This is a genomic window from Burkholderia sp. 9779_493, assembly GCF_015712215.1.
Classification (GTDB): domain Bacteria; phylum Pseudomonadota; class Gammaproteobacteria; order Burkholderiales; family Burkholderiaceae; genus Burkholderia; species Burkholderia cenocepacia.
Genome location: NZ_JACCQA010000037.1, coordinates 1 through 56,708, shown reverse-complemented (window position 1 = coordinate 56,708; position 56,708 = coordinate 1). Strand labels below are relative to the sequence as shown.

The window sequence follows — 56,708 nt, the reverse complement described above, 5'->3', positions numbered from 1 at the left end:
GCGTGCGCGGTCGACGAACCACGAATGACCGTAGACGCCGCCCCAGCGCCACGTGCCGACGGATTCCGGCGACGCGGCCGCCTGCGGGTCGTGCAGCACCGAGAAGCCGATTCCGAAGCCCGCGCCGGGCAGGTCCGGCAATTCCAGATCGCCGGTCTGTACGCGGCCCATCTCGTCGACCAGCTCGGCGGGCAGGATCGCGCCGCCGCCCGCGCGCAACGTGTCCAGCACCGTCAGCACGTCGCCGGCGGTGCCGACCATCCCGGCGCCGCCCGACGGGAACGCGTGTGCATCCAGCGCACGCGACGGCGAGTACGTGACGCCGACGAACCCTTCGACGATGGGTACCGTCTCGTTCTCGGCGAGCCGGTGCGGCTGCGGCGTGTCGTTGACGTACGGCGTCGCGAGCCGCGCGGGATCGCGTGCGACGAACGCCGTGTCGTGCACGCCGAGCGGGCGCAGCACGAGCGCATCGATCGCATCGGGGAGCGGCACGCCGCAGACGGCCTCGATCAGCGCGCCGACGACGTCGATCGACAGCGAGTAGTTCCAGCTGGTGCCGGGCGCGAACAGCAGCGGCACGCTCGCGATCCGGCGCAGGTTGTCGGCGAGCGTGATCGATGCGGCATCGAGCCCATCGGAGACGCCCGCACGCGCATACGGGCCGTTCGCGTCGGTTTCGTTGAAGCGATAGTCGAGGCCGGCGGTATGCACGAGCAGCTGGCGCACCGTGATCGTCGGCACGCGGCCGTCGGGCAGCGCCGGACGGAATTCGGGCAGCCAGCGCGTGACGTCGTCGTCGAGCGACAGCTTGCGTTGCGCGACGAGCGCCATCGCGGCCGCCGAGACGATCGGCTTCGTCACCGACGCGAGCCGGAACAGCGTGTCCTCGCGCATCGGCGTACGCGATTCGCGGTCCGCGAAGCCGGCCGCGCGGCGATAGACGAGTTCGCCGTCGCGGGCGACGAGGACGACCGCGCCGACGAGGCGCTGCGTGTCGAGCTGGCGGGACAGGACCGCGTCGATGCGCTCGGCGAGCGCGCGATCGGTTGACGACTGCAGTGACGATGCGGGAGAGGAGGTCATCGAAAATTCCGTCGTGAAGGGCCTGGTCGACATGTTATGGGACGCGCGCCGCACGCGTCGTTAACCCTTACATGGAACGGGGCGATGTGCGCGGCAGGGGCCGGCGTCGACGAATACCGGGCCCCGCAGCAGACAAAATATGCCCCAATCGACCGGCGCCGTTCGTTAGAATCTGCTTTCGTCGAGGAAATGACGCATTTGCATGGGTGCAGAGCAGTATCGAATCGAAGACGCTGCTTGTCCTGATTTCATCGTTCATCTTTCACCGGAGGCGAGCATGCCAGGTTTACTTCCCGATGTTGACCGCGAGGGGCTCCTCGAATATTCGGTGGTGTACACCGATCGCTCCGTCAACCATATGTCGCAGCGCTTCCAGGGCGTCATGCGCGACATCTCCGCCACGCTGAAAAACGTCTACAACGCGAAGTCGGTCGCGATCGTTCCGGGCAGCGGGACGTTCGGCATGGAGGCCGTGGCGCGGCAGTTCGCGACGAACAGGAAGTGCCTCGTCATCCGCAACGGCTGGTTCAGCTTCCGCTGGTCGCAGATTTTCGACATGGGCGGCATTCCGTCCGAGACGACGGTGCTGAAGGCGCGTCCGGTCGAAGCGGGCAGGCAGGCCGCCTATGCGCCGGCGCCGATCGACGAAGTGGTCGCCGCGATCAACGAGCACAAGCCCGATCTCGTGTTCGCGCCGCACGTCGAAACCGCGTCCGGCATGATGCTGCCCGATGCGTACCTGCGCGCGGTGGCCGATGCCGTGCATGCGGTCGGCGGCATGTTCGTGCTGGATTGCATCGCGTCGGGCACCGTGTGGGTCGACATGCAGGCGAGCGGCGTCGATATCCTGATCAGCGCGCCGCAAAAGGGCTGGAGCGCGTCGCCGTGTTGCGCGATGGTCATGTTGAGCCCGCTCGCGCGGGAACGCATCGATTCGACGACGAGCACCAGCTTCGCGTGCGATCTGCGCAAGTGGCTGCAGATCATGGAAGCGTACGAGGGCGGCGGGTTCGCGTACCACGCGACGATGCCCACGGACAGCCTCACGACGCTGCGCGACGTGATGAAGGAAACCGAGGCATATGGCTTCGACAAGGTGAAGGCGGAACAGCTCGAACTCGGCGAGCGCGTTCGTGCCGTGCTGACCCAGAAGGGATTCAGAAGCGTGGCCGCGAAGGGGTTCGAGGCGCCGGGTGTCGTGGTCAGCTACACGGACGATGACGGTATTCGCACCGGGCAGAAATTCGCCGATGTCGGTTTGCAGATCGCGGCGGGCGTGCCGTTGCAATGCGACGAGCCGGCGGACTTCAAGACGTTCCGGCTCGGGTTGTTCGGTCTCGACAAGCTGCATGACATCGATGGGGCGGTGAAGCGGTTTGCCGATGCGTTGAACCGGATTGTTTGACGCGGTTTTTCGCCATGGCGTGTTGCGGTGGCTGCCGCTCATTGGTTGAGCGGCGGCTTTCGAGTCGTTGAAAACGCAACCATTCAGGATCGTGTCATGACCGATTGTGCGCTGACGTTCGCCAGTCAGGCCGAATGGGAAAACTGGTTGGGGCAAAACGGCGGCACGTCGACCGGAGCATGGCTGCGGCTCGCGAAAAAAGGCGCGGAGCAGCGAACCGTCACCTACGAACAGGCGGTTGAGAGCGCCCTCTGCCACGGCTGGATCGATGGCCAAAAGAAGGCCGAGAGCGAGCAGTATTGGTTGCAGCGCTTTAGCCCGCGTTCCGCGAAAAGCATCTGGTCAAAAATCAACAAGGACAAGGCCGAAGCGTTGATCGCCGCAGGCAGGATGCAGCCGTCTGGCCTGTCCGAGATCGACAGGGCCAGGAAGGACGGCCGCTGGGAGGCGGCCTATACGTCGGCCAGCAACTCGACCGTGCCGGACGACTTGCAGGCGGCGCTGGACGCCAATCCGAAAGCCGCGAAGTTTTTTGCAACGCTGAACAGCCGTAATCGCTATGCGATCCTGTTCCGGATACAGAGCGCCAAGAAGCCGGAAACGCGGGCGCGCAAAATCGCGGAATTCATCGACATGCTGAAGCGGGGCGAGACTTTTCATCCGTAGAGAGCGGGCTTCTGACGGCGTGGAGCGCCCGATTGATCATCACCCGTTCGCGAACGTTCGACGTCGCCCGAAGCCGCGTCGCCGCTGCACGGCTACGCGGGCAAAAGGCCTGCCTTACGATAACTGTCGATCAGCGCGTCGTAGAGCGAGAGATCGGCACGGCTGCGCGCGATGAGCTGAGCGCCGGCGATGGCGGCGAAGATGGCCCGCGCCCGCTGTTTGCTCTCCCGAGCGCCGACCACTGCCGCCGCGGACAGCACCTTGCTCAACCACGCCACGTTCACGTCGGCGAAGGCCAGCACTTCCTTCATCACGACTTCCGGCAGGTCGTCGGTTTCGGCGGCCATGAAGCTGCACAGGCACAGGCGGTTGCCGGTCTCGAGCGCCTTGCGAAAGGTACCCGGATAGCGACGCAGGCAATCCAGCGGATCGCGCGATCGGGCCAGCATGTCGTCCAGCGCCGCCGCTGAATCTTCCCGATAACGCCTCGCTACCGCCGCGCCGAGATCGGCCTTGCTTTCAAAATGGTGGTAGATGCTCGCGGCCTTGATCCCCACCTCGTTGGCGAGATCCCGATAGTTCAAGCCGCCGTAACCGTGCGTCTGCGCGAGCCGCGTGGCGGCTGCCAGAATTCTTTCTCTCGAGTTCGAGCTCGCGTCGTTCGTCACTGCGTCAGTCTCCGCGCACGGGAAATGGTGTTGACACTCCGGATTGTACCTTATATGGTTAACCTAACAAACGTTAGGTAGATTCGCGGGCGACGTGTGTTCATGTCGTCCGATCCAGTGCAAACGACCATGGAGCGCGCCTGCAATGACTTCCCGTACCGCCAATTTCGACGTAGCCCGACTGCCCGTGATGAAGGTCTACGATTTCCCGACCGGGCCCTATCCGACCCGCGTGCGCATCGCGCTGGCCGAAAAGGGGCTGCAATCGCGCGTCGAGTTCGTGATGGTCGATCTTTACAAGGGCGAGCATAAAAAGCCCGAGTTCATCGCCGGCAAGAATTATTCGGGTACGTTGCCGGTGCTGGAACTCGACGACGGAACCTGTATCGCCGAGTGCACGGCCATTACCGAATACCTCGACGCACTCGATGGCGCGCCCACGCTCACCGGCAGCACGCCTCGCGAAAAGGGCATCATTCACATGATGAGCAAACGCGCCGAGCTGGAGCTGCTCGACGCCGTCAGCGTCTATTTCCATCACGGCACGCCGGGGCTCGGCCCCGACGTCGAGACGTATCAAAACCCGGAGTGGGGGTTCCGCCAGCGCGACAAGGCGCTGAGGGGCATGCGCTACTTCGATGCCGTTCTGCAAAGCCGGCCGTATGTCGCGGGTGCGACGTTCTCGATGGCCGACATCACCGTCATCGGCGGTCTGATCTTTGCGATGCTCGTGAAGCTGCCGGTGCCTGAGGAGTGCGAAGCGCTTCGCGCCTGGTACGCGCGCATGCGGGAGCGCGAGAGCGTCAGGAGCCAGCCGGTGTTCGCCGCCTTGACCTGAGCCGCTGTGGATGCGCGGCGACGTGTGTGAGAGCGCATGGGAAAGCCAGTGCATTGCGCGATCGGAGAGCGGCTTCGGTCACCGCTATTCCCGTATCATCTGTCCGGTTCGCCAGGACCGTATCACTGTCCATCCCAAGCTCATTCATCCGGGGGAGCCCCATGTTCGACCACGTCAAATTCGGCGTCAGCGACTACGCCGCCAGCAAGGCGTTTTTCCTCAAGGCGCTTGAACCGCTGGGCGCAGTGATTGTCGGGGAAGGCGAGCCGTCGTACGGGATAGAGATCAGTCCGCCCGGCAAGCCTTCGCTGTGTTTGTTCCAGACCGACGAGAAGCCGGCGCATCTCCACATCGCATTCGTGGCCGACACGCGGCAGCAAGTCGATGCGTTTTACCGCGCGGCGCTGGAGGCCGGTGCGAAAGACAATGGCGCGCCCGGGCTGCGGCCGCATTATCACGCGAACTATTACGCGGCGTTCGTCACCGGTCCGGATGGACACAATATCGAGGTGGTGTGTCATCGGGCGGAGGGGTGATGCGCCGGATCGGTAAAACGCTCGCGGTGATCTCGAGCGTGGCGACCGTCGGCATCGCCCACGTTCAAGCAGCCTCCGGCGAAACTGCATTCCCGCGTTTCACGCAATCCGAAGGCAAGCTCGATGCCGACGGGCTTCCGTTGTCGGGCGTGAAGCTCTGCGTGCTGCCCGACCGTGCGCCGTGCTTCGAGATGCCGCCGAAGCTTGTCCCCGGTTCCGCCAAGGAGCTGTACCAGTTCGGTCTGAGTCCACGCTCCGAACGGCTGCCGATTGCGTCGGGCGGCTCGTGGGTGTTTTTCTCGGGAATGTTCTCGGGTGGCGGCAGCGGAATGCTGGAACGCGTGGCTGTCCTGCGTGTCGGCGCGAATGGCAAGATCGAGAACCTGATGCCGATCGTCACCGAAACCGAGATGGCCGATCGTGCGATGTGGAGCGTGCCGCAGGTGTCGCCGTATCCGCTGTTCGTCCGGGCCGACTACGTGTGGGGCAAGGGCGAGGATCATTTCGGCAAGCACGTCTTCGACGTCGACGCATGGACGTTCGATCCCGCCGCCAATCGATACGCGAAGCGCTTTTCCTACCGGACGAGCAAACGCTATGACAGAGGCGAAGGCGCGGATCACGTGCTGAGTGCCGAGCGTCCGGAAATCCTGCGGCGCCTCGCCGCCGCCAAATAGCGTGTTACCGCTGTGCGTCCCCGTAAGTCTCCTTGCACACCGCGCGTAGCGCGTCGACGAGCAGATCGCGCGCGGGCGACCGCGAATCGGCGGAGCGCGTGAACAGCGCGATGGGCGGCAGCGTCCACACCAGCGAATACGGCACGATCGCCACGCCGGCGATCCGCACCAGCTCTTCCGCGATATCGGCCGGCACGATCGACACGGCTTCGTCGCTCGACGCGATCATTTCGCCGATCAGCTTCGACGAATAGCTTTCGACGATCGGCACGGGCGGCGCGATGCCGGCCGACAGGAACAGGTCGGTCACCTGTTCGCGCATCGGCGTATGCGGCGCGCCGAGAATCCAGTCGAGCGCGTGCAGCTTGTGCCAGTCCAGCGGCGTGCGGGCGAGCTTGGCCGCCAGGCGCCGGCTCGCGATCATGCGCGGCTGCTGCTGGTACAGCACTTCGAACGAAACCTGCCCGAGATCGATCGCCGACGACGCGCGCCCGATCACGATGTCGACACTGTGATCCTTGAGTTGCAGCAGCAGCTGATCGCTGGTGCCTTCGTGAATCGTCACGGTCAGGCGCCGCTCCATGCGCGCTTGCAGCCGCTTCAGCGCGGCCGACAGCATCTGGCCGGAGATGAACGGAATCACGCCGATGTGCAGATGGGCCGCATGCCCGGCGGCGACGGCCTCCATCTCGCGGGCGAGGTGGTCGAGATCCTTGATCATCGCCTTCGCGCGCTCGAGCACGACCGCGCCGAGCGCGGTGGGCCGCATGCCGCGCGACGAGCGCTCGAACAGCGGCGTGCCGAACATGCTTTCCAGTTCGGACAGCGCGTTCGTCACGGCCGGCTGGCTGCTGGCCATGTGTTCGGCGACCCGCGTCAGCGATCCGTGCTGCTGGATCTGCAGCAACAGCACCAGATGCCGGATCTTCAGACGCGCGCCGAGCCGCCTGACCACGTCGTTTGCGTCAAAATTCATTGACTGGTCATGTATTCATCAGGAAAAAGTGATGGGCCGATATTAAAACAGAATCATCACGTTATGGCGGATCCCTAGAATCCCCTTCATGGATCGCGCCGGGATTGGCCTGGCGCCCACGCCGGGACCCAAAACATGAAACAGACAGAGACACAGCAGCAGGCCGCGTTCGACTACCACGAGTTTCCGACCCCCGGGAAGATCTCGGTCGTCGCGAGCAAGCCGCTGGTGACCCAGCGCGATCTGGCGCTGGCCTATACGCCCGGCGTGGCGAGCGTGTGCGAGTCGATCGCCGCCGATCCGCTGCAGGCGCACCGCTTCACGAGCCGCGGCAACCTGGTCGGCGTGATCACGAACGGCACCGCGGTGCTCGGCCTCGGCAACATCGGCCCGCTCGCGTCGAAGCCGGTGATGGAAGGCAAGGCCGTCCTGTTCAAGAAGTTCGCCGGGATCGACGTGTTCGACATCGAGATCAACGAGACCGATCCGGACAAGCTGGTCGACATCATCGCCGGCCTCGAACCCACGTTCGGCGGCATCAACCTCGAGGACATCAAGGCGCCGGAATGCTTCACCGTCGAGCAGAAGCTGCGCGAGCGCATGAAGATTCCCGTTTTCCACGACGATCAGCACGGCACGGCCATCACCGTTTCCGCCGCGTTCATCAACGGGCTGAAGGTCGTCGGTAAGTCGATCAAGGAAGTGAAGGTCGTGACGTCGGGCGCCGGCGCGGCCGCGCTGGCGTGCCTGGACCTGCTGGTCGACCTCGGGCTGCCGGTGGAAAATGTGTGGGTGACCGACATCGAGGGCGTCGTCTATCGCGGCCGCACCACGCTGATGGACCCGGCCAAGTCGCGCTTCGCGCAGGAAACCGACGCGCGCAAACTCGCCGAAGTGATCGGCGGCGCGGACGTGTTCCTCGGCCTGTCGGTCGGCGGCATCCTCACGGCGGACATGCTGAAGGAAATGGCGGCGCGGCCGCTGATTCTCGCGCTGGCCAACCCGACGCCGGAAATCTTCCCGGAACTGGCGCACGAGACGCGCGATGACGTCGTCATCGCGACGGGCCGCTCGGACTACCCGAACCAGGTCAACAACGTGCTGTGCTTCCCGTACATTTTCCGCGGCGCGCTCGATGTGGGCGCGACGACGATCACGCGCGAGATGGAAATCGCCGCGGTGCACGCGATAGCCGGACTGGCCGAGGAAGAGCAGAACGAAGTCGTCGCGGCGGCCTACGGTGCCTACGACGTGTCGTTCGGCGCGCAATACCTGATTCCGAAGCCGTTCGATCCGCGCCTGATCGTGCGGATCGCGCCGGCGGTGGCGAAGGCGGCGATGGAAGGCGGCGTGGCGACGCGTCCGCTCGCGAATCTCGATGCGTACGTCGAGCAGTTGCAGCAATTCGTCTACCACTCGGGCGCATTCATGAAGCCGCTGTTCGCGACCGCGCGTCAGCTCGTGCGTGACGGCGGCAAGGCGCGGATCGTGTTCACCGAAGGCGAAGACGAGCGGGTGCTGCGCGCGGTGCAGGTGATCGTCGACGAGAAGCTTGCGCGGCCGATTCTGGTCGGGCGTCCGGAGGTGCTGCTCGCGCGCATCGAGCGATTCGGCCTGCGTCTGCGACTCGGTCAGGATGTCGAAGTGACCAATCCGGAATACGACGAGCGCTTTCCGCAGTACTGGACGAAGTATTGGGAACTGCGCTGCCGCGACGGTATTTCGAAGGAAATGGCGCGCGTGGAAATGCGCCGCCGCCTGACGCTGATCGGCGCGATGATGGTGCAGCTCGGCGATGCGGACGGGATGATCTGCGGGACGGTGGGCGAGTATCACAATCACCTGCGGTTCGTGGATGAAGTGATCGGCAAGAAGCCGGGTGCGTCGACCTACGCGGCGATGAACATCCTGTTGCTCGATCAGCGCACGGTCGCGCTGGTGGATACGCACGTGAACGACAACCCCGATGCGGAGCAGATCGCGGAATTCACGATCGCGGCGGCGCGCCAGATGGAATGGCTGAACCTGACACCGAAGGTCGCGCTGCTGTCGCGGTCGAATTTCGGGTCGGGGAGCGCGGCTTCGGGTGTGAAGATGCGCCGGGCGCTGGAGATCGTGCGCGAGCAGGCGCCGGATATCGAGGCGGATGGCGAGATGCATGGCGACTGTGCGCTCGATGAAGGGCTGCGCGCGAAGCTGCTGCCGATGTCGCCGTTGAAGGGGGCCGCGAATTTGCTGGTTTGTCCGAATGTGGATGCGGGGAATATTGCTTACAACCTGCTCAAGACCGAGGCGGGGAGTAATGTGGCGGTGGGGCCGTTCCTGTTGGGCGTTAATGCGCCGGTGAATATTCTTACTTCCAGTGCGACCGTGCGGCGGATCGTGAATATGGCCGCGCTGACGGTGATCGAGGCGAATCGGGGTGTGGCGGACTGATTGATTGGTTTTGTGAGGGGCGGCTGAGGCCGCCCTTCGTTTGTCGGGACCGGTCAGAAAGTGAAAATGACCATTAATGACCAAACCGCAAGACCTAGTGCATAGATATCGTTTGCCGAGCCCTTAATGACTATCGACAATCGTGGCTCGAATTCACCGCCGCGGCGCCAGAAGCGCCTTGGCGGCCGGCGCTCGACGGCTATCCCGGCCATGCGCGCCCACCAGCTCACGACGACATGTACGCGTTCACGCCCTCATTCCAACACCCTGCCGGCTCGCCGATCCGCGAGTTGTTCAAGTACCTGTCCGAACCGGGCATGATTTCCTTCGCGGGCGGCTATCCGGCCAGCGACCTGTTCGACGTCGACGGCCTGAACGCGGCCGCCGAACGCGCGTACGCGCAACCCGTCCGCTGCCTGCAATACGGCCCGACCGACGGCCTCGCCGAACTGAAGCAGCAACTGATCGCGCTGATGGCGCGTCGCGGCGTCGCGTGCACGCCGGCCGAACTGCTCGTCACGACCGGTTCGCAGCAGGGCCTCGACCTGCTGCTGCGCGTGATGGTGTCGCCCGGCGACGTCGTGTTGACCGAACAGCCGGCATATCCGGCCACGCTGCAGGCCATGCGCTTGCAGCAGGCGCGCATCGTGACGATTCCCGTCGACGGCGAAGGCCTCGACGTCGATCGTCTCGGCGAACAACTCGCGTCCGGCGCGATCGCGCAGCCGAAGCTGCTCTACACGGTCCCGACTTTCGCGAACCCGACGGGCGCGACGCTCACACGCGAACGCCGGCTGAAGCTGCTGCGTCTCGCGGTGCAATACCGTTTCCTGATCGTCGAGGACGATCCGTATGGCGACCTGCGTTTCGCCGGCGAAGCCGTGCCGTCGATGCTCGCGCTGGCCGGTGAAGTGGACGGCGCGCGCGACTGGCTCGTGCATTTCGCGAGCCTGTCGAAGATCGTCGCGCCGGGGCTGCGCGTGGGCTGGACGATCGCGCCGGCCGAGATCACGCGGCGCTGCGTGATCGCGAAGCAGACGGTCGATCTGTGCAGCACGCCGTGGACGCAGGCTACTGCCGCCGAATATCTGGCCGACGGTGCGCTCGAACGCCATCTGCCGCGCATCACGGCCGCGTACCGGCGCAAATGCGACGCGATGTGCGACGCGCTACGCGACGGGTTCGGCGATGCGATCGAATTCCATCGTCCCGAAGGCGGGATGTTCGTGTGGGCGCGGCTTGGCGCGGTGCCGTCGGACGTGCTGCTGCAACAGGCGATCGCCAACAAGATCGTGTTCGTGCCCGGCAAGGCGTTCTTCGCGGACAACGTCGACGCGGCATCGCTGCGCCTGTCGTTCGCCGCGCCGGACGTCGATGCGATCCGGGAAGGCGTCGCGCGCCTCGTGCGCGCGTATGGTGCGGCACTGGCCGCGTGAGGAGACATCAGCGTGAATATCACCGTCAACGAAACGGCATCGATGGGGGCGGCGGCGAGCGCCGCGTATAAGCAGCCGGCGAAGCATCGCTCGTCGCAGATCAGCGCCGGGCCGCAATATGTGGCCGACGTGCTCGGCCGGTTCGGCGCGGAGCCGGCGCCCGATGCAGGCGATGCGGCGCCGGTCGTGCTCGGCTACAACTGACGGGCGCACAGGCCGCAGCGCATCGCCGGCGCGCCGTCGCCGCAACAAACGGTTAAGCTTGCGCGATCGAAACACCGACGATCGCCGCCGCCTCATGTCCGACTCGACCTCCGACTCGACCTCCGCATCGCTCGCGCAAACCTACGATCGCCTCTGGTCCTGCCTCGAATCCGGCGTCAGCGTGCAGCGCTCGCCGTTCACGATGTTGCAGGCGGCGACGCTCGGCCTCGACGGTGCGCCGAAGGTTCGGACGATCGTGTTGCGTCAGGTGAATCGCACGGAGCGCGTGCTGTCGTTTCATACCGATGCACGTTCGGAGAAGGTCGCGGAGTTGCGTCGCGATCCGCGCATCTCGATCGTCGCCAATGACCTTGATGCACTCGTGCAGATTCGCGCGGAAGGCGTTGCGTCGATCTGCGACGACGAAGCGCAGCGGCGCGCGATCTGGCAATCGAGCCGTCCGCATACGCTGCTGCTGTATCGCGCACCGTTGCCGCCCGGTACGCCGGTCGCGTCGCCGGAAGCCGCGCATCCCGACAGTACCGCGCCGACCGGCGACGGCTACGAAAACTTCTGCCTGATCCACATGACGGTCACGCGCATCGACTGGCTCGAACTCGCGCGCGCCGGCCATCGTCGAGCGGTATTCGACTTGAACGACAGCGGCGACGAAGCCCGCTGGATCGCTCCCTGACGCCAGCCAGGCGAGCTCACGCGGCTCAAGGCCGCCCGTCCGACGCGGCCTGGATCATCCACGCGCGCATCACCGCGATCGCGTCGTCGTCGCGGCGCTCGGCCGGATACACGAGATAGAACCCCATCGACAGCGGAAACGCGAAGTCGAACGGCTTGCACAGCCGTCCGGCAGCGATGTCGCGCTCGACGAGCGGCTCGGTCGCGAGCGCGATGCCCTGACCGGCGACGGCCGCATCGATCGCGAGCGACGTCTGGTTGAAGCGCAGCCCCTTGTGCGGATCGACGTCGACCGGTGCGGGCATCGCCGCGAGGAACTCGGGCCACAGGTCATGCGCATCGTGCAGCAGCACCTGGCCAGCGAGCGCGCGCGGCGAAGCCGGCGCGGTCAGCACCGACGGGCTGCACACCGCGTACACGTCGAGCGGGAACAGCGCATGGGTGGCGAGATGCTTGCCGAACGGCGGCTTGCCGTAGCGGATCGCGAGGTCGACGCCGTCGTGGCGGAACGTCGCGATCTGCGGATCGGCGATCACGCGCACGTCGTAGTCGGGATGCGCGTCGGTGAACTGCGCGAGCCGCGGGATCAGCCACTTCGACGCGAACGACGGCGTCGTGCTGATCGTCAGCGCGGCGCGGCGCTTGACGAGCTTGTCGGTCGCGTCGGCGATCGCATGCAGCGCGCGCTGCACGTCGGAGAAGTACGCGGCGCCGTCGTGCGTGAGCGCGAGGCCGCGCGGCAGGCGCTCGAACAGCTTCAGGCCGAGCACGTCCTCGAGGTGGCGCACCTGCTGCGCGACGGCGCCCTGCGTGACGCCGATCTCGTCGGCGGCGGCGCGGAAATTGAGGTGCCGCGCGGACACTTCGAACGCACGAAGCGCATTCAGCGGCGGCAGGCGGGAAGGGCGTGGCGGCATCGTCAGGCTGTAGAAAAACTATCGGCTGGCGGCAGAAATACTGGTTCGACAGCCGGAATCGATGCGCCTACATTACCACCATGGCGCGCCGAATGGCGGCTGCGCGGCGGCAGAATCGAAACGAGGAGCGGATCGTGACTGTAGAAAAAGTGGCGCTGATCACGGCGGCGGGCAAGGGCATGGGCGCGGCGATCGCGCGCGAACTGGCGGCGACCGGCTACCGCGTCGCGCTGATGTCGCCGTCGGGCAGCGCGGTGGCGCTCGGCGAGGAACTGGGCGGCTTCGGCATCCAGGGCTCGGTGACGGAAGAAGCCGATATCGACCGGCTCGTGCAGGAAACGGTCGCGCGCTACGGGCGGATCGACGCGGTCGTGAACAACACCGGCCATCCGCCGAAGGGCGAGCTGCTGGCGATCACCGACGACAACTGGCACGCGGGCCTCGACCTGATCCTGCTGAACGTGGTGCGCGTGATGCGCCGCGTGACGCCGATCTTCCAGAAGCAGGGCGGCGGCGCGGTGGTCAACATCTCGAGCTTCGCGGCGGACGCACCCGAGCAGCCGATGCCCGTGTCGTCGGCGCTGCGGGCGGCGTTGAGCGCGTGGACGCGCCTCTACGCGGAACGCTATGCGGCCGAGAACATCCGGATGAACGCGGTGCTGCCGGGCTTCATCGACAGCTGGCCGGAAACGCCGGAGATCGTCGCGCGCATTCCGGCCGGCCGCTTCGGCAAGACCGGCGAGATCGCGAAGACGGTCGCGTTCCTGCTGTCGGACGGCGCGGGCTACATCACCGGGCAGAACATTCGCGTCGACGGCGCGATCGTCAAGGCGCTCTGAGCGCCGCATCGGCGGGCAGCCATACAGGCGTGGCCGCTCGCCGCGCAACAGCTACAAACGCGTACAAATCAGACAAATCCGGGATACATCAGACCTTTCAAATGGGCGACGCCGCGTGACGAGGGCGCGCCGGATTGAAAGCCTGGGCGCGATCTCGCGCGCGGCATGTTCACTTTCCACTTCACGAAAGGAGATGCCGAACGATGTCTTCCACACCGTTTTCCCCGATGCGTCGCCACCTGCTGGCCACTTCCGTGGCCGCCGGGGTGTCGGCGATGCTGCCCACCGCGCTGCATGCGGCCACCGGCGCGAGCGGCATACGCCCGTTCACCGCGCACATTCCCGATGAAGCCGTGGCCGACCTGCGCCGTCGCATCGCCGCGACGCGCTGGCCGGGCCGCGAGACCGTCGCCGACGAATCGCAGGGCGTGCGGCTCGCGCGCATGCAGGCGCTGCTGCGCTACTGGGGCACCGACTACGACTGGCGCAAGGGCGAGGCGCGCCTGAACGGTTTCCCGATGTTCATCACGGAAATCGACGGGCTCGACATTCATTTCATTCACGTCCGCTCGCGGCATGAGAACGCGATGCCGATGATCATGACGCACGGCTGGCCCGGTTCGATCTTCGAGTTGCTGAAGGCGATCGGCCCGCTGACCGATCCGACCGCGCACGGCGCGAGCGCGGACGATGCGTTCCATGTCGTCGTGCCGTCGCTGCCGGGTTTCGGTTTCTCGGGCCGGCCGACGAAGACCGGCTGGGGTTCGGATCACATCGCGCGCGCGTGGGGCGAGCTGATGGCGCGGCTCGGCTATACGCGCTTCGTGTCGCAGGGCGGCGACTGCGGCTCGGTGATCTCGCACCGGATGGCGATGCAGCGCGTGCAAGGTTTGGCCGGGATTCACGTGAACATGCCGGCGACGGTGCCGCCGGACATCGCCACGCTGCTCGCGACCGATGCGCCCGCGCCGGCTTCGCTGTCGCCGAAGGAGAAGGCCGCGTACGAGAAGCTCGCGACGTTCTATCGCGACAACTGCGGCTACTCGGCGATGATGGTCACGCGGCCGCAGACGGTCGGTTATGCGCTGGCGGATTCGCCGTCCGGGCAGGCCGCGTGGATGTACGACAAGATCTCGCAGTGGACGTACAGCGGCGGCGTGCCCGAACGCTCGATTCCGCGCGACGAGATTCTCGACGACATTTCGCTGTACTGGCTGACGAACACCGCGACGTCGGCTGCGCAGATCTACTGGGAGGATCACTCGAACAACTTCAACGCGGTCGATATCTCGCTGCCGGCGGCGATCACGGTGTTTCCGGGCGAGATTTATCAGGCGCCGCGCAGTTGGGCCGAGCGCAGTTATCACAACCTGATCTACTTCAACGAAGTCGACAAGGGCGGGCACTTCGCGGCATGGGAGGAACCGGAATTGTTCGCGCGTGAAGTGCGTGCCGGGTTCCGGCCGTTGCGGCGCGTGTAAGCGGGGTCGGTGCGATGAATGCGGGCCGGCCTGTTGCGCGGCCCGCATTCGTTTTCAGGTGACGGCCTGCAACGCCTGCGCAAACCGCTTGTCCGCCAGATACGCAACGTTGAACCGGCAATACTTCGACGGACGATCGGCCTGCGGCGAGAACACCGCCCCCGGCGCGAGGATCACGCCGCGCTCCAGCAGCGCCTGTGCGAGCGACATCGAATCCGGCCAGCCGGGCAGCGCGGCCCACAGATACAGGTTCTGCTCGCACGGCCGATAGACCTCCGCGCCGAGACGGCCGAGCGCATCGAGTGCGGTGCCGGTCGCGCGCCGCAGCTTCTCCTGCAGATGATTCGTATGCCTGAGAAAGTGGCCATCGCTGACGATCGCATCGAGCGTGCGTTCGCAGTATTCCGAGCTGCTGACGTGCGTCAGCATCTTCACGTCGGCGAGATCGCTGGCAAGCGCCGCATTGCACGCGAGAAACCCGACACGCAGCGCGGCCGACACCGATTTCGAAAAACTGCCGATATAGATCGTGCGGCGCAACTGGTCGAGCGTCGCGATGCGCGTGAGCGAGCGCGGCCGCAGGTCGGCCAGCGCATCGTCCTCGACGATGATCAGGTCGTGCGCGTCGGCGAGCTGCAGGATGCGGTGCGCCTTGGCCGCGCTCGTATCGGTCGCGGTCGGGTTGTGGCCGACCGATTGCGTGAAGAACAGCTTCGGCCGGTACGCGGCGATATGCTCGGCCAGCTTCGCGACGTCGGGGCCGTCGATCTCGCGCGGCACGCCGACGATGTTCGCGCCGCTCAGCTTCAGCTTGCCGAACAACGGGTAGTAGCCGGGATCGTCGACGAGCACGGTGTCGCCGGGGCGCACGAAATAGCGCAGCACGAGGTCCATCGCCTGGTTCGCGCCGTGCGTGAGCACGATCTGCGCGGGCGGCGCCTCGATTTCGTAGCCGGCGAGCTTCTGTTGCAGCGACTGGCGCAGCGGCAGGTAGCCGAAGCGGCTGCCGTAGCGGAACAGCGATGCGGCGCTCGTGCGCATGATGCGCTGCTGGTACTGGTTCAGCCGCGTTTCCTCGAGCCACTCGATCGGCGGGAAGCCTTCGCCGAGATTGAGCACGTCGGGTTTCACGTGCAGTTGCTCGCGCATCAGCCACACGATGTCCATCGCGCGGTCGAGCGAGCTCGGCTCGTCGAGGTCGGGCGTGGCCGCCGCGCGTCGCGTGACGAAGAAGCCGGAGCCGCGGCGCGGCTCGATCAGGCCGTCGGCCGCGAGCATCTCGAACGCGCTGATCACGGTGTTCTTCGAGCAGCCGGACGCCTCAGCGTATTCCCTGATCGACGGCAGTTTCGCGCCGGCCGGCAACACCCCTTCCTCGATCTGTCTGGCGAGATTGTCCGCCATCGCGCCAGACAGGCTGGCTTTTGCACGCTGTTTCATCGGAATCTTCCGTCGGGCCGGCTCACTGTCATGGGTACGGTTGAGGGACTGTCTGCGCCGTCTGTACCTTTTCAATGGGTACAGCGTGACTATTATTCGGCTATCCACTGCCCGCCGCAAGCACCGACGGGCAATACCGCCACCCCGCAACAGTCAACCCATCATGCCGATCGATTCCGCCTTGCCGAACTTCCGCTCGCTGACGCCCGAGCAACGCCTGTCCCACCTGGCCCGCGTCGTCGGGCTCGATGATGCCGAGCACGCGCTGCTCGCCCGACCGGGCGCGCTGCCGCTCGATACCGCGAACGGAATGATCGAGAACGTGATCGGCACGTTCGAGCTGCCGATGGCGGTGGCTGGCTACTTCCGGATCAACGACCGGGACGTGATCGTGCCGATGGCCGTCGAGGAGCCGTCGATCGTGGCGGCCGCATCGTACATGGCGAAGCTGTCGCGCGCGGCGGGCGGCTTCCGCACGTCGAGCAGCGGCCCGCTGATGCGTGCGCAGGTCCAGGTGGTCGGCGTCGACGATCCGTACGGCGCGCGGCTCGCGATCCTGCGTCATGCGGCCGAACTGATCGCGCTCGCGAACAGCCGCGACAAGGTGCTGGTCGGGCTCGGCGGCGGCTGCCGCGACATCGAGGTTCACGTGTTTCCCGACACGCCGCGCGGCGCGATGATCGTCGCGCACCTGATCGTCGACGTGCGCGACGCGATGGGCGCGAACACGGTCAACACGATGGCCGAGACCGTCGCGACGCGCATCGAGGCGATTACCGGCGGCCAGGTACGGTTGCGGATACTGTCCAACCTCGCCGACCTGCGGTTGGCGCGCGCGGAGGTACGGTACTCGGCCGCGACGCTCGCGACCGACGATTACGCCGGCGAAGCGGTGATCGACCGTGTGATCGACGCATACGTGTTCGCGGCGACCGATCCGTACCGCGCGGCGACCCACAACAAGGGCATCATGAACGGCATCGATCCGGTGGTGGTCGCGACCGGCAACGACTGGCGCGCGGTCGAGGCCGGCGCGCATGCGTACGCGAGCCGCAGCGGCCGCTATACGTCGCTGACGACGTGGGAGAAGGCCGCGAACGGCGACCTCGTCGGCACGATCGAGATGCCGATGCCGGTCGGGCTCGTCGGCGGCGCGACGAAGACGCATCCGCTCGCGCGCCTCGCATTGAAGATCATGAACGTGACGTCCGCGCAGGAACTCGGCGAAATTGCGGTCGCGGTCGGGCTTGCGCAGAATCTCGGGGCGCTGCGTGCGCTCGCGACCGAAGGGATCCAGCGCGGCCACATGGCGCTGCATGCGCGCAACATCGCCGTCGCGGCCGGCGCGACGGGCGCCGACATCGACCGGATCGCGCAGCGGATGGTCGCGGCGAAGGACGTGCGTACCGATTTCGCCGTCGAGCTGCTCGCGGGCCGCAGCGGCGGCTGACGCGCGGCTGCGCGCCGCGTGATCGACGCGGTGTGCAGTCCGCGCCGCGCCGGCATGGCCGGCGACATATCAAACCAGGAGGAGACACATGGAACAGACCGGTTCAAGCGCCGTCGCACCCGCGCCGCATCGCACCCGGCCGTTGGCCGGCGCCGATGCGGCGGCCGCGACGCTCGTCGAGGTGTGGGGCGACACGGTGGCGACGAAGCATCTCGCGTGGTCGGTGCTGCTCGGCATCGCGATCAGCCTCGGCGCGTTCGAGATCGGCCGCATCGCGCTCGCATCGTTCGTGCACGACGCGGCGATCGCACGCGCTTATGCGATGCTGATCGGCCTCGGCGGCTGCCTGCTGGCCGGCACGATCTGCGCGGTGCTGTTCAAGCCGAAGCGCACGGTGATCGAGCATGAGGCGGGCAGCGCCGAGCGCGACGACGCCTTGCGGCAACTCGCCGAAGCATCGGGCGGACTGGGCGCGGCGAGCGACCTGTCGGCCAGCGCGCGCGCCGAGATGGAGGAACTCGGGCTGCTCGACCTGTTCGCGTCGTACGACGCGTCGACCGGGCGCGCACGCGCGGGAGGCCGCTGATGGACGCACTGCTGCAGGCGTTGCCGGCCGCGTTCGCGATGGGGCTGCTCGGCGCGATCGTGTTCTCCGGCATCGGGCTGATCTCCGGCACCGACGAAACGACGACGATCGCGCCGCTCACGTTGCTCGTCGCGCTGCTCGGCGTGCCGCCGGCCGGCGTGTTCACGTTCTTCCTCGCGGGCGCGGTGGCCAAGCACATCACGCATGCGATCCCGACCGCGCTGCTCGGCATTCCCGGCGACACGATGGCCGCGCCGCTGCTGCAACAGGCGACGCTGCTGCGCGCGCTCGGCGTGCCGCACATCGCGCTGCGCAAGATGATCTCCGGCGCGATCGTCGCCGCGTTCGTCGCGCTGCCGCTCGCGGTGTTGTTCGCGTCGCTGCTCGCGCCGTTCGGCGCGGCGATCGCGAAGGCCGCGCCGTGGGTGTTCCTCGCGGCGGCCGTCGGCATCGCGTACTGCTCGGCGGGGCGCTGGGCATCGGTGCTGCTGCTGGTGCCGTTCGTGATGCTGGTGGTCGGGCTGCAGGCGCTCACCGGTCATTACGGCGTGAAGCTGAGCGTCAGCTACTTCCTCGGGATCGCGATCGGCCCGCTGGTGGCCGACCTGTTCTCGATCCTGTCGCCGGCCGAGCGGCGGCGCATGCGCCGCGACGGGCCGTCGACGTTCGTGCTCGCGCCCGACGTGAAAAGCTGGCGCGGCTATTTCCCGAATCCGCTGAAGGTGCTCGACCGCGAGCAGGTCGCGTGGACGGTCGGCACGGCCGCCGTGTCGAGCGCGACGTTCGTGTTCAGCCCGGTCGCGATGACGGTGCTGATGGGCGAGATCGTCGGCGCGCGCGTGCGTCATGCGTACCAGCGCCTGACGACCGTGATCGCCGCGCGCAACGGCGTGACCGAGGCCACCTATATCGCCGAAGCGCTGATTCCGCTGATCGCGTTCGGGCTGCCGCTGAGCCCGGTGGCGGCCGGCCCGGCCGCGCCGCTGTTCAATGCGCCGCCGCGCTTCACGGTCGACGCGGCGAGCGGGCAGATCCACAACCTGCATACGCTGATGAGCTGGCCCGCGTTCCTCGGCTACGGGCTGCTGGCGATCGTGCTGGCCGCGCTGATCGCGTATCCGCTCGCGATGCACCACGCGCACCGCGCGGCGGCGTTCGTCGCGCGCAAGCTGAGCCATGAAGCGATCATCGCGACCTTCGCGGGGCTGATCGTCGTGATCGGCGTGTGGGAAGGGCAACTGCTCGGGCTCGCCGTGATCGTGACGATCGGCCTGTTCGGCGGGATGCTGTCGCGCCTGTTCGCGTTCAACACCGGCGTGCAGTTCATGGGCTATTACGTCGCGGTGCTCAGCGTGCCCGCGATCGCCAGGCTGTTCTGACACGCCGGCGCACCGGGCCGCGAGTGCCGCGCGGCCGCGCCGAAGCATCGTTTTCCCGCGATTTTTGAATCGCTGTGTGTCGTGTTCGCACACGGATACGTTGGGATACAAAGCGTCCGGATGGTTCGGATATAAAACCGGTGAAGCGATTCGCACGGCGGCGCGGTGCCATGCGCCGCCGCTGCGAACGGCGACACCCGATTGCCCGCACGTGCCGCGGGCCCTTTCCTGAGCGATCGACAATGGAGAACGAGTCATGCCTGATACCGTGAACACCCGCCGCCGCCTGATCCTGGGCTCGACGCTGGCGAGCCTGAGCCTGGCCGACCTCGGCTTCAGCGCGCTCGCGCATGCGCAGTCGGCGCCCGATGCATCGGCGGCGAAGCGCCCGGCCAGCGCTGCGTCGCTGGGCCCGATCCACCAGATCGACGCGGGCGTGCTCAACGTCGGTTATGCGGATCTCGGACCGAAGCAGGGCCCGGTCGTGTTCCTGTTGCACGGCTGGCCGTACGACATCTACAGCTACGCGGACGTCGCGCCGCTGCTCGTCGCGGCCGGCTATCGCGTGATCGTGCCGTACCTGCGCGGCTACGGCTCGACGACGTTCCGCTCGGCCGACACGGTGCGCAACGGCCAGCAGGCGGTGACGGCCGTCGACATCGTCGCGCTGATGGATGCGCTGAAGATCGACCGCGCGGTGTTCGGCGGCTACGACTGGGGCGCGCGCACGGCCGACATCATCGCGGCGCTGTGGCCGCAGCGCGTGAAGGCGCTGGTGTCGGTGAGCGGCTACCTGATCGGCAGCCAGGCGGCGAACGCCAAGCCGCTGCCGCCGCAGGCCGAATTCCAGTGGTGGTATCAGTTCTACTTCACGACCGAGCGCGGCGAACTGGGCTACGCGCAGAACCGCGATGCGTTCAACAAGCTGATCTGGCAACTCGCGTCGCCGAAGTGGCAGTTCTCCGACGAGACGTATGCGCGCTCGGCCGCGTCGTTCCGGAATCCCGATCACGTGGCCGTCGTGATCCACAACTATCGCTGGCGGCTCGGGCTCGCGAAGGGCGAAGCGCAATACGACGACATCGAGCGGCGTCTCGCGTCCGGGCCCGCGATCACCGTGCCGACGATCACGATGGAAGGCGACGCGAACGGCGCGCCGCATCCGGAGCCGGCCGCGTACGCGAAGAAGTTCACCGGCAAGTACCAGCACCGGACCATCACCGGCGGCATCGGCCACAACCTGCCGCAGGAAGCGCCGCAGGCATTCGCCGATGCGATCCTGCAAGTGGAGCATCTGTGATGCGGGCCCGCGTGGGAATGGGGCGGCGCGGCGCGCGCCATGTGCTCGTCGCGGGCGTGCTGCTGGCCGGTGCGTGGTCGGCGAGCGGTCCGGCCGCGTTCGCGGAGCAGCCGAAACCGGCCGCGGCCGCGTCGCCGATCTACGGCGTGACGATTCCGCCCGGCTACCGGAAGTGGGAGATGGTCGCGCCGGCCGAAGAGGCCGCACCGCTCGACGAACTGCGGGTGGTGCTCGGTAACCCGGTCGCGATCCGCGCGCTCGAACAGGCGACGCTGCCGTTTCCGGACGGCACGATCCTCGTGAAGCTTGCATACAAGCGCAAGCAGTCCGACGAGTTCGCGCCCGCGACGGTGCCCGGCCAGGCGACGACCGTGCAGGTGATGGTGAAGGATTCGCGCCGCTATGCGGCGACGGGCGGCTGGGGATTCGGGCGCTTCATCAACGGCGTGCCGGCCGACCTCGGCCAGCATCAGACATGCTTTGCATGCCATCAGGCGCGGGTGAAAAACCACGATTACGTGTTCACGCGGCTCGCGCCGTGACGTGACACGGAGAGGTGAAGGTGAAGGTGACGGAAAGGCGTGCCCTGCCAGGCACGCCTTTTTTCGTGCTGCGAGGGGAACGGCGCAGCGCGTCGGCAAGCCGGTTTGTATCGCTCTGTATCTGCGGCCGCTCCTGAAAAACTGGCATGCAGAAAGCCCCGGTTTCGGAAACATGCCGGATACGTGCGCGGGTTCTACTGTCGACATGCAGCAAACGTTCGGTGCCAGGCGTTCGCACCGGATGCCAGGTGATCGACACCCCCAACTTCGTTCAAGGAGAAATCTCATGAAAGCCGCTCGAATCCTCGCCGTTGCCGTTCTCGCCGTCGTACCCGCACTGTCGTTCGCCGATACCGGCCACGGCCTCACGCGTGCCGAAGTGCGCGCCGACCTCATCCGTCTCGAGAAGGCCGGCTACAACCCGGCCGGGAGCGAAGCGCATTACCCGGACGACATCGCCGCCGCAGAGCATGCCGTCGCGGCTGCCGAGCAGGTCGCGCGTTCCGACCAGAACGGCCCGTCGAAGTCGCAAGGCGACAACGTGGCCGATGCGTCGACGCCGGCCGGCCATCGCGATGCCGCGCAGCCGCGTGCCGCACGTAACGCCGCCGACGACCTGTACGCGCATTCGTGATTCCGCGCCGCGCCTGCCGCATGCAGGCGCGGCCTTCACTGCAGTCCTTCATTTGAACGACACGACAAGCAAAGGAGCATGACGATGGCCGGTTTGACGAAACGCGTTCTGGTATCCGCCGCGATGATCGGCGGACTGTTCGGTGCGGTCGCGGCGCAGGCCGCGCCGAAGGAAGACCTGAAGGGCACCAACGTCGTGCTCGTGCACGGCGCGTTCGCCGACGGATCGAGCTGGAACCGCGTGATTCCGCTGCTGGAGGCGCGCGGGCTGCACGTGGTGTCGGTACAGAATCCGCTGAGCTCGCTCGCCGACGATGCGGCCGCGGCGAAGCGTACGATCGACGAACAGAAGGGGCCGGTCGTGCTGGTCGGCCATTCGTGGGCGGGCGTCGTGATCAGCGACGCGGGCAACGACGACAAGGTGAAGTCGCTCGTGTACGTCGCGGCGTTCGCCCCCGACAACGGCCAGTCGATCGCGGACGTCACGCAGGGGCTGCCGGCGCCGGCATGGGCCGGCGAGTTGCGCAAGGACGCGGGCGGTTTCGCACGGCTGTCGGACAAGGCGATCGCGCAGGACTTCGCGCCGGATCTGCCGCCCGCGCAGCAGCGCCTCGTCGCGGCGACCCAGGGGCCATGGTATGGCGGGTGCATCTCGGAGAAGGTCACGCAGGCCGCGTGGCATGCGAAGCCGTCGACGTTCGTCGTCGCGACGCAGGACCGGATGATCGATCCGACGCTGCAGGAAGCGATGGCGAAGCGGATCGGCGCGACGGTCACGCGCGTGAACGCGAGCCATGTCGCGATGCTGAGCCAGCCGAAGGCCGTGGCCGACGCGATCATCGCCGCGGCCGAGCGCGCGAAGCAGGATACGCAGTGAGCGCGTGCGGCGCCGCGCTTTCGTGAGGGGCGCGGTTCCGCGCGTGATCGTGATGTCTTTTCACCAGGAGAAGTCATGACCGAACTCTGGGAACTGTCCGCGACCGAACTCGCGAAACGCGTGCGGCGGCGCGACGTATCCGCGCGCGAAGTGGCGGACGCGGTGCTCGATCGTCTCGATGCCGTGAATCCGGCGATCAACGCGGTGGTCGAACACCGTCCCGACGACGTGCGGCAGCAGGCCGACGAAGTCGATCGCGCGATCGCGCGCGGCGACGATCCGGGGCCGCTCGCGGGCGTCCCCGTCACCGTGAAGATCAACGTCGATCAGGCCGGCTTTGCGACGACCAACGGCACGCGTTTGCAGCGCAATCTGGTCGCGCCCGCCGACAGCCCGGTGGTCGCGAACATCCGGAAGGCCGGCGGGGTGCTGCTCGGCCGCACCAATTCCCCGACGTTCGCATTGCGCTGGTTCACGGCGAATCTCGTGCACGGCCACACGCGCAATCCGCGCAATGCGTCGCTGACGCCGGGCGGATCGAGCGGCGGCGCGGCGGCGGCCGTGGCTGCAGGGATCGGCCCGCTCGCGGTCGGCACCGACATCGGCGGCTCGGTGCGCTACCCGGCCTATGCATGCGGCGTACACGGGATCCGGCCGTCGCTCGGCCGCGTGCCGGCATTCAATGCATCGTCGCCCGAGCGGGCGATCGGCGCGCAACTGATGTCGACGGCCGGGCCGATCGCGCGCACGATCGACGATCTCTCGCTCGCGCTACGCGCCTTCTCCGCGCCGGACCCGCGCGATCCGTGGCACGTCGCGGTGCCGTTCGACGGGCGCGATGTGCCGAAGCGCGCGGCGCTGTGCGTGCGTCCGCGCGGCCTGGAGGTCGTGCCCGAAGTCGAGGCCGCGTTGCGCGATGCCGCGCGCCGGCTGGTCGATGCCGGCTGGACCGTCGACGAGATCGACGATACGCCGCCGATGCGCGAGGCCGCGCTGCTGCAGGAACAGCTGTGGCTCGGCGACGGATTCGACGCGCTGGCGAACGCCGTGGCGCAAGACAGCGATCCGGGCGCGGCCGCGGTGATCGCCGCCGTGCGCGGCAAGGTGCGCGACCTGCCGGCCGACGTGATCAGCCGCGCGCTGGTCCGGCGTACCACGCTGACGCGAGCGTGGCGGCTGTTTCTCGACGACTATGCGGTGCTGCTGTTGCCCGTTTCGGCGGAACTGCCGTTCCCCGACGATCTCGACCGGCAAGGGCCGGACGGCTTCGAGCGCGTGTGGGAAGCGCAGCTCACGTTGCGCGCGCTGCCCGCGATGGGGCTGCCGGGGCTGGCCGTTACGACATCGATCGTGAACGGCGTGCCGGTGGGCGTGCAAGTGGTGGCCACGCATCATCGCGAGGATCTGTGTCTGCTTGCGGGACGCGATATCGAGGCGCGTGGGGTGCCGATTGTGCCGGTCGATCCAGTGGTATGACATCCTGAAGAACCCATGCGTCGGCGAGGCTCGGGGGCTTCGCCGGCGCATTTCGGATTCCATGACGACGCGCGGAATGCCGCGCTGCTCGTTCTTCCCCTTCCTTTCAAACTCTTTCGATGCACGACATCGAACGGTCATCGCCTTTCATTTCCCGCCCGCCATCAACCGCGCATCGATAGCGCGCGTCCGTTATTGCATTCCCCGCGGCGCTGATTAGGAAATGAATTTTTATTGGTTCTGCTTCCCCGACCGCACTCGCATAGTGACGCTGACGGCTATAGACAGCACGCAAGCTGCAACAGCCGCATTCCCGGTGTCTTTGTTCATACGAATCTGAGAATACAAGGAAGTGTCATGACGGTTGAACTGCAAGAACGAACCGCTGCGCAGCAGGCGCTCGAAGACGCGCGCGCGGCGGCCTTGGCGACCGGCAAGCCCTACGCGGGTGGCGTGGCGCCGGAAACCGCTTGGGCGTTGTTTTCGGCGGGCGACGCCGTGCTGGTGGACGTGCGCACGGCCGAGGAACGGAAATTCGTCGGCTACGTGCCGGAGTCGCTGCACGTGCCGTGGGCGACCGGCACGAGCCTGACGCGCAACCCGCGCTTCGTGCGCGAACTGGAAGCGAAGACTGGCAAGGACGCGGTCGTGTTGCTGTTGTGCCGCAGCGGCAACCGCTCGGCGCAGGCGGCCGAGGCCGCGGCGAAGGGCGGTTTCACGCAGGTTTTCAATGTGCTCGAAGGCTTCGAGGGCGACCTCGACGAGCGGCAGCATCGCGGCGGCCAAAACGGCTGGCGTTTCCGCGGCCTGCCTTGGGCGCAGGATTGATTCACGGCGGTTACGGGGAGAAAGCAGCATGGCCGCATTCGATATCGACGACATCGTTCAATCGCTGCAGACGGTGCGTCGCGCATGGCGCGAAAAGCAGCGGCGTTCGCTCGAACCCGGCGGGCGTGATTTGCCGGCGCGCGAAGCGCTCGCGCAGATCGTCGGCGCGTTGAAAGGTGTGCTGTTCCCGATGCGGCTCGGGCCGCCCGACCTGCGGCAGGAAAGCGAGAATTTCCACGTGGCCCACGCGCTCGACGCGGCGCTGAATGCGTTGCTCACGCAGGTGACGCTCGAATTGCGCTACGCGGCGCGTCACCGCAATGCCGACGGGCCGGCCGACAATCTCGACGAAGTCGCGTCGAAGGCCGTGCAGGCGTTCGCCGCACGCTTGCCGGAGATTCGCCGGCTGCTCGACAGCGACGTGCTCGCGGCGTTCCACGGCGATCCGGCGGCCGGCAGCGTCGACGAGGTGCTGCTGTGCTATCCGGGCATCCTCGCGATGATTCATCACCGGCTCGCGCATGAGCTGTACGGGCTCGGCCTGCCGCTGCTCGCGCGGATCATCGCCGAGCAGGCGCATGCGGAAACGGGCATCGACATTCATCCGGGCGCGCGCATCGGCGCGGGCTTCTTCATCGACCACGGCACGGGCGTCGTGATCGGCGAGACGGCGATCATCGGCGAGCGCGTGCGCGTGTACCAGGCCGTCACGCTCGGCGCGAAGCGCTTCCCGCGCGATGCGGCCGGCCATCTGGAGAAAGGGCTCGCGCGCCATCCGATCGTCGAGGACGACGTGGTGATCTATGCGGGCGCAACGATCCTCGGCCGCGTGACGATCGGGCGCGGCGCGGTGATCGGCGGCAACGTGTGGCTCACGCAGGACGTGCCGGCCGGCGAAAACGTCACGCAGGCCGTGCTGCGCAGCGAAGCGAACGCCGCGCCGCGCACGGCGGCGCGCGTCGCCTAGGAGGCGCGATGAGCGACCTCATCCATCACTTCGGCGCCACCGTGCGCAAGCTGCGCGAAGCGCGCACGTGGTCGCAGGAGCAGCTGGCCGAGCATGCGGGGCTGAACCGCTCGTACGTCGGCGAGATCGAGCGCGGCGAGGCGATCGCGTCGATCGTCACGGCCGACAAGATCGCGCGCGCGTTCGACGTGTCGATCTCGACGCTGCTGCCGGGTGCGTACGTCACCTGAGGTCGCTTCGCCCCGTTTCCCCTTCGGTTGCACGACCTGACGGCTATAGCATGTTGAGCCGGCAGGGGCGTGCTTCCGATAATCACCCAGCGTCATAAGCAATCCCGTTTTTCATCTTAAGAACCCGGAGCCACACATGTCGACCGTTGCAAGCGGCACGGCCGCGCTGAGCGATCACGCCGCCCGCCAACTAGCGAACGCTACCAAGACCGTCCCCCAGCTTTCCACGATCACGCCGCGCTGGCTGACCCATCTGCTGCAATGGGTGCCGGTCGAGGCCGGCATCTACCGCCTGAACCAGGTGAAGAACCCGGAAGCCGTGCGCGCCGCATGCACGCAGCTCGAGGACGAAAGCGTGCTGCCGCAGACCTTCGTGCCGTACGAGGAACAGCCGCGCGAATACTTCCTGAACGCGGTGAGCACGGTGCTCGACGTGCATACGCGGATCTCCGATCTTTACAGCAGTCCTCATGACCAGATCAAGGAGCAGCTGCGCCTGACGATCGAGACGATCAAGGAGCTGCAGGAAAGCCAGCTGATCAACAACCCCGACTACGGGCTGCTCGCGAACGTGACCGACGAACAGCGGATCTTCCCGCTGACGGGCGCGCCGACGCCGGACGATCTCGACGAGCTGCTGACGAAGGTGTGGAAGGAGCCGGCGTTTTTCCTCACGCACCCGCTCGCGATCGCCGCGTTCGGCCGCGAATGCACGCGGCGCGGCGTGCCGCCGCCGACGGTCAGCCTGTTCGGCTCGCAGTTCCTCACGTGGCGCGGCATTCCGCTGATTCCGTCGGACAAGGTGCCGGTCGCGGACGGCAAGACCAAGATCCTGCTGCTGCGCGTCGGCGACAAGCGCCAGGGCGTCGTCGGCCTGTATCAGCCGGGCGTCGCGGGCGAGCAGGGGCCGGGCCTGTCGGTGCGCTTCATGGGGATCAACAACCAGGCGATCGCGTCGTACCTGATCTCGCTGTATTGCTCGCTCGCGGTCCACTCGCCGGATGCGCTGGCTGTCCTCGATGACGTCGAAATCGCCAAGTTCCATGACTATCCCGACACCTACCGTTAATCCCGGCCTGGCCGGCGGCGACGCGCACGCGTTGCCGCACGCGCCGCTGCCGGCCGGCTTGCCCGACCCGGCGACGCTCGCGCGGCTCGCGTCCGAGTTCTTCGCGACGCCGCCCGGGCAGGCCACCGCGCCCGGGCTGTCGGCGGGCAGCGGCGCGGTCGGCGGCGTGCCGTCGGCCTTGCCTGCGGCGGCGCCGATTCTCGCGTCGGTGAGCAACCCGGTGCCGGGCGGCTCGCCGCTCGCGGGCCCGGGCGGGGCGGGCACCGGCGTGCCGGGGCTCGCGCTGCCGCAAGGCAAGGTACCGGGCGCGAATCTCGCGCCGTCCGCGCCGACGCACGTGCTGTCGCTCGGCAACCGCGCACCCGCGCTCGCGCCGCATGCGGCCGCGCAGAACGGGCTGCCCGACAACGTCGTATCGATCGCGCCCGCGCTGGAGCCGCGCGTCGGCGGCGCGGCGCTCGGTGTGCCGCAGGTGAATGCGCCGGCACCGGAAGGCGCGGCGAAGGCGTCGCCGTACTACTTCACCGACGGTTCGCTGCAGGGCTGGCAGGCGACGCCGCAGGACATCGTCGTGCCGTCGAACGGCCTCGCGTCGCCGGAAGCGTTCGGGTTGCCGGGCGACGACGCGCTGCGCGCGCTGCTGGCCGTGCATCGCGACGTGCCGGCGTCGCGCGCGTCGGGTGCCGACGTGCCGCGCTACTTCATCGACGATGCGCAGGCAGCCGAGCCGCACGGTCAGCTGCATCGCGGCGCCCATCCGCCGTTCGACGTGAACGCGATCCGCCGCGACTTCCCGATCCTGCAGGAACGCGTGAACGGCAAGCAGCTCGTCTGGTTCGACAACGCGGCGACGACGCACAAGCCGCAAGCCGTGATCGACCGACTCGCGTACTTCTACGCTCACGAGAACTCGAACATCCACCGCGCGGCGCATGCACTGGCGGGACGCGCGACGGATGCGTACGAGCATGCGCGGGAGACGGTGCAGCGCTTCATCGGCGCATCGTCGCCCGACGAGATCGTGTTCGTGCGTGGCACGACCGAGGCGATCAACCTGATCGCGAAGACGTGGGGCGTGCAGAACGTCGGCGAAGGCGACGAGATCGTCGTGTCGCATCTCGAGCATCACGCGAACATCGTGCCGTGGCAGCAGCTTGCCGCGCTCAAGGGTGCGAAGCTGCGCGTGATTCCGGTCGACGATTCGGGGCAGGTGCTGCTCGACGAATACCGGAAGCTGCTCAACGATCGCACGAAGATCGTGTCGGTCACGCAGGTGTCGAACGCGCTCGGCACGGTCGTGCCGGTGAAGGAGATCGTCGAGCTCGCGCATCGCGCGGGCGCGAAGGCGCTGGTCGACGGTGCGCAGTCGATCTCGCACATGCGCGTGGACGTGCAGGCGCTCGATGCGGATTTCTTCGTGTTCTCCGGGCACAAGATCTACGGGCCGACCGGGATCGGCGTCGTGTACGGCAAACGCGCGATCCTCGACGACATGCCGCCGTGGCAGGGGGGCGGCAACATGATCGCGGACGTGACGTTCGAGCGCACGGTGTTTCAGCCGCCGCCGAACCGCTTCGAAGCCGGCACCGGCAACATCGCGGATGCGGTGGGGCTCGGCGCGGCGCTCGACTACGTGAACCGCGTCGGCATCGAGAACATCGCGCGCTACGAGCACGATCTGCTCGCGTATGCGACGAGCGTGCTCGCGCCGGTGCCGGGCGTGCGGCTCGTCGGTACCGCGCGCGACAAGGCGAGCGTGCTGTCGTTCGTGCTGAAGGGCTATGAAACCGAGGAGGTCGGGCAGGCGCTGAACGAAGAGGGCATCGCGGTGCGCTCGGGGCACCACTGCGCGCAACCGATCCTGCGGCGCTTCGGGCTCGAAGCCACGGTGCGGCCGTCGCTCGCGTTCTACAACACGTGCGATGAAGTCGATGCGCTGGTGAGTGTCGTCAGGAGACTGGCGGCGCGACGTTGACGTCGTTGCCGTGTCGATGCTTGCCCGCTTGCGGCGGCCTTTGCGGGCCGCCGCAAGCGTGTTCGTGCTGCCCGGTCAAAACCGTACAACCGGCTTCTGCTCGACACTGAACCCGTCACGCAGCACGCACGCCGAATCGGCGAAGTAGCGACGGGTTTCCGACAGCAGATCGGTGTTGCCGCGTCGGCAGAACACCACGCCCGATCCCTCCTCCGCCAACAGCTCGTCGATCAGCGATTCGGGTTGCCCGATATCAGCGAGATGGGCATTCTGCACGCCGTGTGCGAGCGCATCGAGCGCGTCCCGTACGCACGGCGCCGCGTTGGCGGCCGGATGCTCGGCGAGCCATTGCTCCAGCTCCGTGATGCCGTACAGCCCGGTGAGTTCGCCGAGTTCGCGCAGCCATGCGCTGTCAACCATCATCACCAGCGTAACGGCGCCCGTACGTTGCGCGAACAGGCTGCCGAGCCGTTCCGGGCGCAGCAGCCGATCATGGCCTGCGTCGTCCGGTGCGACCGGCATCACGACGGGCACCAGTCCGTTGTCGAGCAACGCGTTCAACGCGGTGACGTCGAACCGCGCGACCTTGCTCGTGTCCGCGTGGTCGGATTCGGCGCTGGCGACCAGCAGGCCGCCGTCGTGACCGTCGACGCCGATTGCCCGCGCGCCGTGGCTGCCGATCAGGCGCACGAGTTCATGGTTGACGCCGGCCATGGCGGCGTGTGTCGCGTGGACCGATTGCGCGACGGACGCAGTCGGAATGCTTTGGATCACGATCGGATGGATGCCGGTGAGCGCGAGCAGCGCGACATCCTGCGCGAAGGCCGAGCGCGTGTGGGCGTCGCTGGCGGCACCACCGTCGATGATGACGACGGTCTGTCCGTGCAGCGCCTGCATGAACGGCAGTGAGCGGGCCAAGCCGGCCACGCGTCGAGTGGGAGTGTCAGGGTCTGGGAACATGGGCGTTCGAAAGGATGAAGGGGATACCTGTCGTTGCGCGACGCTCGATCAAACAGTGCGTTGCATGAGTCGGCGGATCTCGTCGGGCGTTTGTGCGTCGCGTGACGCTTGCCGGATCGCGCGTTCGCTGAACCATCGTGCGGCGTCGGCGAGCAGTTCGAGGTGTGCACGGTCGTCCGCGTGCGGCAGAACCAGCACGACGAATTCGCGCACGGGCTTGCGGTCGGGCGCGTTGAACGTGAACGGGTATCGCGCGCGGACGAACAGCGCGACGGCCGAGCCGATCCCGTCGACTCGCGCATGCGGAATCGCGACGCCCTGGCCGAGGCCGGTCGAGCCGAGTTGTTCGCGCTTGATCAGTTCGGCCCGGATCCGTTCCGCGGATACGCCGCTGTCGCGTGCGACATGGTGAGCGACGAGATCGAACAACTGGATCGCGCTTTCCACCGGTACGTCGAGCAGGATATTGTCCGGCGGACAGGCGTCGGCGAGCGCGGTCGCGAACGGTGTGCCACCGCGTTGCTGAGGGCGGCCGGATTGGCCGCCGACGGCGGCCTGATGCGTTTGCATGCGGATCTCTCCGTGTCGGGATGACAGGGAAATCCTAGACAAACCCGCGTAAAGACGGTGTCAGATACGCGGGGGCCGGGCATTAAAATCTCGTATCGAGCGCCGATGCCGCCGCGCGCGATACGGACACCCTCAGGTTCCCGACAGCACGAACGGCAGCGTCGTCAGCAGAAACACTGAAATGCCGACGACCGGCGCGCCGAATGCGATTGCCGCGAACGCCACGATGGCGCTCGCCAGCACGAGCGTTCTCGATACCCGGCGGTGTCGGCCGTGCGCCGTCGTCCGGTCCTCGCAAAGAGCAGGGGTTCGCGCGCCTATCACGTGTTTCCAGAACGTCAAGCCCAGCATCATTCCATTGCTCCTGTATGAAAGACGATCGAGACGGGGCGTGCGCGGCTTCGGAAGCGGGAATCCCCGTGAATAAAATCAGTGATGCAAAATAAATGGATTGGATCGGCGGATCGATGACGTGCCGTTACGCGGAACGTGTCGCACGCATTGCGATGTGCGATGCGGGACGACCGCATCGACGTCGTGTTCAAGCATGCACGGGAAGGACTACGGCGCGCATCGTCCGCGTGTCGGCGGGACGGTGGCTCGGGAAGGAGACGCAGGCGTCCGGCCTGTCAGGCGGGGAAGCAACTCGGAGGACGAGGACTTCGGATGCGCATGGCGCGTGCTCGGTGGTGGATGGCGAATCCATTCTAGTGAACGGATGCGCGGGCGCAAGTAAAAAGGTCGTAAAGGTGCGTGAATCGCGCGTTACGTGCACTGCCACAGATGCGCGCTGGTCCGGCATGGCGCGCACCAGAACGTATAGTTCGCGCCGCCGCTGCCCCACAGCCATTCGCCGCCGTCGACTTGCGGAAGCTCGGAGTCGAGCTGCATGGCGAAGCGCATCTTGCGGCCGCAATCGGGGCAATCGGGATACCACGAGGACTGCACCCACGACGGCGGACCGCCGACGCGGCTGAGGTTCTGCCTGCCGTTCGACTCGCCCCATTCCTGCCAGGCCCAGCGAGCGGGCGCGGCGAAAACGTCGACGTCGGATTCGACGAAGGGGCTGGCCGGATAGTCGGGCTCGATCGCGGCATCGTGCCGCTGCGAGGGATGGGCGACCGCATGACCCGACTCGTCGTGCCGGTAGAACAGCGGGCCGTCGCTTTCCCAACCGAGGCACGCCAGGCAGGTGGCGAACGACACGGGCGTCGTGCTGTCGATACCCGCTTCGATCGGTTGCGGCAGCGTCAGCAGCCGATGCAACGGCTGATGGCACAGGCCGCATCGATGCGGCGACACGCCGCCGAAGTGCGCGTTCGACCGACGGGATTCGCCTGCTTGCCAGGTCGGATGATTCGCCTGAATCTCGCGTTTCCACTTCGGCATGTCGCGAAGTGCCGGCGCACGCAGCGCGCGTCCGAAGTCGATATGCAGCGGAGAATCGCCGTGCAATGCGCGCAACGTGCCGTGCTCCAGCGTGTAGCCCGCTGACATGAGCCAGTTCGCGGCTTGCTCCGGATCGTCCGGAAACAGCCGGGCCACCGCATCGAGCACGGCTGCTGGTTGTCGTGAATGGAGCAGTGCGACAGCGCGTGCGCGCGCCGCGTCGTCAACGGCGGGTGCTTGCGCAAGCCGCCGGCGCCACGCGTCGATCGTGGCCGCGTCGAGTGCCCGCCACGCGTATTCCGCACAATGCATGCGCGGCGAATGCCGGGGGACGACCACGTCGAGCAGTACGTCCCAGTGATCGGAAAACACCTGCGGCAATCGTAGCGCGACGCTGGACAGCACGTTCGCGAGTCGCGCGTTCCATGCGCCTTCGACGACCCGTCGCCACGCTTCGGCTGCAACGTTCGCGAACGCGATGTCGTCCATCAGGTCGATCGCGGCGTCGATGAACGTCGCATGCGCGAACGTGCGATCGAACGACGCGATCACGAGATCGACGAGTGCCGCTGGTTCGTCGCGCCGCAGTGCCAGCATCTGCGACATCGGATCGTTACCGGTCCAGCCGAGGCGTTCGTAGTCGTCCAGAAGGGTGTGTGCGGTCGGCATGATGAGCGACGGAAGCGATCGGGGCGCCGCGGATCAACGTCCGGCCAGCATCCGCCCACCCACGCCCATCAGCAACAGCCCGGCGGCCGTATCGAGCACGGCCTTGCGCCGGATCAGCAGCCGGCGCACCGACGGATGCGACGCGAGCAGCGCCATCGTGCAATACCACGCAGCCGAGATCGCGACCGACAGCACGACGACCGACAGATCGAGCCACGCCGGCGCATGGGCCGGCACCATCAGCGCGAAGATACTGCCGTAGAACGCGACGGACTTCGGGTTCGTCATGCTGACGACGTAGCCTTTTCTCGCCGCGCGCCAGTCGGACGTCGCGGCCGGTGCGGAAACGGGCAACGGCTTGCGCGCGGTCACGATCATTTTCAGGCCGAGCCAGATCAGGTAGGCGGCGCCCGCCAGCCGCAGCGCGGTGTGTACCCAGGCGACGTGGGTCACGAGCAGGCTCAGGCCGGCGATCGCGATCGCGGCCCAGGTGCCCGACGCGGCGGCGAGGCCGAGCCCCGTCATCATGCCCGCGCGGCGCGACACGACGGCGGTGGACGTGACGATCACGAAATTCGGGCCGGGACTGGCGACGCTCAGCAGCAGGACGCCGGCGAGCGGCAGCGGGATGTTGGCGATGGGCGACATGGCGTGGCGGTGGCGTGACGGGACGGGTCTTCATCTTACCCGAGCGCGGCAATCGGCCCGCCGGCAATCGTATTGCGGTGCGCCAAAGCGCACAACGCGTGACGACTTTCGTCGCCACGCGTTGCAGGGTCCTGCCCGGCCGCGCGCACGCCGGCGAACCGGCGCGCACGCTGCGTCGTCAGAAATCGAACCCCGGCCCGCCCGCGCCCGGGCCGCCCGGCGCGGCAGCGGGCGCCGCATCCTTCGGCGCTTCGAACACGGTCGCATCGGTCGTCAGCAGCAGCCCGGCCACCGACGCCGCGTTCTGCAGCGCGGTGCGCGTGACCTTGGTCGGATCGAGCACGCCCGATTCGACGAGGTCGCCGTACTCGCCCGTCTGCGCGTTGTACCCGAAGTTGCCGGTGCCTTCCGCGACCTTCGCGACGACGACGCTCGCTTCCTCGCCCGCATTCGTGACGATCTGGCGCAGCGGTTCCTCCAGCGCGCGCAGCACGATCTTGATGCCCGCGTCCTGGTCGGCGTTCGCGCCTTTCAGTTCGCGGATCGCCTGCCGCACGCGGATCAGCGCGACGCCGCCGCCCGGCACGATGCCTTCCTCGACGGCCGCGCGCGTGGCGTGCAGCGCGTCGTCGACGCGATCCTTCTTCTCCTTCACCTCGATTTCGGTCGCACCGCCGACCTTGATCACCGCCACGCCGCCCGCGAGCTTCGCGACGCGCTCCTGCAGCTTCTCGCGGTCGTAGTCGGACGTCGCTTCGTCGATCTGCACGCGGATCTGCTTCACGCGCGCCTCGATGTTCTTCGCATCGCCCGCGCCGTCGATCACCGTGGTGTTTTCCTTGCCGACCTCGATGCGCTTCGCCTGCCCCAGTTCGGCGAGCGTGGCCTTCTCGAGCGTCAGGCCCGTTTCCTCGGCGATCACCTGGCCGCCGGTGAGGATCGCGATGTCCTCGAGCAGCGCCTTGCGGCGATCGCCGAAGCCCGGCGCCTTGACCGCGACCGTCTTCAGGATGCCGCGGATGTTGTTGACGACCAGCGTCGCGAGCGCTTCGCCTTCGACGTCTTCCGCGATGATCAGCAGCGGCCGGCCCGACTTGGCGACCTGTTCGAGCACCGGCAGCAGGTCGCGGATGTTCGAGATCTTCTTGTCGTGCAGCAGGATGTACGGGCTTTCGATCTCGGCGATCTGCTTGTCCGGATTGTTGATGAAATACGGCGACAGGTAGCCGCGATCGAACTGCAGCCCTTCGACGACGTCGAGCTCGTCCGCGAGCGACTTGCCGTCCTCGACGGTGATCACGCCTTCCTTGCCGACCCGGTCGATTGCTTCCGCGATGCGCTGGCCGATCGATTCCTCGCCGTTCGCGGAGATCGTCGCGACCTGCGCGATTTCCTTGCTCGTGGTGGTCGGCTTGCTGATCTTCTTCAATTCGTCGACGGCCGACGCGACGGCCTTGTCGATGCCGCGCTTCAGATCGAGCGGATTGAGCCCGGCCGCCACGTATTTCTGGCCTTCGCGGACGATCGCCTGCGCGAGCACGGTGGCCGTCGTCGTGCCGTCGCCGGCCGCGTCGCTGGTGCGCGACGCGACTTCCTTCACGAGCTGCGCGCCGATGTTCTGCAGCTTGTCCGCGAGTTCGATTTCCTTCGCGACCGACACGCCGTCCTTCGTGACGACGGGTGCGCCGAAGCTGCGTTCGAGCACGACGTTGCGGCCTTTCGGCCCGAGCGTGACCTTCACCGCGTTCGCGAGGATGTTCACGCCTTCGGTCAGCTTCGACCGTGCGATGTCGCTGAAAATGATTTCCTTGGCTGCCATGATTGCGCTCCGTTATTGATTGACGACCGCGACGATGTCTTCTTCGCGCAGCACGAGAAACTCGTTGCCGTCCACCTTGACGGCTTGCCCCGCGTACTTGCCGAACAGCACGCGCTCGCCGACCTGCAGGTCGGGCACGATGCGCTGGCCGTCCGTGTCCTTGCGGCCGGGGCCCACGGCGATCACTTCGCCCTGGTCGGGTTTTTCGGCGGCGCTGTCGGGGATCACGATGCCCGACGCGGTGGTGGTTTCCTGATCGAGTCGCTTCACGATCACGCGATCGTGCAAGGGGCGTAGGCTCATTTTTTCGTCCTGTACGGTTCTGTCGAAGTTGGCTGGCACTCTTTGGCAGAGAGTGCTGACGAGTATAAAAATGGGCGGCGGCGCGATCCAATAACGGATTTGCACAAGCATTCGCGCCGTCGTGCAAAGCGCGGTGAACCGGCTATTGCGACACGGCCGGCTGCGCGGCAGGCGAGCAGACCGGGCGGATCGTCTCGCCGGCCAGCACGCGTTTCACGAACGGAATCGAATCGGCGAGCGACGCGTTCACGGTGCCGTTGTGCTCGCGGCCCGCATACAGGTGCGCCTCGACCGTCGTGCCCGCCGCGCACGCGTCCCTGGCGAGCGCGAGTTCGAGCGGCGCCAGCCCGTCGTCCGCGCCCGCGCCGATGAAGACGGGCGTCGCGATCTTCAGCGTCGGGTATTTCAGGTAGTCGTCCCACCACGCCTTCAGCCGCGCATCGCCGCCCGGCTTCACTGTGTTCGCGTGCGTGAGGTGCGCGAGCGCCGCATCGTCCTCGAGCGATGCGAGGCAACCGATGCGCGCCTGGTCGAGAATCGGCAGCGCGGTGTCGGTCAGTACCTCGTCGGCCCGCAGCGACGGATCGATCTGCTGCGCGGACAGCACCGAGTAGAACTGGTACGCGAGCGTCGGATCGACGCGGTCGGGATCGCGCCGGTACGCCGTCTCGAACTTCGGCAGCGCCGCGAGCGTGGCGTGCGACGCGTTGTAGATCGTGCCAGTCGCGACGGTCGCGCGGATCGCCAGTTCGGGCGCATAGGCCGGCGCGTAGCCGGCTGCCGCGATCACGGCCGAGCCGCCTTGCGACTGGCCGACCAGCACGACCTCGTTCGCGAGGCCCGGCACGCCGCCGAGCACCGCGCGCACGCTGTCGAGCAGCGTGTAGCTGTTCGAACGGTTGTTGAGCTGCGGATTCGGGCCCGGTGTGCCGAGCCCCTGATAGTCGGTGGCGACCACCGCGAACCCTTGCTGAAGCCAGGCGTTCAGGTAGCGCACGTCGCGATACGAGCGGCCGAACCACGACGGCGCGCAGATGTCGGCCATCCCGAACGTGCCGTGCGCCCACGCGACGATCGGCCAGCCGCCGGCCGGCGGCGTGCCGCGCGGCACGAACAGCGCGCCCGACACGGCGATCGGCGCATGGCCGCCGACGCCGTCGGTCGACGCGTACAGGATGCGCAATTGTCGCGCGGCGCTCGCGAGCCCGACCGTCGCGGGCAGCGGCTCGGTGCGCAGCAGCACACCGGGCCTGGCCGGAATGTCGCGGTCCCACGTGTAGAACGCGGATACGCGGCCGTCGCCCTGCAACGGGTCGGGAGCCGGGACGCGGCCGGGCGAAGCCGCGAGCGAAACGACGGAAGAAGCGGCGAGCGCCGATACGAGCAGCGTGCGCGCGGCGACGCCGCGCAGGGAAAGAAGCGTCATGGTCGGATGGAGGTCGATGAGATCGGATGCGCCGGGCAATGCGGGCGCGGGCCGAGTGCGATGCAAGTTTCGAACCAGAAGGGTCGTTGCGTACGCAACGCGCGGCACGACGGACGATCGGTCGATGCCGCCCGTATCGCACGCATGCACCGGGCTGCGTGTCGCGCAGCAATCCCGGCCGGCACGGTGTTGCTTCCGCAACAAAACGCGCACGCGCGGGCTGCACGGCGCAACGCTGGCATCGCGTGCCTGCGCCACGCCGGCCGGCCCTCGATACGCAAATCGCAGCGCTGGCACGATTGCTGCTGATCCGTCGACCGTGCGTCGCGGCGTGGCGACGCGAGCCCTTCCGTTCAACCGTTCAACCGATCAAGGAAACGCCCTCATGTCCGTCACCCAAGCCATCGACAGCGGCGAACTCGTGGCCTTCGTCGAGCGCGCCACGCGCGAATTCGCGCAAGCCGCGCGCGTGCTGAAGGAAACGCGCACGCTCAGCGCCACCAACACGTTCCAGGCATTCCAGCGCGTGCCGGGCACGGAGCTCGTCGTCGCGCTATCCGCGCCCAGCCCGTGGGCCGCGTCGCAGGAGATCCAGCCGGTCGTCGTGACGCTCGACGGCGACGTGCTGCACGGTGACGCACGCGCCGGCGGCAACGGCCCGCGCTACGCAGGCGTATTTCGCGAGGCGCCGGAAGTCGACGTGGTGATTCACGTACACGGCCCGTATCTCGGTGCGTGGGCGAGCGCGCATCGTCCGCTGCCGATCCGTTATGCGCCGGCCGCGCGCTACACGCGGGCGCGTGAAATTCCCGTCTATGTCGATCGCCGCCCCGGCGAGCCGCGCTTCATCGTCGACACGATCCGGCGCGATCCCGACGTGCCGGCGATCATCGAGGCGAACGGCGGCGCGACGTTCTGGGGCAAGTCGATCCTCGACGTGTCGAAGTACATCCTGATCCTCGAGGAAGCCGCGTATTTCCAGGCGCTCGCGGAACCGCTCGGCGGCTCGCTCGAATTCGGGCCGGGTGCGCTCGAACAGCAATGGAAGATGACCGGCCTCGCATGACGCCGCGCGGCGGCCGGCGCAATCCGGCCGCCGTCATACCGATAGCTCGATGAATTGGTTCGTGGCCGGCGTGCGCCTTGCTATCGTCGAACCTTCCCCGTTCAACACGCCGGTCGTGCCATGGCCATCTTCAGCTTGCCGGACCCGACTTCGCACGCGATCACGATCCGTGCGAAGGCACTGACGTTCGACGATCCCAAATCGCGGGTGCTGCTCGAACGCATCCAGCTGGTCGCGCCGAGCGACGCGACGGTGCTCGTCACCGGCGAGAGCGGCACCGGCAAGGAGCTGATCGCGCGCCTCGTGCATTCGCTGAGCGAGCGTCACGACGGGCCGTTCGTCGCGGTGAATTGCGGCGCGTTTTCGGAAACGCTGATCGAAAGCGAACTGTTCGGCCACGAGCGCGGCGCGTTCACCGGCGCAATCAACAGCCAGCCCGGCTGGTTCGAATCCGCGAATCGCGGCACGCTGTTTCTCGACGAAGTGGGCGACCTGCCGCTGTCCGCGCAGGTCAAGCTGCTGCGCGTGCTGCAGGAGCGCGAGGTGACGCCGGTCGGGTCGCGCAAGACCGTGAAGATCGACGTGCGGCTCGTCGCGGCGACCAACGTGAATCTCGAAGCCGCGGTGCGCGCGGGCAATTTCCGCGAGGATCTGTACTACCGGCTCAACGTCGTGAAGCTGAGCCTGCTGCCGCTGCGCGAGCGGCCCGGCGACATCGCGCCGCTGATCGAACACTTCATCGATACCTATGCGAAGCGGCTGCGCGTCACCGCGCCGACGCTGACCGACGCCGCGCGCAGCAGGCTGCATGCGCACGCGTGGCCCGGCAACATCCGCGAACTGGAGAACGTGATTCATCACGCGGTGCTGATCTGTGCAGGCGGCGCGATCGACGTCGGCGACCTGCAGTTCTCCGCGCTGTCGCTCGCCCCCGACCCGGCAGACGCACCGGGCCCGGCCGCCGCGCCGCCGCGCCGCGCGCGCGACGTGGCCGAGGCGACCGACGCGCTGCGCCGTGCGGTGATCGAGTTGCTGGATCTCGGCACGCCGGCGTTGTGGCAGCACATCGAGGACACCGTGTACCGCAGCGTGTTCGATTACAGCGAGCACAACCAGTTGCGGATGTCGCGCCTGCTCGACCAGTCGCGCAACATCGTGCGTGCCCGGCTCGCGCAGCTCGGCATCCTGAAGCCGCGCGACGCAGGCGACGGCGACGCCGCCGACGCGCGGCTGCGCCGTCAGGCGTGATCGCGCCAGCGCAGCGCGCGCCGCGCGATCCGCTCGCATGACGCGCTCATGCCGACGGCCAGCGCCGTCACGCCCAGCACGCACACCAGCAGCACGTCGGCGCGCGCGCCGGCCTGCGCGTTCTGCATCAGACTGCCGACGCCGGCGCCCGTGTTGAACAGCAACTCGCTGCTGGTCGCGGTGATCCACGCGAACGGCACGGCCTGCAGCACGCCCGCGAACAGGTCGGGCAACGCGCCGGGGATCAGCACGTCGCGCCACAGGCCGATGCGGGTCAGGCGATACGACTGCGCGAGCTCCACATAGCGCGGATCGACGCGGCGCAGCCCGTCGAAGCTGGCGGTGGTCATCGGATAGAACGCGGCGAGCGCGATGATGAACACCTTCGCGAATTCGCCGGTGCCGGCCCACAGGCTCAGCAGCGGAATCAGCCCGAGCAGCGGCACGTAGCGCAGCGCCTGGAACGCCGGCTCGCCGAGCTTGCGCGCGAGCGACGAACGCGCCATCACCGCGCCGAATGCGAGCCCGAATGCGACGCCGAACCCGAGCCCGAGCGTCGTGCGGCGCAGGCTCGCGCCGAGATCGGTCGCGAGTTCGCCGCTGCGCGCGAGTTCGAGCAATGCGGCGCCGACCTGCTGCAGCGGCACGAACGCATATTGATGGGCCGCGTCGCCGGACGACGCGGCTTGCCACGCGGCCAGCAGCAGCGCCGGCACGACGAGGCCGCGCGCGCGGCGGCGCAGCGGGGCGAACGGGAAAGTACGAGTCACGAAGGTCATTCCGAAGCGATTCCGGTCGGGGTCAGCGCGCGGGCGTTTGCCAGCGCAACGCGTAGCGCTGCACGAGTGCGATCGAACGGTCGAGCGCGAAGCCGATCAGCCCGATGACCGCAACGTCGACGAGCACCACGTCGAGCCGCAGCATCTGCCGGGCGAGTTCCATCATCTGGCCGACGCCGCTGTCCGCACTGAGCAGCTCGACCGCGACGAGCGCGAGCCATGCACGCGCGAGCGCGATCCGTACGCCGGTCAGCAGCGGCGGCAGCGCGGCCGGCAGCAGCACGTCGCGCAGCAGCGCGAAGCGGCCGAGCCCGTAGTGGCGCGCCATCTCGACGAGATCGCGCGGCGCATCGTGCACGCCCGTGTATGCGGCCAGCGCGACCGGGAAGAACACGGCCTTGCCGACCACGACGAGCTTCAACGGCTCGTCGACGCCGATCAGCAGGATCAGCAGCGGAATCAGCGTGAGCGTCGGGAGTTGCCGCAGCAGGTCGAAGGTCGGCCGCAGGTAGTCGGAGAACAGCCGGCTGCGCGCGAGCAGGACGCCGAACGCGGCGCCGCCGGTCGCGCCGATCGCGAAACCGAGCGCAAGACGATGCAGCGTGATCGACAGGTTGTCCCGCAGTTCGCCGGTGTCGAGCAGCGTGCGCAGCGTCGCCGCGAGGCGGCCGGGCGGCACGACGAGCTGCGGCGGGAACCAGCGCTGCGCGCTCGCGAGCCACCACAGCGCGGCGAATGCGACGGGCGTGATCCACCACAGCGCGTAGTCGCGGAGCCGCGCGACGCTCGGCAGGCGAGCCGCCGCGCGCAGGCCGTTCGGCGCGAGGGCGCGCGTCGCCATCAGCGGCTCGCGACGCGCGGCGCGTCGGCGCGCCAGTAGCCGTCGAGGCCGAGCTGCTTGAGCGCGGTCGACACGAAGGTCGGCGCGAGCAGCGCGTTCACGTCGACCGGCGCGGACGTCAGCCCGGCCTGGCGGCTGTACGCGACGACGTCGCGGTAATGGCCGGTCAGCGCCGGCGTGAAGAGCGGCGTCCATTGCTCCTTCCACGGCGTCGCTTCGTCCGCGTACTCGCGGCGCACGACGCTTTCCGGCTGGCCGGACGCGCTCAGGATCTTCACGTACGCGTCGCGGTTCTGCGGTTGCGAGATCCAGTGCGCGGCGCGCACGTAGGCCGTCGCGACGAGCTGCGTGATGTCCGGGTAGCGCCGCACGAAATCGTCGGACGCCCACAGTTCCGCCCGCATCTTCCAGTCGTCGGGCGCGCGCTTGGTCGACCAGATGATCTTGCCCACGTTCTTGTCGACGAGCGAATACGCGTCGGACAGCGTGAAGAAGCCGTCGACGCGGCCGGCCGCGACCGCTGCCGCGCCGGCCTGCGGATCGAGGTTGTAGATCCTGAAGTCGGACAGCTTCAGCCCGTTCTCGGCGAGCAGCTTGCTGAACGGCACTTCCCACGGCCGGCCGCGATTGAGCGCGATGCGCTTGCCCTTGAGGTCGACGATCGACTTCGCGGTCGAGCCGGCCGGCACGACCAGATACGTATTGCTGCCGACGCCGCCCGGCACGATCAGGCGCGTGCGCGTGCCCGACGCGTTGACGACGACTGACGGCAGGTCGCCGTAGCCGGCGAAATCGATGCTGCCGTTCGTGAATGCCTCGTTGACGAGCGTGCCGACCGCGGCGGTCGACACCGGCACCCATTGCAGCGTCACGTGCCGCGCGGCGAGCGCTTTTTCGAGCGACTTGTCGGCGTCGATCAATGCGGAGGCGCCCGCGTATTGCGTCTTGCCGCCGCTCGAATACGCGACGACGGCGATTCGCACGACCTTGGGTGCGTCTTCCGCGTGCGCGGCCGGGGCGGTGAGCGACGCGGCGGCCAACGGCAGCGCGGCGAGCAGCGCGCGCAGCGGGCGGCGCAGCGAGGCAAGGCAGAGCGTGTGTTTCATGATGGTCCCGAACAGTGAACGGTAAAGGGGCTCACGCACGTTTTTGCAGCGAGGGCTGCAGCACGTCGGCGAGCGGGCGCGGATCGATCCAGTCGGCGACGTCGAAGTCGGCTTCCAGAAAGCCGTGGTCGAGCAGGAAGGTCTTGAACTCGTCGAGCGCGGCGACCGATTCGTCGTCGAGGTTGACGCCGAGGTGCCGGTGCAACTGGTTGCCGTACGCGGCGCGCACCCAGTCGATCGACGACGCGGTTTCGCCGGCCACGTAGTGCGCGGTTTCGTCGGGATGCGTGCCGGCCCATTCGCCGGCGGCGACCACGAGTTTCAGGAAGCCGGCGACGATGTCGGGATGGTTCGCGAGCACGTCCGCGTTGACGGTCAGCGGTCGCGGCGTGCCGTTGTTGTTGCGGATCGAGCGCTCCGGATGAAAGCCGATGTCGATCACGACGTGCGCGCCGATCAGTTGCGCGATTTCGAGGCCCGTCGAACCCTTCACGTAGATCGCGTCGACTTCGCCGCGCAGCAGCGCGCCGGCTTCGGCCGCATACAGCGCGCGGCTCGAAAAGCCGTGCGGCGACGCGAACAGGTTCGCCGCCCGCGCCGGCCCGACGGCTTGCAGCGTGCGGGCGCGCACGTCGACGCGTTCGACGTCGCCGAGCGTCAGCCCGTCGAGGCTCAGCGCGTTGACGAAGCCGCGCAGCGCCGATGCGCGAAAGATGTCGATGCGATCGTCGGGGCGGTTCGGAATCGCGATCCGGCGCCCGCGCAACGCCTTCACGGACCGGATACCCGACTCGGGGCGCGCGAGAATCAACTGCGACTCGTCGACCCACGACAGTCCGATCACGCGCGTATGCGCGTCGTTCGAGCGCGCCCACATCGCGGGGATGCTGCCGCCCTGGCGAAACGATTGCGCGAGCGTGTGATCGCTGATCGACGACACGTCGTGCCGCGTGGCGCCGCGCGGCGAACGGATCGCGACGCCGTCGGCCGACGTCTCGCCGTTGAGCCAGCCGAGATGCACGGCGATGCCGAGCGGCGTCGGCACCGGCGATCGGGCGTACCAGAACGTCTGCTGCTTGTCCGATGACGAATCGGGCCTGTCTGTCATGTGTGAGATTCCCCTGTCTGGGTAAGCGTGGTCGAGGCGCGGTGTCGCACGCGCGGGCCGTTCCACGTTGCAAGTTCCGGGCCAGTGAACGGAAGCGGCCGTATGGCCGGCGGCGCGGGCCTGGCGGGCGACGCGCGGCACGGTGGCCGGCGAGCCGGCTGTTGCGTGAGCAACAGTCGCGTCGGGCGCTGTTGCGCGCGCAGCACCGGTGCGGCGGATGCAGCAGCGGCGCGAGTGCGTGTCGCGACGGGTTCGGCGGCAATCGGCGCACGTGATTCGACCGCCGCCTACGCCCGGCCCGCAAGGCGCGGCGCGCGTTCATCGGCGGCCCCGCGCGCGGCGCGGCGAGCCCGTTGGCACACCGCGTGCTTTACAGCGCTGCATACGCGCGGCACGCCGGTGCCGCACGCAATCCGAACGGGCCGACAAGGAGAATCCCGATGGCTGTTGAATTTCTGTGGCGCCTGCCGATGCACGGCGACGGCCGGCGCGCACACGATCTGCATACGCGCGGCGAATGGAATCGCCAGCGCGCGTCGCGTGTCGCGCCGAAAGTCGACGACGACGCGTTCGGCTACATCGACTATCTGTCGCAGGTCGCGCGTGCGGCCGACATCGCCGGTTTCCACGGCGCGCTGATTCCGATCTTCCGTTTCACCGAGGAGCCGTGGGTCGTGGCGGCCGCGCTGGCGCGCGAGACGCGCCGGCTGCGCCTGCTGATCGCGCTGCAACCGCATTTCGTGCATCCGGTCTATGCGGCGCAAATGGCCGCGAGCCTGCAGCGAATCAGCCGCGGCCGCGTCGAGTGGAACGTCGTCACGGGTGGCGGCGGCCCTGACCAGCGCGCGTACGGCGATTTCATCGATCACGACAGCCGCTATGCGCGTACCGACGAATTCCTCGACGTCGTGAAGGGCGTCGCGGCCGGCGCGCCGTTCACGTTCGACGGCAGCTTCTATCGCGTCGAGGCGGGCGGGCTGCTGCCGCCGCTGAGCGGCCAGAAGCCGCCGCGGATCTATCTGGCCGGCGCGAGCGACGCGGCGCTCGCGGTCGCCGCGAAGCACGGCGACGTGCACCTGAGCTGGGGCGAGCCGCTCGCGAAACAGAAGGAAGTGATCGATGCGGCCCGTCGCGCGCTCGACCGGCAGAACGCCGAGCGCGACCTGCGCTTCGGCATGCGCATCGACATCCTGGCGCGCGAGACCGAGGAGCAGGCGTGGGCCGAGCTGCGGCAGATGTTCGCGACGGTGGGCGACACGACGCGCAACGGATTCGGCGGGCGCGGCGAAGCGTCGGAGTCGGTCGGCGCGAAACGCCAGTTCGCCTTGCACCAGGGCAACACGCAGCACTTCGACGACCTGATCGTCGGCCCGAACCTGTGGGCCGGGATGTCGCAGATTCGCGGCGGCCCCGGCTGCGTGATCGTCGGCAGCCACGAGCAGGTGGCCGAACGGCTCGCGGAATACGTCGAGATCGGCGTATCGACGTTCATCCTCGCGAGCAACCCGCATCTCGAAGAGGCATACCGCGTGGGCGAGGAAGTGTTGCCGCTCGTCGACGGCGCGCTGAACGCGCGCGGCACGCAGGCAGCGCTGCGCGTGGCCGGCGCCTGAGCGCGGCGACCCGCCGCGACGCATCCACGACAACGACAAGGATACTCACCATGACGACACTCGCTGCGCAGGCCACGGCTTGCGACGCACTCTGGTACACGCGCTGCCCGGTGCCGACCGCGCTCGGCATCGCCGTGCATCGCGGCTGGTTCGACGAGGAGTTCGGGCCGGACGGCATCGCGCTGCATTCGCTGCAGGAGACGGACGACGCCGACAAGCGCGAATCGCACTTCGATCACAGCCTGCCGCACTCGTTCCGGCAGGGCGGCAACATTCCCGCGCTGTGGGCGCGGGCACGCGGCGCCGATACACGCGTGATCGGCCTGTCGTGGACCAACGAATTCCAGGCGATCGTCACGCTGCACGAGCGCGGCATTCGCACCGCGCGCGACCTGCGCGGGCGGCGGCTCGGCTTGCCGCACCATCCGATCAGCATCGACTTCTGGCGCGCGGCCGCGCTGAAAGGTTTCCTGAGCGCGCTCGAACTGGAAGGGCTCGGCCACGGCGACGCCGAATGGGTCGATCTGCCCGATACGCACGAGCGCCGCACCGGGCCTGCATCGTTCACGCGCGGGCCGCACGAATACGGACTCGAAATCGCGGCGCTCGTGCGCGGTGACGTCGACGCGGTGTTCGTGAAGGGCGTGGCCGGGCTGGAAACCGTGCATCTGATCGACGCGCAGGTCGTCATCGATCTCGGCGCGCATCCCGATCCGCTGGTGCGGATCGGCAACGGCACGCCACGCACGCTGACCGTCGATCGCGCGCTGATCGACGCGCGCCCCGATCTCGTGAGCCGCTTCCTGTCGGTCGTGGTCGGCGCGGGCGACTGGGCCGCGCGCCATCCGGCGGAGACGGTCGCCTATATCGGCCGCGAAACGCGCGCATCCGACGAGTGGGTGCGCTACGCGTATGGCGCGGACGTGCACCGCCATCTCGAGACCGGGCTCGCCCCGACGTCGATCGACGGGCTGGTCGCGTTCAAGGATTTTCTCGTCGAGTGGGGCTTTCTCGAACACGATTTCGACGCGCGCGCGTGGATCGATCCGGCGCCGTTCACGCAGATCGACCGGCACCGCCATGCGTGGGTCGCGTAGCGCGCCGCGGCGCGTCATTGCAAGGAGTCGAACATGACAGGGCTGACGATCGAATACGGCGTGCCGCCCGCACGCCGGCATGCGGCGCGGGCCGCGCCGCGCACGGTGAGCGTGACGGCGGCGACCCGGGCGCGACCGCCGTCGGTCGTACCGTCCGCGCAGGCGGGCACACGAGCGGCGCAGGCGAACGGATGGCGCGGCGCGGCCGCGATCGCGCTGGCTGTCGCGGCACTGCATGCGGGCGTTGCGCTGCTGGCCGCGCGCGTGCCTGCCGCACCGCCCGCGCAGCCGCCCCGGCCGTTGCCGATGACGGTCGAATTGACGCGGCCGCCCGAACCGCTGCCGCAGGCCGCGCATCCGCCGCCGCCGGTCGTGCCGCCGAAACCGCCGAAGCAGGCGCCGACCCCGCCGAAGCCGCGCGCGGCCGTCGCGCATCCGGCGCCGGCTGCCACGCCGCAGGCGACGCGCGAAGCCGCACCCGCGCCGGCAACGCCGGCAATCCCGGCCGTCGCCGCGCCCGCCGCCCCGGTTCAGGCACCTGCGCCCGCACCCGCCGCGCCGGTGCGCGAAACCGCGCCGATCGGCGACGCGGCGTACCTGCGCAACCCGGCGCCCGACTATCCGGCGTTCGCGCAGGACCAGGGCTGGGAAGGGCGCGTCGTGCTGCGCGTGCACGTGCTCGCGAACGGCACGCCGGATTCGGTCGAGGTCCGCACGAGCAGCGGCCGCCGCATGCTCGACAGCGCGGCGGTGGCCGCCGTGAAGCGCTGGACCTTCGTGCCCGCGAAGCGCGGCGACGAAGCGGTCGACGGCTGGGTCAACGTGCCGATCGATTTCAAGCTGGGCTGACCCGCCGGGCCGCCCGCCACATTTTTCAAGGAACTCACATCATGAACGGTATTCCGACCACCTTCATCGTCCAGGGCGCGCTCTGGCTGCTCGTCGTCTTCTCCGTCGTCACGTGGACGCTGATCGTCGTGAAGGCGATCCAGAGCCTGCGTTCGAGCGCGCGCAACCGGCGCTACGTCAGCGCATTCTGGGCCGCGAACAGCTTCCACGACGCGGCCGCGCTCGACGGCGCGAACAGCCCGGTGGGCCAGCTCGCCGCGACGGGCTTCGACGCGCTGCGGCGCGCCGACGAGAGCAGCGCGCACGATCTCGAACACAGCTGGAGCCGTCACGACCTGCTCGAACGCCATCTGCGCCAGCAGATCCACAACGCGCGCCGGCGCGAGGAAGCGGGGCTCGCGGTGCTCGCATCGATCGGCAGCACCGCGCCGTTCGTCGGGCTGTTCGGTACGGTGTCCGGCATCATCCATGCGCTGACCGCGATCACGCACAGTGCGTCGGCGAGCATCGACGTCGTGGCCGGTCCGATCGGCGAAGCGCTCGTCGCGACCGGGATCGGCATCGCGGTCGCGGTGCCGGCCGTGCTCGCGTACAACTTCTTCGTGCGCCGCGTGAAGGCTGCGTCGGCCGATCTCGACGCGTTCGCGACCGACTTCGTCACGCTCGCGCAGAAGGCCGGCTTCCGCGTGCCGGCCGCCGCGCCCGCGGCCGCCCCGGCGCGCCGTTCCGACGACACCCGCCAGGAGGCGTTCGCATAATGGCCTTCTCGTCCTCTTCCGACAACGATGACGTGCTCAGCGAAATCAACATCACGCCGCTCGTCGACGTGATGCTCGTGCTGCTGGTCGCGTTCATCGTCACCGCGCCGCTGCTGAACAACGCGGTGCACGTGAATCTGCCGAACACCGTCGCCACCGCGCCGGCCGACCGCAAGCCGAACGTCACCGTGAGCGTCGACGGCAAGGGCGTCGTGTATCTCGACAAGCGCGCGGTCGCGCTCGACACGGTGCCGGCCGAGCTGGCCGCGCTGAAGGCCGGCCGGCCCGACGTCGCGCTCGACCTGCAGGCCGACGAGCACGTGCCGTACGGCACCGTCGCGAAGCTGATGGCGGCGATCGAGCACGCGGGCATCACGCGACTGTCGGTGCTCACCGCGCCGCGCGGCTGACGCGCCCTTCACGACTCCTTTCTGCGAACGCATTCATGAGCACCACGGCTTCACACAACGTCCAGTCGATCTGGTACACGCGCTGTCCGGTGCCGACACCGCTCGGCATCGCCGCCCATCTCGGCTGGCTGGATCACGAATTCGCCGGCGACGGCATCACCGTGCGCGCGCTGCAGGAAAGCCAGCACGCGGCACTGCATCACGCGCACGTCGACCATTCGCTCGACAACGCGTTCCGCCAGGGCGGCAGCATTCCGGCGCTGTGGGCACGCGCGTCCGGCGCCGACACGCGCGTGATCGCGCTGACCTGGGTCGACGAGGCGCAGGCGATCGTCGCGTTGCCGGAAGCCGGCCTCGTGCGGCCGAAGGATCTGCGCGGGCGCCGCATCGGCCTGCCGCGCCGCGACGGCGAGCGGATCGACATCTTCCGCGCGGCGGCGCTGCGCGGTTTCGTCAGTGCATTGTCGCTCGACGGGCTCGGGCCCGGCGACGTCGACTGGGTCGACGTACCGGCCTCGAACCTGCGCGTGCCGGTGTCGACGCCCGCGACCCGCGACGCGGCATTCAGCCACCCCGCGAGCCTGTCGAGCCGGCGGCTCTATGCGGCCGAGGCCGCCGCGCTGGTGCGCGGCGACGTCGATGCGATCTACGTGAAAGGTTCGCTCGGGCTCGAAACCGCGCACCTGATCGGCGCGCAGCCGGTGATCGACATCGGCTTTCATCCCGATCCGCAGATCCGCATCAACAACGGCTCGCCGCGCCCGCTGACCGTCAATGCGTCGACGCTGGAGCGCCACCCCGATATCGTCAGCCGCTTTCTCGCACGCGTGACCGACGTCGAAGGGTGGGCCCGCGAGCACGAGCACGAAGTGCTCGGCTATCTCGGTCGCGAGACGGGCTCGGGCCACGACTGGCTGCGGCTCGCATACGGCGCGAACGTCCACCGGCGGCTGCGCACGGATCTCGACGAAGCGTCGATCGCCGCGCTCGACGATTTCAAGCGCTTCCTGGTCGACTGGCGGTTCCTGCCCGCCGACTTCGACGTGCGCGCGTGGATCGACCGGCGCGCGCTCGACGGCATCGCGACGCTGTCGCGGTGAGCACGCCGGCACGCGTCGCCGACGCATGGCGGCGCGAGCGCTTCACCGGCGGCTTCATGCTGCTCGCGCTCGCGAGCGGCACGACGATCAGCATGGCGCAGCTCGCGACGACGCTGTATGCGCTGGCGCTCGGCGTCGACGACGCACGGCTCGGCATCATCGCCGCGATGGAGCCGCTCGGCATCGCGCTGATGACATTGCCGGCCGGGCTGCTGGTCGCGCGCTACGGTGCACGGCGCGTGTACTTCGCCGCGAGCATGGGGCCGATGCTGCTCAATCTCGTCGTGCCGTTCACCGGCGCATGGCCGCTGATCGCACTCACGCAGGGGCTGATCGGGCTGTGCATTCCGTTCCGGATCGTGTCGATCAACGGGGTGTTTCTCGCGCGTCTCGCGCAGATCGGCCTGGCCCGCGCGGGCTGGTATCGCGCGGCGATGTCGGTCGGAACGGGGATGGCGGGGCCGTGGCTGGCGAGCTGGCTGATCGGCACGCACGGTGCGGTCGCGACGTTCTGCGCGGCATCGGCGAGTTTCGCCGGCATGGCGTTGTTCAGCCGCGCGTTGCTCGGCGATGCACCGCCGCCGCCGCGTGGTGATCGAACCGGAACCGGCAGCCTGCGTACGTTGCTCGCGCTCGCGTGGCGCCGCGACATCCGCGAGCAACTCGTCGCGGAAGCGGTGAACAGCGCGACGCGCGCACTCGTCGGCACCTATACGGTCGTGCTCGCGATCCAGTCGCTCGGCCTCGCGCAGACGCATGCCGTCGCGCTGCTGACGTTGCAGGGCGTCGTCGCGGTGCTCGCGCTGTTCGGGCTCGGGCACGTCGCGCAGCGAATGACGGAACGTCGTTGCCATGCACTGAGCGTCGCGGGCGGCGTGGCCGGGCTGCTCGCGCTCGGCCTCGGGCGCGACGCATGGACCGTCGGCGCGGGTCTCGCCGCGCTGTGCGCCGGGTCGTCGCTGCTGCATCTCGTGAACATGCAGCATCTCGGCCGTCATCCGGCCGACAAGAGCCAGGTGTCGAGCCTCTACAACCTCGCGTCGATGACCGGCGCGTTCTGCGGTCCGCTGATCGGCAGCGCGCTCGCGCCACTCGTCGGGCTGCGGGCGGTGTTTCTGTGCTGGCTGCCTGTCGTCGTGCTGGGCGCGCTTGCACTGCGGTTCGCGCATGGACGTCGCGACGCGACGCAGCCGGTGCCTGCGAAGCTGTCCTGACGATTTCGGCGTCGGCCGGTGTTGCGTGACCAGCAGTTTGACGTCGTTCACAGATGCGCATGCAGCAACACCGGCGTGGCATGCCCGCCGCAAGCCCCGTGCGACGGGCATGTCGACGCTGGCATCCGAATTGCATGAGAGAACCCGTGCGTCGCGCACGCACGTGCGTTCAACCGATCAAACAGGATGACTCATCGATGTTCAGGAAAAAACTAATCGTCACCGCGCTGGGGGGACTGTTGACGGGCGGCGCCGTGTCGTTGCCCGCGTGGGCAGAGGACGGCGCGGCGACGGCGGGCGCGCCGGACGCGCAGCCGGCGCAACAGGCATCGGACGATGCCGCCGCGGCCGCGCCGAAGGCGGTGCGTGCGAACCGCGGCGCGGCCGCACGCGAAACGAACCTCGGCACGGTGACCGTGACGGCGCGCCGGCGCAAGGAAAGCATCCAGGACGTACCGGTCGCGGTCACCGCGCTGAGCGGCGATGCGATCAGGAACAACGAACTGCGCGTGATCAACGACGTGACGAAGTACGTGCCGAACTTCACCGGGCAATCGACCGAAGGCCGTGAGCGGCCGCGCTGGTTCCTGCGCGGCGTGGGCAGCAACGATCCGTCGGACCTGTCGCTGAGCCCGATCGGCGTGTACTTCGACGACGTCTATATCAACAGCGTGTTCGGGCAGGGCTTTCCGCTGTTCGACCTCGACCACATCGAAGTGCTGCGCGGGCCGCAAGGCACGCTGTGGGGCAAGAATACGGTCGGCGGCGCGCTCAGCATCACGTCGCAGAAACCGACGTTCGACGTGAGCGGCTACGGAAAAATCGGGCTCGGCCAGTACAACAGCCGGCTCGCGGAAGCGGCGATCGGCGGGCCGATCGGCAAGAACGACGTGCTGGCCGCGCGCGTGTCGGTGTATCACGAGAATGCCGACAGCTTCTACACGAACACGGTGCAGCAAGGGCGCTTCGGCGGCTTCCACGACAACGCGGTGCGCTTCCAGGTGCTCGCCGTGCCGACGTCGGATACCGATTTCCTGTTCAACATCCACGGCCGCAACTATACGGGCGGCGGCAACGCATGGCACGCGGAAGGCGCGGGACGCGGCGGCACGAACCAGTTCGGCTTCGTCGGGTCGAGCGATCCGTACACGGTGTCGCTCAACGCGCCGTCGAGCGATCACATCTCGACGTGGGGTACGTCGCTGACCGCGCACTGGCGCATCAACCCGGCCGTATCGCTGACGTCGATCACCGCGTTCGAGGGGCTGCACCGCTGGTACCAGGACGACGAGGACTATTCGCCGGTCGATGCGGCGCGCTCGCACGATCGCCTGTCGAGCCGGCAATTTTCGCAGGAATTCCGGCTCGAATCGCCGCAGAACGACCGGCTGAGCTGGATCGTCGGCACGCACCTGTTCACCGAGCAACTGGCCGAGCAGGGTGCCGGCGGCGGGCTGCCGGGCTCGCCGTCGCCCGCGTACTACCATCTGACCGACCTCACGCAGCACACGCAGAGCGCGGCGATCTTCGGCAGCGTCAAGTACCGGTTCACCGACCGTTTCAACGTGACGGGCGGGCTGCGCTACACGATCGAGCGCAAGACCATCAACCTGACCGGGCTGCAGGATACGGGCAACGTGACGTTCAGCGATCCGAACAGCTGGTGGTCGCCGTCGTCGGTATCGTCGCCGCTCGCGGTCAGCGCACAACAGCACCAGACCAACACCTGGCGCGCGCCGACCTGGGACCTCACGCCCGAATATGCGCTCAGCAGCAATGTGCGCGCGTATTTCCGCTATGCGCGCGGCTTCCGCTCGGGCGGCTACAACGGCAACGCGTATACGCAGAGCACGGTGTCGACCGTGTCGCCGGAGTACCTGAGCGATTACGAAGTCGGTATCAAGAGCGAATGGTTCGACAAGCGGCTGATCGTCAACGCGAGCGTGTTCCACTACGACTATCGCGACATCCAGGTGTTCGCGCTGGCGCCGAACCCGTTCGGCGGGCCGCCGGTGTCGACGCTGTCGAATGCCGGGCAGGGGCGCGCGGACGGTTTCGAGCTGGAACTGAAGGCGCAGCCGGTCAACAGCCTGTACCTGTTCGCGAACCTCGGGATGCTGAACACGCGCTACACGGAATTCCGCAACGTGCCGACGGCCGTCGGCAACTCGTTCGCGCGTTCGCCGCATACGACGCTGAACGCGGGCGTCGACTATCGCGTGCCGGTGTCGTTCGGCACGCTGACGGCGGGCGGCGACGTGAACTACCGCAGCCGCGAGTACTTCAGCGCGACGCGGCAGACGATGCCGCAGCTCTGGCAGGGCGGCTATACGGTGCTGAACGCGCATGTGTCGTACACGACGCCGAACCAGAAGTACATCGTGACCGGCTACGTGACGAACCTGACGAACAAGGTCTACAAGAAACTCGAGTTGTTGCCGTCGTATGGCGCGTATCCGGTGCTGTATGGCGATCCGCGCACGGTCGGGATCACGCTGACCGCGAAGATCTGACGGCGATGCCTGCCGCGGGCCGGCGCGTGGAGCGCCGGCCCGCGGCGGGCGGTCCTTGCGCGCGTCACGAGGCGACGCGAATCACCACCTTGCCGAAGTGCTGCCCCGATTGCAGGTGCGCATACGCCTGCGGCGCTTCGTCGAAGCCGAACACCCGATCGACCACCGGCTTGATCCGTTTCGCATCGACGAGCCGCACGACGTCGTCGAGCATCGCGCGGCTGCCGACCATGAAACCGTGCAACCGCCGGAAGCCGCCGATCAGCGACAGCAGCCCGAGTTCCGGCCCGCCGAAGCTGCTGAGGCCACCGATCACCGACACGATGCCGCCGATTTTCGTCGCGGCGACCGAGCGCGGCAGCGTATCGCGGCCGCCGACCTCGACGACCAGATCCGCGCCGGCGCCGTCGGTGAGCCGCAGCACCTCGTGCTGCCATTCCGGCGTCGCGCGATAGTTGATCGTTGCGTCCGCACCGAGTGCACGCGCGCGTTCGAGCTTCGCGTCGCTCGACGACGTGACGATCGTGCGCAACCCGGCGGCCTGCGCAAGCTGCAGTGCGACGATCGACACACCGCCGGTGCCGAGCAGCACGACGGTCGCGCCCGGCTCCAGTCCGCCGTCGACGAACAGTGCGTTCCATGCGGTGATGCCCGCGCACGACAGCGTCGCCGCTTCGTCGTAGTCGAGATGCGCGGGAATCGCGACCAGCGCGGTTTCGTCGGACACGAAGCGTTCGGCGAGCACGCCGTCGAATTGCGCGCCGGGCGACCCCGCGACTTTCTGCGGCGTCGGCGGCCCGTCGATCCAGCGCGGGAAGTAGGTGTTGATCACGCGGTCGCCCGGCTTGAAACGCGTGACGTCGCGGCCGGTCTCGACGACTTCGCCGGCGCCGTCGGCGACGGGGATCAGCGCTTCCTTGCCGATACCCAGATAGTCGCCGCGCGCGAACATCAGGTCGCGATAGTTCAGCGCGGCCGAGTGGATCTTCACGACGACGTCGGTCGGCCCGACCGGGCGCGCTGCCGCGTCGACGCGCCGGAGCCCGGCCAGGCCGTCGCCCGGTTTGATTTGCCATGCATGCATGTCGATTCCTTTTCGAGATAGTCCGGACTATCATAGTGTCGCGCGGGTGGACGCATTGGCGAGAATTTGGCCAACGATTGTTGCCGTCATGGACACAACCCCGTCATCGCATTTCATTGGAGCGGAGCGGAACGGCATGGACGAACGGCTCAGAGGCGTCGCCGAATTTGTCGACGTGGTGGAATCGGGCAGCTTCGCGGCGGCGGCGCTGCGCCTCGGCATGACGCGCTCGGCCGTCGCGAAGATCGTCGCGCGGCTCGAACTCCGGCTCGGCGCGCGGCTGCTGCAGCGCACGACGCGCCAGCTCGGCCTGACCGACGAAGGGTTCGTCTATTACGAGCAGTGCCGGCGGCTGCTGGCCGAACTGGGCGAGACGGAAGCCGCGCTCGACGCGGGCCGCCGCGAGCCGGCCGGGCGCGTGCGCGTCAGCGTGCCCGTGCTGTTCGGGCGGCAGTGCGTGGCGCCCGTCGTGCGGCGGCTCGTCGAGCGCCATCCGCGGCTCGAAATCGACATGTCGTTCAGCGATCGCGTGGCCGACCTCGTCAACGACGGTTTCGACCTGGCCGTGCGCATCGGCGAGCTGGCCGATACGAGCGCGCTGGTCGGCCGCAAGCTGGGCGTGCAACGCATGGGCATCTGCGCATCGCCCGACTATCTCGCGCGTCATGGCCGGCCGTCGGGGCTCGAGGCACTCGCGTCGCACGTCGGCATCGCGTATTCGCGCGGCGGACAGCCGACACCGTGGCGGATCATCGGCGCGGATGGCGCGGTGCACGACCATCGCGCGGCCGGCCGCCTGCGGTTCGACGACCTGCAGGCGATCGCCGACGCGGCCGCCGCCGGCGCGGGCCTCGCGTGGCTGCCGTGCTGGCTGATGGCGCCGTACGTGCGCGACGGCCGCCTCGCGCTCGTGATGGACAGCGACAGCGTGTCGGGCGCCGAAGTGTTCGCGGTGCGGCCGGCGGCGCGCCACGTGCCGTCGAAGGTGCGGGTCGTCGTCGATGCGCTGGTCGACGAGATTCCGCACATGCTGGCGTCCGACGACGCGAACGGCGAGCGTACGTGACGGCGACGCTGTTCCGACGACGACGCGACAACCCGGCTGGCTGCGCATCGCGCCCGCTCGCGTCTCACATATCGAGAAGACGTCCCGGTAATTGACGCGAATTTCATGCGGCTCCTAGACTGGCCTGTATGACGCCGCGCCTCGCGCGAGACGATCCAGGAGACATGCCGATGACCGCCCCCGCCCCGCAGTTGCACGCCGCGACGATGCGGCGCCTGAACCTGCGCCTGATTCCGTTCCTGATGCTGCTGTACCTCGTCGCGTATATCGACCGCTCGAACATCTCGGTCGCGGCGCTGCAGATGAACGCCGACCTCGGCCTCAGCGCCGAAATGTATGGGCTCGGCGCGGGGCTGTTCTACGTGACCTACATCCTGTTCGAGGTGCCGAGCAACCTGTTCCTCGCGCGGGTCGGCGCGCGTCGCTGGATCGCGCGGATCATGATCACGTGGGGCATCGTCGCGGCCGCGATGAGCGCGGTGCAGACGCCGGGGCAGCTCTATGCGATGCGGCTGCTGCTCGGCGCGGCCGAAGCCGGCTTCACGCCGGGCATCATCTACTACCTGTCCGCGTGGTATCCGCAGAGCGACCGGGCGCGGGCGATGTCGTTCTTCTATATCGGCGCGACGCTCGCGTCGGTGATCGGGCTGCCGCTGTCCGGCGCGCTGCTGAACCTGAACGGCGTGCTCGGCGTCGAAGGCTGGCGCTGGCTGTTCCTGCTCGAAGGCGTGCCCGCGTTGCTGCTCGGGTTCGTCGTGCTGCGCCGCCTGCCGGACACGCCCGCGCACGCGCGCTGGCTGCCGGCCGACGAACGCGCGTGGCTCGAAGCGACGCTGCGCGACGCCGCGCCGCGCGAACATCTGTCGCACGGCGTCGCATTGCGGCGTGCGTTCGGCGACGGCAAGGTGTGGGCGCTCGCCGCGTTCTGGTTGCTGCAGGCGTTCGGCACGATCGGCCTCACGCTGTTTCTGCCGCTGCTCGTGAAGAGTCTGTCGGGACAGTCGAGCTTCGCGGTCGGCAGCCTGTCCGCGCTGCCGTTCCTGTTCGCGTGCGTCGCGATGTACCTGAACGGCCGGCATTCGGATCTCGGCGGCGAACGCGCGCTGCATCTCGGCGTGCCGATGCTGCTGGCCGGTGCGTTGCTGATCGCGGCGATCTATACGCCGGTGCTGCCCGTCGCGTATGCGCTGCTGGTGCTCGCGGTCGGCTTCAACTGGGCCGCGACGCCGGTGTTCTGGGCCGTGACGACCGAGTACGTGTCGGGCCTCACGGCGGCCGCGTCGATCGCGCTGATCAACGCGGTCGCGAACATCGCGGGGCTCGCGCTGCCGCCGGTGATGGGGCGGATCAAGGACGTCACGCATTCGTACGATCTCGCGCTGCTGCTCGTCGCGGCCGCGTTGCTGGCGGGTGGTGTGCTCGCGTTGCGGATCGCGTCGCGGCGCGTAATGCCGGTCGTGGC

Annotated in this window: 54 protein-coding genes (1 of these 54 running past the window's edge); 36 read left to right on the top strand and 18 right to left on the bottom strand. The window is 68.0% G+C overall.

Annotated features, from left to right (window positions below; genetic code table 11):
- Positions 1-1,086, bottom strand: partial view of a serine hydrolase domain-containing protein gene (locus tag H0X95_RS29180; RefSeq protein WP_059722344.1) — the 5' portion only. The gene continues 96 nt to the left of window position 1, outside the view; the window shows 1,086 of its 1,182 coding nt (coding positions 1-1,086); the start codon lies at positions 1,084-1,086; the stop codon falls past the left edge of the window.
- A gap of 277 nt (positions 1,087-1,363) precedes the next feature.
- On the opposite strand from H0X95_RS29180, the gene H0X95_RS29175 reads away from it, so the two are divergent.
- On the top strand, positions 1,364-2,491 hold the full coding sequence (locus H0X95_RS29175) for an aminotransferase class V-fold PLP-dependent enzyme (protein WP_059722345.1): 1,128 nt from the start codon (positions 1,364-1,366) through the stop codon (positions 2,489-2,491).
- 96 nt (positions 2,492-2,587) lie between these two features.
- Positions 2,588-3,157 carry a YdeI/OmpD-associated family protein gene (locus H0X95_RS29170; RefSeq protein ID WP_059722347.1) on the top strand — a complete coding sequence of 190 codons (570 nt, stop codon included), beginning with the start codon at positions 2,588-2,590 and terminating at the stop codon, positions 3,155-3,157.
- Positions 3,158-3,249: 92 nt separating this feature from the next.
- Here H0X95_RS29170 and H0X95_RS29165 read toward each other — a convergent pair whose 3' ends face one another.
- Complete coding sequence (locus H0X95_RS29165; protein WP_006495751.1) at positions 3,250-3,825, bottom strand: TetR/AcrR family transcriptional regulator; 576 nt, start codon at positions 3,823-3,825, stop codon at positions 3,250-3,252.
- Positions 3,826-3,970: 145 nt separating this feature from the next.
- Here H0X95_RS29165 and H0X95_RS29160 point away from each other — a divergent pair, with 145 nt between their 5' ends.
- The 3 genes from H0X95_RS29160 to H0X95_RS29150 all read left to right on the top strand — a co-directional run bounded on the left by H0X95_RS29160 (position 3,971) and on the right by H0X95_RS29150 (position 5,876).
- Complete coding sequence (locus H0X95_RS29160) at positions 3,971-4,663, top strand: glutathione S-transferase (protein WP_059722349.1); 693 nt, start codon at positions 3,971-3,973, stop codon at positions 4,661-4,663.
- Positions 4,664-4,824: 161 nt separating this feature from the next.
- Positions 4,825-5,199 carry a VOC family protein gene (locus H0X95_RS29155; protein WP_059722351.1) on the top strand — a complete coding sequence of 125 codons (375 nt, stop codon included), beginning with the start codon at positions 4,825-4,827 and terminating at the stop codon, positions 5,197-5,199.
- On the top strand, positions 5,199-5,876 hold the full coding sequence (locus H0X95_RS29150; RefSeq protein WP_059722352.1) for a hypothetical protein: 678 nt from the start codon (positions 5,199-5,201) through the stop codon (positions 5,874-5,876). The genes H0X95_RS29155 and H0X95_RS29150 overlap by 1 nt, the downstream gene beginning before the upstream one ends.
- 4 nt (positions 5,877-5,880) lie before the next feature.
- On the opposite strand, the gene H0X95_RS29145 is transcribed toward H0X95_RS29150, so the two are convergent.
- Positions 5,881-6,852 carry a LysR substrate-binding domain-containing protein gene (locus H0X95_RS29145; protein ID WP_006495747.1) on the bottom strand — a complete coding sequence of 324 codons (972 nt, stop codon included), beginning with the start codon at positions 6,850-6,852 and terminating at the stop codon, positions 5,881-5,883.
- A gap of 135 nt (positions 6,853-6,987) precedes the next feature.
- Here H0X95_RS29145 and H0X95_RS29140 point away from each other — a divergent pair, with 135 nt between their 5' ends.
- The 4 genes from H0X95_RS29140 (at position 6,988) to H0X95_RS29125 (ending at position 11,622) form a co-directional block, all read left to right on the top strand.
- On the top strand, positions 6,988-9,288 hold the full coding sequence (locus H0X95_RS29140; RefSeq protein ID WP_059722354.1) for an NADP-dependent malic enzyme: 2,301 nt from the start codon (positions 6,988-6,990) through the stop codon (positions 9,286-9,288).
- A 236-nt stretch (positions 9,289-9,524) separates the two neighbouring features.
- A complete protein-coding gene (locus H0X95_RS29135; RefSeq protein ID WP_196446305.1) occupies positions 9,525-10,724 on the top strand; it encodes an aminotransferase-like domain-containing protein in 1,200 nt (399 codons plus the stop codon).
- 12 nt (positions 10,725-10,736) lie between these two features.
- Positions 10,737-10,928: a hypothetical protein gene (locus tag H0X95_RS29130; protein WP_027810831.1), complete on the top strand. Its 192-nt coding sequence runs from the start codon at positions 10,737-10,739 to the stop codon at positions 10,926-10,928.
- A 94-nt stretch (positions 10,929-11,022) separates the two neighbouring features.
- Positions 11,023-11,622, top strand: a complete 600-nt coding sequence (locus H0X95_RS29125; RefSeq protein WP_059722706.1) for a pyridoxamine 5'-phosphate oxidase family protein — start codon at positions 11,023-11,025, stop codon at positions 11,620-11,622.
- 25 nt (positions 11,623-11,647) lie between these two features.
- Here the strand turns inward: H0X95_RS29125 and gcvA are convergent, their stop codons facing one another.
- Entirely contained in the window at positions 11,648-12,538 is an 891-nt protein-coding gene (gene gcvA, locus H0X95_RS29120; RefSeq protein ID WP_058902701.1) for a transcriptional regulator GcvA, read from the bottom strand.
- Positions 12,539-12,672: 134 nt separating this feature from the next.
- Between gcvA and H0X95_RS29115 the strand changes: the two genes are divergently transcribed.
- Both H0X95_RS29115 and H0X95_RS29110 read left to right on the top strand, forming a co-directional pair.
- The gene (locus tag H0X95_RS29115; RefSeq protein ID WP_039354670.1) at positions 12,673-13,377 is read left to right on the top strand and encodes an SDR family oxidoreductase; all 705 of its coding nucleotides are present in this window, start codon (positions 12,673-12,675) and stop codon (positions 13,375-13,377) included.
- Positions 13,378-13,580: 203 nt separating this feature from the next.
- Positions 13,581-14,858, top strand: coding sequence for an epoxide hydrolase family protein (locus tag H0X95_RS29110; protein WP_006484637.1), 1,278 nt, complete (start codon positions 13,581-13,583; stop codon positions 14,856-14,858).
- A 54-nt stretch (positions 14,859-14,912) separates the two neighbouring features.
- Here H0X95_RS29110 and H0X95_RS29105 read toward each other — a convergent pair whose 3' ends face one another.
- Positions 14,913-16,298, bottom strand: coding sequence for an aminotransferase-like domain-containing protein (locus tag H0X95_RS29105; protein ID WP_059722358.1), 1,386 nt, complete (start codon positions 16,296-16,298; stop codon positions 14,913-14,915).
- Positions 16,299-16,461: 163 nt separating this feature from the next.
- On the opposite strand from H0X95_RS29105, the gene H0X95_RS29100 reads away from it, so the two are divergent.
- From H0X95_RS29100 to H0X95_RS29040, 13 genes are all read left to right on the top strand, one after another.
- Entirely contained in the window at positions 16,462-17,748 is a 1,287-nt protein-coding gene (locus H0X95_RS29100) for a hydroxymethylglutaryl-CoA reductase, degradative (protein ID WP_059722360.1), read from the top strand.
- Between the two features lie 88 nt (positions 17,749-17,836).
- Positions 17,837-18,334, top strand: coding sequence for a hypothetical protein (locus H0X95_RS29095; protein WP_059722361.1), 498 nt, complete (start codon positions 17,837-17,839; stop codon positions 18,332-18,334).
- Positions 18,334-19,713 (top strand): tripartite tricarboxylate transporter permease, encoded by a 1,380-nt coding sequence (locus H0X95_RS29090; protein WP_006484537.1) that lies wholly within the window; start codon positions 18,334-18,336, stop codon positions 19,711-19,713. Before H0X95_RS29095 ends, H0X95_RS29090 begins: the two co-directional genes overlap by 1 nt.
- Before the next feature lie 256 nt (positions 19,714-19,969).
- Positions 19,970-21,013 (top strand): alpha/beta fold hydrolase, encoded by a 1,044-nt coding sequence (locus H0X95_RS29085; RefSeq protein ID WP_059722363.1) that lies wholly within the window; start codon positions 19,970-19,972, stop codon positions 21,011-21,013.
- Complete coding sequence (locus H0X95_RS29080; protein WP_012493119.1) at positions 21,013-21,555, top strand: cytochrome P460 family protein; 543 nt, start codon at positions 21,013-21,015, stop codon at positions 21,553-21,555. Before H0X95_RS29085 ends, H0X95_RS29080 begins: the two co-directional genes overlap by 1 nt.
- A 286-nt stretch (positions 21,556-21,841) precedes the next feature.
- Positions 21,842-22,189 carry a DUF4148 domain-containing protein gene (locus tag H0X95_RS29075; RefSeq protein ID WP_059722365.1) on the top strand — a complete coding sequence of 116 codons (348 nt, stop codon included), beginning with the start codon at positions 21,842-21,844 and terminating at the stop codon, positions 22,187-22,189.
- Positions 22,190-22,273: 84 nt separating this feature from the next.
- Complete coding sequence (locus H0X95_RS29070; RefSeq protein ID WP_006484617.1) at positions 22,274-23,065, top strand: alpha/beta fold hydrolase; 792 nt, start codon at positions 22,274-22,276, stop codon at positions 23,063-23,065.
- A 75-nt stretch (positions 23,066-23,140) separates the two neighbouring features.
- Entirely contained in the window at positions 23,141-24,541 is a 1,401-nt protein-coding gene (locus H0X95_RS29065; RefSeq protein ID WP_059722366.1) for an amidase family protein, read from the top strand.
- Positions 24,542-24,898: 357 nt separating this feature from the next.
- Complete coding sequence (locus H0X95_RS29060) at positions 24,899-25,369, top strand: rhodanese-like domain-containing protein (RefSeq protein ID WP_059722368.1); 471 nt, start codon at positions 24,899-24,901, stop codon at positions 25,367-25,369.
- A gap of 28 nt (positions 25,370-25,397) precedes the next feature.
- Positions 25,398-26,336, top strand: a complete 939-nt coding sequence (gene epsC, locus H0X95_RS29055; RefSeq protein ID WP_011694557.1) for a serine O-acetyltransferase EpsC — start codon at positions 25,398-25,400, stop codon at positions 26,334-26,336.
- A gap of 8 nt (positions 26,337-26,344) precedes the next feature.
- Positions 26,345-26,566: a helix-turn-helix domain-containing protein gene (locus H0X95_RS29050; protein WP_006484517.1), complete on the top strand. Its 222-nt coding sequence runs from the start codon at positions 26,345-26,347 to the stop codon at positions 26,564-26,566.
- Between the two features lie 136 nt (positions 26,567-26,702).
- Positions 26,703-27,635, top strand: coding sequence for a family 2A encapsulin nanocompartment shell protein (locus H0X95_RS29045; protein ID WP_006479760.1), 933 nt, complete (start codon positions 26,703-26,705; stop codon positions 27,633-27,635).
- Positions 27,610-29,610, top strand: a complete 2,001-nt coding sequence (locus H0X95_RS29040; protein WP_059722369.1) for a family 2A encapsulin nanocompartment cargo protein cysteine desulfurase — start codon at positions 27,610-27,612, stop codon at positions 29,608-29,610. The genes H0X95_RS29045 and H0X95_RS29040 overlap by 26 nt, the downstream gene beginning before the upstream one ends.
- A 75-nt stretch (positions 29,611-29,685) precedes the next feature.
- Here H0X95_RS29040 and H0X95_RS29035 read toward each other — a convergent pair whose 3' ends face one another.
- The 8 genes from H0X95_RS29035 to H0X95_RS29000 form a co-directional block, all read right to left on the bottom strand.
- Positions 29,686-30,570 (bottom strand): acetylglutamate kinase, encoded by an 885-nt coding sequence (locus H0X95_RS29035; RefSeq protein ID WP_059722371.1) that lies wholly within the window; start codon positions 30,568-30,570, stop codon positions 29,686-29,688.
- A 48-nt stretch (positions 30,571-30,618) separates the two neighbouring features.
- Positions 30,619-31,140: a PTS sugar transporter subunit IIA gene (locus tag H0X95_RS29030; RefSeq protein WP_006491012.1), complete on the bottom strand. Its 522-nt coding sequence runs from the start codon at positions 31,138-31,140 to the stop codon at positions 30,619-30,621.
- A gap of 132 nt (positions 31,141-31,272) precedes the next feature.
- Positions 31,273-31,494 (bottom strand): hypothetical protein, encoded by a 222-nt coding sequence (locus tag H0X95_RS29025; RefSeq protein ID WP_006491013.1) that lies wholly within the window; start codon positions 31,492-31,494, stop codon positions 31,273-31,275.
- Between the two features lie 411 nt (positions 31,495-31,905).
- Positions 31,906-33,198, bottom strand: coding sequence for a hypothetical protein (locus tag H0X95_RS29020; RefSeq protein ID WP_059722372.1), 1,293 nt, complete (start codon positions 33,196-33,198; stop codon positions 31,906-31,908).
- A gap of 33 nt (positions 33,199-33,231) precedes the next feature.
- Entirely contained in the window at positions 33,232-33,846 is a 615-nt protein-coding gene (locus tag H0X95_RS29015) for a LysE family translocator (protein WP_196446304.1), read from the bottom strand.
- A 178-nt stretch (positions 33,847-34,024) separates the two neighbouring features.
- Positions 34,025-35,665 (bottom strand): chaperonin GroEL, encoded by a 1,641-nt coding sequence (groL, locus tag H0X95_RS29010; RefSeq protein ID WP_006491016.1) that lies wholly within the window; start codon positions 35,663-35,665, stop codon positions 34,025-34,027.
- Positions 35,666-35,677: 12 nt separating this feature from the next.
- On the bottom strand, positions 35,678-35,968 hold the full coding sequence (locus H0X95_RS29005; RefSeq protein ID WP_011694564.1) for a co-chaperone GroES: 291 nt from the start codon (positions 35,966-35,968) through the stop codon (positions 35,678-35,680).
- A 142-nt stretch (positions 35,969-36,110) separates the two neighbouring features.
- Entirely contained in the window at positions 36,111-37,394 is a 1,284-nt protein-coding gene (locus H0X95_RS29000) for a lipase family protein (RefSeq protein ID WP_058903571.1), read from the bottom strand.
- 385 nt (positions 37,395-37,779) lie between these two features.
- Here H0X95_RS29000 and H0X95_RS28995 point away from each other — a divergent pair, with 385 nt between their 5' ends.
- Complete coding sequence (locus tag H0X95_RS28995) at positions 37,780-38,460, top strand: class II aldolase/adducin family protein (protein ID WP_006491011.1); 681 nt, start codon at positions 37,780-37,782, stop codon at positions 38,458-38,460.
- Between the two features lie 120 nt (positions 38,461-38,580).
- Complete coding sequence (locus tag H0X95_RS28990; protein WP_059722376.1) at positions 38,581-39,708, top strand: sigma-54 interaction domain-containing protein; 1,128 nt, start codon at positions 38,581-38,583, stop codon at positions 39,706-39,708.
- Here the strand turns inward: H0X95_RS28990 and H0X95_RS28985 are convergent.
- From H0X95_RS28985 to H0X95_RS28970, 4 genes are read right to left on the bottom strand one after another with little or no spacing between them, the layout of a single operon-like run.
- Complete coding sequence (locus H0X95_RS28985; RefSeq protein WP_059722377.1) at positions 39,699-40,487, bottom strand: ABC transporter permease; 789 nt, start codon at positions 40,485-40,487, stop codon at positions 39,699-39,701. The two genes, H0X95_RS28990 and H0X95_RS28985, sit on opposite strands and share 10 nt — an antisense overlap.
- A 22-nt stretch (positions 40,488-40,509) precedes the next feature.
- On the bottom strand, positions 40,510-41,328 hold the full coding sequence (locus H0X95_RS28980; RefSeq protein WP_059722379.1) for an ABC transporter permease: 819 nt from the start codon (positions 41,326-41,328) through the stop codon (positions 40,510-40,512).
- Positions 41,328-42,434, bottom strand: coding sequence for a PhnD/SsuA/transferrin family substrate-binding protein (locus H0X95_RS28975; protein WP_006493806.1), 1,107 nt, complete (start codon positions 42,432-42,434; stop codon positions 41,328-41,330). The genes H0X95_RS28980 and H0X95_RS28975 overlap by 1 nt, the downstream gene beginning before the upstream one ends.
- Before the next feature lie 31 nt (positions 42,435-42,465).
- Positions 42,466-43,542, bottom strand: coding sequence for an ABC transporter substrate-binding protein (locus H0X95_RS28970; RefSeq protein WP_006482992.1), 1,077 nt, complete (start codon positions 43,540-43,542; stop codon positions 42,466-42,468).
- Between the two features lie 440 nt (positions 43,543-43,982).
- On the opposite strand from H0X95_RS28970, the gene H0X95_RS28965 reads away from it, so the two are divergent.
- The 8 genes from H0X95_RS28965 (at position 43,983) to H0X95_RS28930 (ending at position 53,096) form a co-directional block, all read left to right on the top strand.
- Positions 43,983-45,155 (top strand): LLM class flavin-dependent oxidoreductase, encoded by a 1,173-nt coding sequence (locus tag H0X95_RS28965; RefSeq protein ID WP_059722381.1) that lies wholly within the window; start codon positions 43,983-43,985, stop codon positions 45,153-45,155.
- Positions 45,156-45,205: 50 nt separating this feature from the next.
- Positions 45,206-46,252 carry an ABC transporter substrate-binding protein gene (locus H0X95_RS28960; protein WP_059722382.1) on the top strand — a complete coding sequence of 349 codons (1,047 nt, stop codon included), beginning with the start codon at positions 45,206-45,208 and terminating at the stop codon, positions 46,250-46,252.
- A 33-nt stretch (positions 46,253-46,285) separates the two neighbouring features.
- On the top strand, positions 46,286-47,101 hold the full coding sequence (locus tag H0X95_RS28955; protein ID WP_059722384.1) for an energy transducer TonB: 816 nt from the start codon (positions 46,286-46,288) through the stop codon (positions 47,099-47,101).
- A gap of 41 nt (positions 47,102-47,142) precedes the next feature.
- A complete protein-coding gene (locus tag H0X95_RS28950) occupies positions 47,143-47,859 on the top strand; it encodes a MotA/TolQ/ExbB proton channel family protein (RefSeq protein ID WP_059722386.1) in 717 nt (238 codons plus the stop codon).
- Positions 47,859-48,269, top strand: a complete 411-nt coding sequence (locus tag H0X95_RS28945) for an ExbD/TolR family protein (protein ID WP_006484323.1) — start codon at positions 47,859-47,861, stop codon at positions 48,267-48,269. The genes H0X95_RS28950 and H0X95_RS28945 overlap by 1 nt, the downstream gene beginning before the upstream one ends.
- A gap of 35 nt (positions 48,270-48,304) precedes the next feature.
- Positions 48,305-49,369: an ABC transporter substrate-binding protein gene (locus H0X95_RS28940; RefSeq protein WP_059722387.1), complete on the top strand. Its 1,065-nt coding sequence runs from the start codon at positions 48,305-48,307 to the stop codon at positions 49,367-49,369.
- Complete coding sequence (locus H0X95_RS28935) at positions 49,366-50,583, top strand: MFS transporter (protein ID WP_059722389.1); 1,218 nt, start codon at positions 49,366-49,368, stop codon at positions 50,581-50,583. Before H0X95_RS28940 ends, H0X95_RS28935 begins: the two co-directional genes overlap by 4 nt.
- Positions 50,584-50,780: 197 nt before the next feature.
- Positions 50,781-53,096 carry a TonB-dependent receptor gene (locus tag H0X95_RS28930; RefSeq protein ID WP_006484324.1) on the top strand — a complete coding sequence of 772 codons (2,316 nt, stop codon included), beginning with the start codon at positions 50,781-50,783 and terminating at the stop codon, positions 53,094-53,096.
- Positions 53,097-53,160: 64 nt separating this feature from the next.
- Here the strand turns inward: H0X95_RS28930 and H0X95_RS28925 are convergent, their stop codons facing one another.
- Complete coding sequence (locus tag H0X95_RS28925) at positions 53,161-54,180, bottom strand: zinc-dependent alcohol dehydrogenase family protein (protein ID WP_006484330.1); 1,020 nt, start codon at positions 54,178-54,180, stop codon at positions 53,161-53,163.
- A 136-nt stretch (positions 54,181-54,316) separates the two neighbouring features.
- On the opposite strand from H0X95_RS28925, the gene H0X95_RS28920 reads away from it, so the two are divergent.
- Both H0X95_RS28920 and H0X95_RS28915 read left to right on the top strand, forming a co-directional pair.
- The gene (locus H0X95_RS28920; RefSeq protein ID WP_059722391.1) at positions 54,317-55,246 is read left to right on the top strand and encodes a LysR family transcriptional regulator; all 930 of its coding nucleotides are present in this window, start codon (positions 54,317-54,319) and stop codon (positions 55,244-55,246) included.
- 170 nt (positions 55,247-55,416) lie between these two features.
- The coding region (locus H0X95_RS28915; RefSeq protein ID WP_196446303.1) for an MFS transporter at positions 55,417-56,708 on the top strand (1,292 nt) is incomplete at its 3' end.

Coding starts and splice junctions, on each gene's coding strand:
- H0X95_RS29170 (WP_059722347.1), top strand. CDS start 2,588: ATGACCGATTGTGCGCTGACGTTCGCCAGTCAGGCCGAATGGGAAAAC.
- H0X95_RS28970 (WP_006482992.1), bottom strand. CDS start 43,542: ATGACAGACAGGCCCGATTCGTCATCGGACAAGCAGCAGACGTTCTGG.
- H0X95_RS29175 (WP_059722345.1), top strand. CDS start 1,364: ATGCCAGGTTTACTTCCCGATGTTGACCGCGAGGGGCTCCTCGAATAT.
- H0X95_RS28975 (WP_006493806.1), bottom strand. CDS start 42,434: ATGAAACACACGCTCTGCCTTGCCTCGCTGCGCCGCCCGCTGCGCGCG.
- H0X95_RS28965 (WP_059722381.1), top strand. CDS start 43,983: ATGGCTGTTGAATTTCTGTGGCGCCTGCCGATGCACGGCGACGGCCGG.
- H0X95_RS29045 (WP_006479760.1), top strand. CDS start 26,703: ATGTCGACCGTTGCAAGCGGCACGGCCGCGCTGAGCGATCACGCCGCC.
- H0X95_RS29150 (WP_059722352.1), top strand. CDS start 5,199: ATGCGCCGGATCGGTAAAACGCTCGCGGTGATCTCGAGCGTGGCGACC.
- H0X95_RS29135 (WP_196446305.1), top strand. CDS start 9,525: ATGTACGCGTTCACGCCCTCATTCCAACACCCTGCCGGCTCGCCGATC.
- H0X95_RS29015 (WP_196446304.1), bottom strand. CDS start 33,846: ATGTCGCCCATCGCCAACATCCCGCTGCCGCTCGCCGGCGTCCTGCTG.
- H0X95_RS29160 (WP_059722349.1), top strand. CDS start 3,971: ATGACTTCCCGTACCGCCAATTTCGACGTAGCCCGACTGCCCGTGATG.
- H0X95_RS28930 (WP_006484324.1), top strand. CDS start 50,781: ATGTTCAGGAAAAAACTAATCGTCACCGCGCTGGGGGGACTGTTGACG.
- H0X95_RS29000 (WP_058903571.1), bottom strand. CDS start 37,394: ATGACGCTTCTTTCCCTGCGCGGCGTCGCCGCGCGCACGCTGCTCGTA.
- H0X95_RS28995 (WP_006491011.1), top strand. CDS start 37,780: ATGTCCGTCACCCAAGCCATCGACAGCGGCGAACTCGTGGCCTTCGTC.
- H0X95_RS29075 (WP_059722365.1), top strand. CDS start 21,842: ATGAAAGCCGCTCGAATCCTCGCCGTTGCCGTTCTCGCCGTCGTACCC.
- H0X95_RS28955 (WP_059722384.1), top strand. CDS start 46,286: ATGACAGGGCTGACGATCGAATACGGCGTGCCGCCCGCACGCCGGCAT.
- H0X95_RS29030 (WP_006491012.1), bottom strand. CDS start 31,140: ATGCAAACGCATCAGGCCGCCGTCGGCGGCCAATCCGGCCGCCCTCAG.
- H0X95_RS29005 (WP_011694564.1), bottom strand. CDS start 35,968: ATGAGCCTACGCCCCTTGCACGATCGCGTGATCGTGAAGCGACTCGAT.
- H0X95_RS28940 (WP_059722387.1), top strand. CDS start 48,305: ATGAGCACCACGGCTTCACACAACGTCCAGTCGATCTGGTACACGCGC.
- H0X95_RS28985 (WP_059722377.1), bottom strand. CDS start 40,487: ATGACCTTCGTGACTCGTACTTTCCCGTTCGCCCCGCTGCGCCGCCGC.
- H0X95_RS29105 (WP_059722358.1), bottom strand. CDS start 16,298: ATGAAACAGCGTGCAAAAGCCAGCCTGTCTGGCGCGATGGCGGACAAT.
- H0X95_RS29070 (WP_006484617.1), top strand. CDS start 22,274: ATGGCCGGTTTGACGAAACGCGTTCTGGTATCCGCCGCGATGATCGGC.
- H0X95_RS28950 (WP_059722386.1), top strand. CDS start 47,143: ATGAACGGTATTCCGACCACCTTCATCGTCCAGGGCGCGCTCTGGCTG.
- H0X95_RS28925 (WP_006484330.1), bottom strand. CDS start 54,180: ATGCATGCATGGCAAATCAAACCGGGCGACGGCCTGGCCGGGCTCCGG.
- H0X95_RS28960 (WP_059722382.1), top strand. CDS start 45,206: ATGACGACACTCGCTGCGCAGGCCACGGCTTGCGACGCACTCTGGTAC.
- H0X95_RS29155 (WP_059722351.1), top strand. CDS start 4,825: ATGTTCGACCACGTCAAATTCGGCGTCAGCGACTACGCCGCCAGCAAG.
- H0X95_RS29060 (WP_059722368.1), top strand. CDS start 24,899: ATGACGGTTGAACTGCAAGAACGAACCGCTGCGCAGCAGGCGCTCGAA.
- H0X95_RS29145 (WP_006495747.1), bottom strand. CDS start 6,852: ATGAATTTTGACGCAAACGACGTGGTCAGGCGGCTCGGCGCGCGTCTG.
- H0X95_RS29040 (WP_059722369.1), top strand. CDS start 27,610: ATGACTATCCCGACACCTACCGTTAATCCCGGCCTGGCCGGCGGCGAC.
- H0X95_RS28980 (WP_059722379.1), bottom strand. CDS start 41,328: ATGGCGACGCGCGCCCTCGCGCCGAACGGCCTGCGCGCGGCGGCTCGC.
- groL (WP_006491016.1), bottom strand. CDS start 35,665: ATGGCAGCCAAGGAAATCATTTTCAGCGACATCGCACGGTCGAAGCTG.
- gcvA (WP_058902701.1), bottom strand. CDS start 12,538: ATGCCGCCACGCCCTTCCCGCCTGCCGCCGCTGAATGCGCTTCGTGCG.
- H0X95_RS29050 (WP_006484517.1), top strand. CDS start 26,345: ATGAGCGACCTCATCCATCACTTCGGCGCCACCGTGCGCAAGCTGCGC.
- H0X95_RS29090 (WP_006484537.1), top strand. CDS start 18,334: ATGGACGCACTGCTGCAGGCGTTGCCGGCCGCGTTCGCGATGGGGCTG.
- H0X95_RS29100 (WP_059722360.1), top strand. CDS start 16,462: ATGCCGATCGATTCCGCCTTGCCGAACTTCCGCTCGCTGACGCCCGAG.
- H0X95_RS29025 (WP_006491013.1), bottom strand. CDS start 31,494: ATGATGCTGGGCTTGACGTTCTGGAAACACGTGATAGGCGCGCGAACC.
- H0X95_RS28990 (WP_059722376.1), top strand. CDS start 38,581: ATGGCCATCTTCAGCTTGCCGGACCCGACTTCGCACGCGATCACGATC.
- H0X95_RS29085 (WP_059722363.1), top strand. CDS start 19,970: ATGCCTGATACCGTGAACACCCGCCGCCGCCTGATCCTGGGCTCGACG.
- H0X95_RS29095 (WP_059722361.1), top strand. CDS start 17,837: ATGGAACAGACCGGTTCAAGCGCCGTCGCACCCGCGCCGCATCGCACC.
- H0X95_RS28945 (WP_006484323.1), top strand. CDS start 47,859: ATGGCCTTCTCGTCCTCTTCCGACAACGATGACGTGCTCAGCGAAATC.
- H0X95_RS29110 (WP_006484637.1), top strand. CDS start 13,581: ATGTCTTCCACACCGTTTTCCCCGATGCGTCGCCACCTGCTGGCCACT.
- H0X95_RS29035 (WP_059722371.1), bottom strand. CDS start 30,570: ATGTTCCCAGACCCTGACACTCCCACTCGACGCGTGGCCGGCTTGGCC.
- H0X95_RS29125 (WP_059722706.1), top strand. CDS start 11,023: ATGTCCGACTCGACCTCCGACTCGACCTCCGCATCGCTCGCGCAAACC.
- H0X95_RS29065 (WP_059722366.1), top strand. CDS start 23,141: ATGACCGAACTCTGGGAACTGTCCGCGACCGAACTCGCGAAACGCGTG.
- epsC (WP_011694557.1), top strand. CDS start 25,398: ATGGCCGCATTCGATATCGACGACATCGTTCAATCGCTGCAGACGGTG.
- H0X95_RS29080 (WP_012493119.1), top strand. CDS start 21,013: ATGCGGGCCCGCGTGGGAATGGGGCGGCGCGGCGCGCGCCATGTGCTC.
- H0X95_RS29140 (WP_059722354.1), top strand. CDS start 6,988: ATGAAACAGACAGAGACACAGCAGCAGGCCGCGTTCGACTACCACGAG.
- H0X95_RS28920 (WP_059722391.1), top strand. CDS start 54,317: ATGGACGAACGGCTCAGAGGCGTCGCCGAATTTGTCGACGTGGTGGAA.
- H0X95_RS29020 (WP_059722372.1), bottom strand. CDS start 33,198: ATGCCGACCGCACACACCCTTCTGGACGACTACGAACGCCTCGGCTGG.